Raw genomic sequence first — 56731 nt, 5'->3', positions numbered from 1 at the left:
TGCACCGTCGCAGCTGCCAGCCGCAGCAGTGCGGCATCGCCGTCGCCGAGCCGCAGCGAGCGGGTGGCGTCGGCCACGGCGACCGCGGCGCAAATGTTGAACAGGACATGGACCTGGTGACCGATGAGCCAGCGAGCACTCCACATACTCTCCAACGACGATCCCGCACCGGCCTCGGGGACGGCTACCGGCGGGACAGAATCAGGGTCTGTGCCCGGCGCTGCGCCGGTGAGATCGAGCACCGACTGCCGCATCCCGGTCACCTCCAGCGCCAGGTCGGAACCCGACAGCGGAGCATCACACAGATCTTCCAGACCGCGGTTGATGACCAGGACACCGTGCAGGGCAGCCTGTTGATCCGACAGCTCCCCCTCACGGACCCGGAAGAACGACTGACTGGTCGACTCCGCCGGCAGTCCCTCACCGACCAAGGCCGGAGCCAGATCCGACAGCGCGGCCGCCAACTCACCGGCGACCGTGGCTGCCTGCCGCAGCGCGAGGGTGCGCTCGACAGGTCTGGCGTGGGTCGACACCGCGGCCAGCACGCGCGCGGCCCGCTTCGCCTCAGCTTCGACCCGTGGGCCCAGCACCGGGACGGGCCGCCCGCCCCGGGGCTCTCGGAAGACAGCGACAGCAGGATGACCGGCAAACGGTGATAAGCCCATGGTTGAAGTATTTCGCCACGAAAACTCCACACGAAACCTGATCTGCAAGACCATTCCTGCGCGGTGCACCGGAGTTGGCTGGGAGAGGTCAGCGGCGGCGACCCCGGCATGCGCCGCGGGCTCCGTCCGGCCCAGCCCGTGAGCGCCGCGGCCACCGTGCGTCTGGTGCCTGGCATCCTTCCGGGGGCGGAACCCCTGATCTCGAATGTCCGTCAAAGCCGATCAAGCCCACAGGCGACCTGCACACCTACTGCGTCCACGCGGACATCGAGGGTGTCGTCGCCGACGTCACCCTCACCGGACAGGTCCCCTCCTGGCGGCCGGAGACCGGACACATCGTCTTCGGCGAAAAGAAGCAGAAGTACTTCGCCTGGCGCCCGCCATTCCCCAGGCCGCTTAGGCCCCCCTCACCATCGACGGCGAGACCGAGACCCGCACGGGTACCGGCTACCACGACCACAACTGGGGCGACGCCGACATGGCCGGCCTCATGTACCACTGGTACTGGGCACGGGCCGAGGCGGGCGACTACACCGTGATCGCCTCGTACATCACCGCTGCGAAGAAGTACGACTCAGCCGAGATCCCGATCTTCATGCTCGTTCAAGCGGCGGCCCGGTGAAGTTTGCCCAGTGCAGGTTGCCATGACCCGTCGTCCAGCCCGTGATCCGGATCGCCGGGATGCCCAGGAAGCGGGCGAAGTCCCTGTCAACCCACTGCTGGCGTACGGCCTGTCGCTCCGTGGCGACGGTCGCTGTGGCGGCGAGTGCGGCCCGCAGGTCCACCCACGAGGCGTCGGGGCCCGGTCCCGGGGCGTTCGGGGGTACCGTCCCCGGTACCGGGTGTGCATCCCTGCCGGTCAGCGACCGGTTGTGGCAACGATCGCCGCCCAGTCCTGCTGCCGCTGGCCGTGGCCGCGTACCATCGCGAGCGGCATAGCGATCAGACCGAGGACGAACAGGGCGGTGCCGCCCAGCGCCACGGGGAGTGGCCAATGCTGGCCGGTGTGCAGGAGCAGCCAGCAGGGCAGGGTCCACAGTAGGACGGGGCGATCAGGGGGATGTAGCGCATCAGGCGGTGCAGTCGGGTCCGCTGGGTCCCGTGCGCTGCACTGTCGGGGATCGGGTTTCGCTGGTGTCGGTCACGCTTCCCCTCCTTGAGCAGCCAGGCTGCCGTCGCGCGCACTGTATCCGGCCGTCCCGGGCCGGTCGGACGGACGGGGTGCTCATGGTGGGCAGCCCCGTGTGGCGAGGTGGCCTCCGAGTTCGCCCCCGCCTCACGCGGTTGGTGACTCTGCTCCTGACCGGGGCCGCGGCGGCTTCGAACGGTGAGGCGTAGAAGCTCCGGAGGCAGTGGAGAGTTACAGCCCATCGTCGTGGGCCGGGTGAGATCCACATGCCAGTGCCTGTATTGCTCAGTATTTCTGGTGGGGATGCTGTGACGGGCGGGAGGATGGGTGGGTGCTGTCCCCGGTCCGGGGTCTGACTCATGACACGCCTGACCGAAGTGTCCTGGTCTCACAGTGTCGGCCGTTGGCCGGGGATGGTGCGTTGTCGGTGCCGGGCCGGCGGGGCGTGTCCCGATAGGGGCCTGCCGATCAGTTGTGGCGTCCTCACGATTCTGACCGCCCGATGCGGCCCGGTACCGGCAACGTGACGCGCCATCGGACCGGAAGGGGGACGGGCATGTCCAGTTCGACCATGTCCAGTACGCCGCCTGCCCCGCAGACTTGTCGTCGACGCTCTGCGGGATACCGTGATCTGCTGAAGTAGGCCAGGAAGTGGCGAGCCGCGAGGCTGCCCGCGAGGTCTTCCACCTGGTCGGACAGTTACAGTCAGGGCCCCGCTCATAGGGGCTGTGAGGCCCCGCGGATGGCAATTGTCCTGGCTGATGGGATGCTCCCGCCCAGCATGGCCGTCTTGCACGTCGTGGACCGGGTCACCGAGGCGTGGGTGCCGGGGATGACGACCTGAAACAGCAGGGGCCGGGAGATCGGAGTGGTTCTCCCGGCCCTTTCGCCGTGCCGCCTCCCTTGCGGCTCAGGCGTCCGGCGGCAGCAGGATCGCCCAGTCGGCGCCCGGCGCGCTCTCGCTGCCGTCGGCGAGTACCGCGCTCACCCAGTAGAAATGGGTGGTGCCGGTGGCGGCCGTGCTGTCGCTGTACAAGGTGCCGTTGACGAGGGCGTCGCCAGACAAGCTCACATACTGGCCCGCGGTCCGGTCCCAACGGTAGACGCGGTAGCCGACGGCACCCTGGACCGTGTTCCAGGACAGGTCCACCTCGCCCGACTCTCCGAGGGAGTGAGTCAGGTCCACCGGGGAGCCTTCAGGCGTGGCGACCGGCGGGGTGAGGTCGAGTTCGGTGACGGCCCTGGCCACGGCCGTGCCGGTGCGTTTGAAGCTGGAGTTGTTGCTGGTGTCGACGGCATCGATCCAGTAGCAGTGCTCATCGCCGTCGGGAAGGGTTGCGTCGACGTAGTGCGTGGTGGTCGGGCCCAGGTAGTCCCACTCCCCTCCGGAACACACGGCGGTGCCGTCGTCGCTCTCGTGCACCGTGCCCCGGTAGACCACGTACCGCTTGAGGTCGGACTCGGTGTTGGCGTTCCAGCCAAGGGAGATGCCGTACTCGGTGGCCTTGGCGGTCAGCCCGCTGACGGCGGCGGGTGGGGTGGTGTCCTGGTCGGAGGCGAGCGTGGTGACGGTCGCAGTGGCGGAGGCGACGGACTTGCGGTCAGCGTTGTCGAACCCCTTGATCACGTAGTGGTACGTGGTGTTCGCGGCCGTCGCGCGGTCGGTACAGGTGTACTGCCTTTGGCCGTCGGCCAGGCTGGTCGAGGTGGCGGTGCATCGCACCGGCTCGGTGGAGGTGTCCACCGGCAGGGACTTGGACCGGTAGACGTTGAAGGCGTAGTAGTCGCCGTCCTGGTCTGGGTTGATCTTCCAGGTGAGGACGACCCGGGCGGCGTCGGGCGTCGCGGTGACGTCGTGCGGTGCCGCGACGGGGCGGATCGCCCTCACGACGGCGGGCTCGGAAGCACGGCCCGCTCCGTCGACGGCCTTCACCCAGTAGTACGACTCCATGGATCGTGGGGCCGTGGTGTCGGTGAAGCTCGTGCCCGGCGCGGACTTGACGAGGACGGGCGTTCCGTTCCGGTACCGCGTCACGCTGTAGTGCACCGCACCGGGTAAGGCGTTCCAGGTCAGCTTGACGCCCTCGTCCAGGCCCTGCGCGGCGAGGCCGGTCGGAGCGGTGACGGCGATGGTCACCACCTGCTGGTCGGCGCTGCCCGCGGAGACGTTGCCCGCCTTGTCGTGGGCCCGGACCGAGTAGAAGTACGTGCGGCCTGGAACGGGCGGGAGGCTGGAGGCGGTGGCACCGGTGGTCGTCGCGACGTGCTGCCAGGTGCTGCTGCCCTCCTCACGACGGTAGAGGCGGTAGCCGGCGAGGTCCATCTCCTTGTTCCGGGACCAGGACACCACAGCCGTGGCGGTGTCGTTGTCGAGTCTCGCGGCCACACCGGTCGGGGCGAGTGGCTTGACCTTGTCGACGGTGGCAGAGGTGCGGGGGGCGTAGGTGAACTTGACGTTGGCCGCGCCCGTCCAGGCGACGAAGTCGACCCGCAGGGTGTGCTTGCCGGCGGGGATCGTGACGTTGACCGATCTCTTCTGCGTGGAGGAGACGTTCTTCCACAGGTCGATCTTGCGGACGCCGTCGAGGTAGACACGGATGCCGTCCTGCGCCTCGGCGGCCAGCGTGAACGGGCCGCCGGAGCCGAAGTCGCGGGTGACGGTCCAGCGGACCGAGAAGTTGTCCCTGGGCAGGGCGACTCCGGCCGGGTCGCCGGTGCCGTAGTTCTCGCTGATCGCGCTGTCGCAGGCGGTCAGTTTCGGGGTGCCGCCGAAGCTGGTGTTGGCGTAGAACTGCGCCTTCCAGGTGGGGGAGGTGCACGTGACGGCGGCGGAGGCCGGGGTGGCGGTGGCCGTGATCAGACCGCCGGAGGTCGCGGCCACGACGGCGGCGGAGACGGATCTCAACCGGGTACGGGTTCTCACAGGCGGGAGACGCCTTTCGAGCATGTTCGAGGGGGCTCGAAGGTGACCGACAACGCCGGGGTTTGGTTGTACGGGTTCACCACGAGTTCTGCGGTGTCCGCCCGACGACCGGGCCGCTCAGCCACTGCTCAACCCATCCACTGACACTCCCGGTTGGAGCGCTCGCGGGGCGGCACGCAGTAGCAGGTATGGCAACACGTCTTGACCCATGGCGTTCCGCCCCAGCCATCGCCGACCCAGACGACGCGCTTGCGGCCTGGGGCCGGGCAGCCCTGAGATTTCGACGGACCTGCGCGACGTTCAAGGTGCCCTCTTCCAGAGCGGCTTGTAGCCCCCGGCGCTCGTTGAACGGGCGGATTCCCAGCCCAGCCCAGCCCAGCCCAGCCCAGCACCGGGCCGGCCTTCCAAGATGCGTCACGCCTCGGCCGGTCACATCCTTGAAACAGGGGCACAGGCGCCAGGATGCTCCTCGCGCACCAGGGGCCGGCCGTTCCCGCGCACGGGATCCTTGACCGCGCTCTCATCCACACACCGCCGCCATCTGGCAGCAGCCCCCGGCGGGTCCGAGCGAACAGGTGGAGAGCCATGGACGAGTACGGCGGCCACATGCACCACGCAGGCGGACACCCGGAACCCGACGCCCCTGCCTTCCACGGCATGGCGGTGGTGGGCGACGGCACCCCCTTCCTCTCCCACCTGCCGATGCCCGGATCACCGCACAACGTGCAGGCGATCGTGCAAGCTGCCTTCGGGGCTGCCCACCGCGCGTATCGCAACGACCGCAAGGCGCACCCGGAAGCCCGGCTCTACACCTTTGCCCCCGAGGTGTTCACGCTCTCCGACCTCTATCCCGGCGAGAACGGCGAACCGCCCGCCCGCACGTCGTTCACCGGGAGTCTGTTCCGCAACCACTTCGAACAGCCGGAAGCCCACCCCGAGACGCCCGTCGAGATCGCCTCCAATGTCGTGGTGGAGGTCGCCAATGTGGTCAACCACCACACATTCACCGCGGACGACCAGCAGCCGGAGGAGTTGACGTACCTCCTGTTCGGCAAGGGGTCCGAGCGGTTCCTGGCGCATTTGATCACCGGCCCCTTCCGGCTCACGAGCCGTCAGGAGTTCGATCACCTGATGACGGCCGATGTCCAGGGCCTGGAGGTGTCCGACGACCAGCTGCGCCATGGCATCGAGGTCATCGTCACAGGTCGTCCCGACGAGCCCGGCGGGAAACTCAGGGAACGTGAACGAGCGGCTGCCGTCGCCGCGGTCAACGGCGGGCATGTCACGGTCTCGGTCGAGGCCGGCACCGAGCTGTACTTCGAAACCGGCGACCTGACACCTCACTGACACAGCGGCGCCCTTTGACCGTCACCAGGAGAGCCGGGGGTACCAGTCGCCCCGGCCTTGCGGGGTGAGGTCGAGCAGGTGCCAGACGGGGCTGAGCAGGTCGGTGGCCTGCTGACCGTCGCCGTCGGCCATCCGCACACGGGTGCTGTAGTAGTGGCGCACCGCGCCGCCTTCGTCGCGGTTGAACACCGACAAGGTGGCGTCCTGGCCACCGGCGTCGTCCTCGCTGCCCAGGTCGTGCTTGAAGCGGCTGGGTGCCGCGCTGAGCAGCCGCAGTCCCGTCCAGTCCCGTTCCCTGGCGTACGCGCGCAGCACGGGCAGTTCGGCGGCGGCCACGACGGCGAAGTCAAGGGTGCCGGCCAGGTGGTCGGCGACCGACTGGAAGCCGTCGATCGACATCGTGCACGAGGCGCAGGGCCGGTCCTGTTCCTTGCCGTACATGAAGTGGTAGAGCATCAGCGGCCGGCCAGGGCCGGAGAACAGCTCGCTGAGCCGGACCTCGCGCACCGGATCGTCCCCGGCTGCCAGGTCGGCCGGCCCCTCGTGGAACAGATAGTCCTCGACGACCGGGCCCTCGGGCAGGCGTCGCTTCAGCTCGGCGACGTGCTCGCGCTGGCGCATCATCTCGGCCTCCGCCCGGCGCAGTTCTTCGACGGCTGCGGTGTACTGAGCGGATTCGTTGCCGAGGTTGGTCACTCGCATGTTTCCTCCTCGTCGGTCGCCGTTCGGCGCGGCATACCCGCCCAGAAGAGCAGGTCGTCCCGCCGCGGCGTGCCAGGCGCGCAACGCGGTTCACCTGAAGCGACCAGTTGCCGCTCGTCCCCCGGACATCACCTCGGAACACCTGCCGGCACCGGGTTGCAGCGGCTTGCCACCGGATTGCGACCACCCACGATCGGGGGGACGATGGATGCGTCCTCCACGGCTGGGTCGTATCGCCGGACTCGAGCGGGTGGCGAGCGAACTCTCAGCGCTGCCGCACCTCGTAAGGACGAGAGCGGTGCACAGCACCGGCAGGCTGAAGGAGCGCCGTTCCGGAACGGCGTCATGTGCTCCGCGCCCTGCTGAGCCGAGCAGCATCACTGGCTTTCGATCCCGAACCTCTCACCCTCACCGGGAGCTGACATGAATCTCGATGACATCGCACGCTGCGAGATCCATCCCACGATCGGCATCGCCCGGGTGGGCAACAGCCCAGACGGCTTCTTCATCGGCCCGGAGACCCCCGGGATCCCGTCGAGTCCGTCCGGCGGTTTCAAGGACGCCGACGGGCGGATCAAACGTCAGGCCGCCCGGTTCCGGGTGTACGCCTATGACCGGGCCGGCACCGTCCTGGGCGAGCTCACCTCGGCCGAGGCGCAGATCGTCTGGACCGCCGAACTGGCCAATGCCAAGGGTGAGTGGTTCAAGTTCGCCGGGCGCTTCCATGAGTCCACCGCCGACTCCAACCGCCGTAACCACCACATCGATCCCGCTGATCCCGCCGCTCGGGCGCGGTTGGTCATCCGGCCGGGGCCGCGCAGTGTGACCGGTCCGTCCCAGGACGGCACGGATGCCAGGTTCGACACCGGGACCTTCCTGGACACCCCGGTACCGCTGGGCGAACTGCGCACCGACGAGGCCGGCCGGCTGCTCGTCCTCGGCGGCTTCGGGACGTCCGCTTCGGTCCAGCCCGGCAATCCGCTCCGCCACTTCGCCAACAACGACGACTGGTTCGACGACGTCTCCGACGGCCCGGTCAGCGCAACCGTGCGCCTAGGCCCGGACGGGCGCCAGGTCCCGGTGACCTCGGCCTGGGTCGTGGCGGGCCCGCCCGATCACGCCCCCGACGTACCGAGCCTGGTCACCCTGTACGACGTCGCCCTGGGGGTCGCCCGCGCATCGGGCGGACTGCCCACCCCGCCGGAGGTCTCCTTCACCCGCGACATCTACCCGCTGCTCGCCCGCCCGGTCTTGTACGCATGGGTCAATAAGAGAGCGCGAGAGATGCACGGCGACCCTCGACGCAACTTCCTCACACCGAGCCGTCTCGCCCGGCTGTCCTCGAACTCCCCGGACAACGCCACTGCGCGTCAGAACGTCTTCAAGAGGCTGCGCAAGCCCGGACTGGTCGACGACACCAGCCAGGCAAACAAGGGGTTCATGCCCGTCCTGTCCGGCGATGACGGGGACGCTCAGCCCAACAAGCCACGAACGTGGCTGACGCTGACGCCCGACCAGTACGCGCGAATGCAGCTCTGGGCCGCCGGCGACTTCCTGGCCGACTGGACGGGAGTGCCCGCCCCGCTCCCGTTCGAGGCTCTCGCACCGGCCGACCAGCCCCACGCCCTGGTGCGGGCCGCGCTGGAGACGGCGAGCGGCGGCGGATTCTTCCCGGGCATCGAGATGACGTACATCGCTGACCGGCAGTCCACTTGGGCAGCACCCTTCCGGCTGCGCGAAGATCTGGTCGCCGGAGATGTCACCAAGTACATGGCCCAGCCCTGGCAGGCCGACTCCTACATGTGCATGGACCACTGGTGGCCGGCCTCCCGCCCCGATGAAGTCCTTCCCGAGCCGGCGCACGACGGGCTGGTACAGGACGCGGCGGCCGGGGCGTTCCAGGAGTGGGACCGCGGTATCGGCGACGGTGAAAACGCCGAAAAAGGTATGAACGAGATGGTCGAGAAGTGGAGCACTCTCGGGTTCATCGTCGCCCGGACCATGCCGAACGGCGACGTGATCCTCTTCGAGACGGAACGGACCGACCACGAGACCGGGTAGGCCGGGCAGAGGCGGGAGCGGCGCGTTGGACAGCGGCGGGCCGAGCGGCTGTGGGAGGAGCCCGCGCTTCGACGTTCTCGTCGCCGGCGCAGGCCCCGCCGGGTGTGCAGCCGCGCTGCCCCTCGTCCGGGCAGGGGCGAGCGTCGTCCTCGTTTCCCCGGTGAGCTCCCCCGACTGGCGGGTGGGGGAGAGTCTCGCTCCCACCGCCCGCCCGCTTCTCGAACGACTGGGGGTGCTCGACGGGCTCGCCGATGCTGGGCACGCTCCCTGCTACGGCAACCAGGCCGCCTGGGGCCAGGATGCGCTCACCGCGGTGGACCACCAGCTCGGTCCGTACGGCGAGGGCTGGCATCTGGACCGCACCCGGTTCGACGCCGCCCTCCTGGAAGCGACCCGCGCCGTTGGTGCTCTCTGGCTCGCCGGACATGTCCGCGACGCCCGTCGGCATCGGAGCCACTGGCAGATCACCACTGGCGAGGGCGTTGTACTGGAGGCCGGTTATCTGGTGGACGCCACGGGCCGAGCCGCTCGGCTGGCTCGTCGCATCGGCGCGGCACGCACCCGCTCCGACCGCCTGATCGCGGTCGCCGGGCTGCTGGGCCCGCCGAGGAAGCAGGCCGCCCACCTGGACCGCACGTCGCTGGTCCAGGCCACTCGCTGGGGCTGGTGGTACACCGCCCCGCTACCCGGTGGTGAGCGGATCCTCATGGCCATGACCGATGCCGATCTCCTCGCCGGCGTACGCCTGCTCGACCCGGGCGTGTGGTGGACCCAGGCGCAGGATGCCGGTCATATCCGGGAACGGATCGCCGGCTGGGAGCGACCGCCGCGGCGGCTGCGAGTGCTCGCCGCCGGCTCGGCCTGCGCCACTCCTGCGGCCGGCCCGGGCTGGGTGGCGGTGGGAGACGCCGCCACCGCCACTGACCCGCTGGCTGCCCGGGGGATCGTCACCGCACTGGCCACCGGCCTGGTCGGGGCGCGGGCGATCCTGACCGCCTGGGCCGGTGACGCCAATGCCATGGCGGCCTATGCCCGCCGTATGACAGCCATTCACGCCGAGTACCTGGAGACAAGGGCCGCACAGTACCGCCGGGAACAACGCTGGGACACCCCGTTCTGGGACCGTCGGCACTGAGCGGTGCGGTTCTCCGACACGGGGTCGGGTCGTCGCACCGTTCCGCGTGGCATCACCAGAGCTTTCGGGACATCAGTCAGGCCCGCGGTCTCCGTGCACGGCAACTCATGTGTCAGGTCGGAGGTGACCGAGGGCGACGGCGATGAGGGCGCGGGCGTCGTCGAGGTCGTTGGCGTACAACTCGCGTTCCTTCGCCGTCCAGTCGGAGGCGCCGGAGTCCCTCCGCGGCGGACTGGGGCCGCAACGACCCGCCGGCCACCGTCCGCACCGCACAGTCGAGGCGCTGGTCGCCGGGCCCCACCCGCTCACCGACCACCTCGAAGTGGAGACCTGCACCTGGTCCGCGATGTCGGCCGTCGACCGTCCCGACGGCGCCGCAGCCCTCGCCGACGGGATCGCGGCCGAACTGTCCTGGACGCGTGAACTGCTGTGCTCGCTCGGGCTCAAGGAGGACACAACACCGGGAACGGCGCCGGCCACCTGGCGCGCCTTGGACCGGTCTTCCCCGCCGTCACCTGCTCCGTGCAGGCCGGCATCCTCACCGGCCTGCCCCCGCGCGAGCACGGCATCGTCGGCAACGGCTGGTACTTCCGCGACGTGGGCGAGGTGCAGTTCTGGCGGCAGCACAACGGGCTGGTGGCGGGGGAGAAGGTGTGGGAGACGGCGCGACGGCGCTTTCCCGACTACCGCGTCGCCAACATCTGCTGGTGGTACGCGATGGGCGCGAGCACCGACATCACCGTCACCCCACGCCCCGTCTACCACGCGGACGGACGCAAGAGCCCGGTGCCACCCCACACCGCCCGCCCTGCACAACGAGCTGACCAGCCGGTTCGGACCGTTCCCGCTGTTCCAGCACTGAGGTCCGGGGCGCGGCTCCGGCGTCACGGGCAGCGGCCGCGATGGACGCCTGAAGCCTGCGTACTGCCTCCAGGTGGTCGCCGGTCCAGATGATGCGGACGCCGGTCCCCGTTGCCCGACCGTCCGCATCATGCAGGTCGCGACGCACCGCCTCGACCAGACGGGAGTTGCTCGTCAGGTCGGACTCCAAGGGATCGGGCACCGGCCCTTCGCCCTCCAGCCCCTGGGCCAGACCCCGGTACCACCGAAGCATCCGCTCCGCCGTGACCACCAACTCCTTCTGTGCTGCGGCCCGGTCATCGAGCGACCCGCCGTCCGCGGACCGCCGCCCCAGATCCAGGATCGCGTCGGCGGCCATACGGATCGCGACGACACCGGTGACCAGGGTCGTCGTCTCCCCCAAGGGGACGGCCTTCGCCCCGCGCTCGGCCAAGTACGTCCGGAAGGCGTCGTCCAGCCGCCGTGCCGCGGACGCCGCCCGGCGGCCCTCCTGCGGTACCTGGAGGGCCGCGGACCCGAGAACACAGCTGGAGACGGCATAGTCCACCGCGGCCGACAAGTAGCGCGCGCTGTCGACATACGCCTCGGCCAACGCCTTGCTGACGGCGGCGGACGCCCCGCGCGGCCAGAAGAACAGGCCGACGATCAGGCTCACGGCACAGCCGAGCGCTATGTCCTCGATGCGGACCAGGACCACCGACACGCCCGCGGGCTGGGCGACGTTGAACAAGATCACCAGCGTCAGCGTGAAGGCCGCCTGCCCGGCGGCGAACGAGATCGCGGCCGGGACCACGCCCGCGATCAGTACCGCGACCGGCAACAGGATCCACAGCACGGCCGTGTGGTGCCCGATGAGCTGGAGCACACCGGCGCCCAGGACCGAGCCGATCAGGGTGCCGCCGAGAGCCCGGAAGGCGTTCTGCCCGGTGTTGAGAGCGTTGGAACGCAGCACCGACAGGGTGCCCAGCACGACCCAGAAGGCGTGCTGGACGCCGGTCACGTCGGCCAGCGCAACCCCGATGCCCAGCCCGACGGCACCGCGGATGCTGTTGTGCAGCCACACCGAGTGAGGTTCCAGATGGGCCGCCGCGCGCGCCGCGGCGCTGGGCAGCGGACCGGTCTCCGTCCCCGGCTCCCGGCCGAGCAGACGGTCCGGCCAGCTGCGCCGGTCTGCGGCCCGGGCGAGGTCGACGTTCTGGGCGATCTGCAGGACTGCGAAGGCCACTTCCTGGGCCCGGAACGAGACATCGAGGCTGTCGATGAAGGTGTCGAGGCCAAGCCCGCCACCTGCTGCGGAGTTCGGGAGCGGCAGGTGGTTCACGGCTCCGTCCTCCAACGCAGCCAAAGCCTGGCGAAGCTCTTCCGCGGCCGCCCGCAGGCGGTCCGGTGAAACGTCCGGATCATCGAGCGTCTCCGCCGACAGATCCAGTACTGCGGCAGCGGCCCTGCGCACCGCCGAGGACTCCGGGGTACCCGACGGACCGTTCTGCGTCGCGGGGGCGGCCTCCGCCAGGATCGCGCTCAGCCAGGTCAGCTCATCGACAAGGCGAACCAACGCCCGGGAGCCGGTCGACAAGCCGGTGGGACGGTAGGGGGTGGCGGTGAAGACGCGCTGCAGCTCCTGCGCGCTCGACTCGGTCACCCTCACACAGGCACGGCACTCCCCGAAAGCGGGGCCGGGGGGTCGGCCCGCGAAGAAGTCCGCGTCGGCGCGCAGTTGCCTCGCCGCGGCTCGGCAGACCCGCGCCGCCGGTGCGCCGAGGGGGTCGGCCTGCGTCCTCGGCCACAACAGCCAAACGGCGAGTATGGACGCCCCGGCTGCCAGCACCACACCGATCAGCCGCTCAGGCAGCTGCGCCGCCGGAGCGGGTGCCGACACGGGCAGGATGAACGCCAGCAGCAGCGACGTCGTGGCGCCGGCCAGGACCGAGCTGACCACGCCCGAGAACAGCACGGCGAAACCCACCAGGACCGTCACCGCAGTCGCGATCCAGGCCGACCGCGTCGCGAGCGTGCCCAGCGAGACCAGCACCAGCCATGCCGCGGCGAGCTGCGCATGCGCCCACAGCCGCTGGGCCAGGGGGCCGGGGAACTCGACCAGCAGGAGAATGGCGAAGGCCCCGAACCCGGCGAAGGTGCCCGCGACCGGTGCGTGCAAGACCTGGGTGCACAGCGCGAAAAGGGACGGCATCACCACCGCGGTCCGAGCCGCACGCCGCGTGGCTGCGAGGCCGGGATCCCGGTCTCGCAGCCACTTTGTGAGCTGATGTATCGGGTTCATCGCAATCCGTCTCGGTGGGGTGGGTGGCACGGCCGTCGGCAGTCAGCCGTCGCCGGCCGTGACGCGCCGCAGCAGGGCCAGGACCTCGGCGTCGAGGCCACGGGCGACAGCCAGGGACGCTTCGTCCTGATAGACGGACAGGGCGCTGACCACGGAGTCGTAGAGGAGACGCGTGCCGCCGTCTGCTGCCTGCTGAACAAGGATCGCCACAGGACAGGACGCCCCCGCGTCCGGCAGGAACCGGACCAGGTCCCGGGAGGCGGCCGGCATGTCGACGAGCAGCCTGAGCAGGCGGGCCGTCTCCGCCCCCCGGACCAGGGCACGATCGATGTCGAGCTCTCCGATTCCGATGAGGCCGGCGGGTACCGGCCTACCGTTGACCTGCCGACCGGAAGGCCTCCAGCCGGCCGACGACGGCAGACCCTGCAGCTCTCCGCCCGCCCCGGCGCCGCCGATGGCGTCGCGGATGTCCTCGATCACGGCGGTGAATGGGCGCCGGGTGCTGAGGACATGCCGCTCCAGGGGGATCCGGAGCACGTATTCGATCACCAAGATTTCGGGCGCCTTTCCAGACAGTGCCGCTGCCTGACCGGGCCACGGCACGATGACGCCGGGGAGTGACGAGAGAGCCGAAGGCCCTCACGCATCCGCGAGAGTCGCCTGCAGCGTCACTTCGGGGACGCCCGTCAGCGCACGGCTGACCGGGCAGGTCGCCTTCGCCGATTCGGCGAACTCACGGAACTCGGCTGCCCCGACCCCGGGGACCCTGCCCCTTGTCACGAGTTCGACCTTCGTGATCGTCGGAATGCCGTCGACCGGCCGCAGCGTCACCGAAGCGTCCGTCTCGATCGACTCGGCGGGGAAGCCCGCGCGCGCCAGCGCGCCGGCCAGCGCCATCGAGAAGCACGTCGCGTGAGCGGCACCGATGAGCTGCTCAGGGTTGGATCCGGGGCCGCCCTCGAAGCGGGACTTGTACGTCACGCCCCCGGCGATGCTGTCGCCCGCGGTGAAGTTCCCGGACCCGCTGGGGATGTCGCCGTTCCAGGTTGCATGTGCCTTCGATACAGGCATGTGCCCTCCAGTTGTCGATGGTCGGGTCGGCGAAGCCGCCGATGCACGCATCGTTTCTGCCGGTCGGCGCTCCGCGACATCGCATAGAGAGGTGAGCGGGAAGGATCGCGGTCGAACGGCTAGGGCCTGTCCGGCCGGACAGGCTCTAGTCCTTCCTGGCCGCGGCGATCTCGGCGAGCCGAGCGCGGGCGGCTGCCACCAGATCGGCGTTCGTGTTCGCATGCCCGGCCAGCCCCCAGCCTCCCTCCGGGGCCTCCGTGAGAAGGACCCACGTCCGTTCTGCGGCCGAGGGGTCACCTGATGCGGCGGCGACGAGTTCCGTCAGTCGGCTCACCACCGCGAGCTGCTTGTCGCGGTCCAAGGCGCCCGCATTGGTCAGTACCTGGACTCGGATGTACGTGCTGTCGCCGTCAACGTTCGACAGGCGGTCCGTCGGCATCTCGTGCACGAAGGCGGCGGTGTTCTTGCGGAACATCGGAATGTCAGGCACCTGCTCGATCTGCATCAGCGTAGCCGCCAGATCCTGGGCGAACTTTTTTACGTCCTGGAATGTTCCGGCCGCGGCGTAAACGTCGATCATAGGCATCTGTCGGCTCCTTTTATCTCTTCAGTGAATGAATCTGATGGTCACGACATGTCTTTCCCGTCGACTCGGCGCCGCTCGAAGACGAGCCGTACCGCTGCGGAACCCTCACCGACCGCAGTGGCGACCCGCTTGACACTCCCGCTTCGCACGTCGCCGACGCAGAACACGCCAGGAACACTCGTCTCGAAAGGGAATGGCGCTCGATGACCGGTCGCGAGACCGTCGAGGTCGTGTCCGGTGAGCAGGAAGCGCTCGGAGTCCGTCGCCAGATGGTTGTCGAGCCAGTCGGTGCACGGCGTGGCGCCGACGAACACGAAGACCGCGGCCACTTCCAGGGCGGAGCGCCGACCGGTGGTCCGGTCCACTACCTCGAGCCCTGTGACCGAGGAATCCGCCGTGATGGCGACCGCTTCGGTTCGCACCCGCACCTGGATCTTCGGATGGGAGGTGACCGCGTCGATCAGATAGCGGGACATCGAATGGTCGAGACCGTGTCCTCGTATCAGGAGATGGACGGGATCGGACGTCCGGGCCAGGAACATCGCCGCTTGTCCTGCCGAGTTCGCGCCGCCGATCACGGCCACGGGCCTGCCGAGCGCATACCTTGCCTCGGCGACCGTTGCGGAGTAGTGGACGCCGTTGCCTTCCCAGTTCTCGATCCCGGGGACAGCCAGGCGCCGATAGTCGACTCCGGTGGCGATGACGACGTCGCGCGCCCTGAACGCCCGTCCGTCCTCGCAGGTGACGGTGTGTATGCCGTCCTGACTGGCGAAGGCTGCCGCCCGGGCGTTGCGGCGGAGCCGGACCCCGAACTTCGCCGCCTGGATCGTGCCCCGCGTAGCCAGCTCGGCCCCTGACAGACCGGCCGGGAACCCGAGGTAGTTCTCGATTCTGGAGGATGTACCAGCCTGGCCGCCGAAGGCCGCCGCATCGATGAGAGTGGTCTGAAGCCCTTCCGAGGCGCCGTACATCGCTGCGGCCAGACCGCCGGGGCCACCGCCGACGACGAGCAGATCACTGACATCCTGGTCGTCCTCACCGACCGCGGTGGGCAGCTCTCCGAACTCCGCGGCAATGTCGGCCGGCTGTGGATTGCGCAGCAGGGGGCGGCCGGGGACGAGGACGATGGGAAGGTCTGTCACAGGTATCCGGAGCTCCCGCAGAAGTGCCTCGGCCTCTGGCTGCTCTTCGAGATCCATCCAGTGCAGGGCTGTCCGGCTGAGCGAGAACGACTGCAGCAGCACTCGGCAGCGTTCGTCATACCGGGAACCGATGAGTGTGAGTCCCGCGCCCCTTCGCATCAGGTTCGATCGGCGCTCCAGGAACGTCCGCAGAATGTATTCACTGAGGCCGGCGTCCTGCGCGACGAGCAGGTGAATCCGACCCACCGGAACCCGCAGCAGCCGACCCGGGGTCCTCATGACACCGGCAAAGCGGGAGCGCTCTCCCGTCAGCATGCCTATCTCGCCCAGGAACTCCGCGGGCCCATAGGACGCGACCAGTCGCTCGTCCGCCTCACCGAGCCGGTCGACGATATCCGCGGACCCTTCAAGGACGACAAAGAAGTCGTAGGACGCGTCGCCCGCCGAAAAGAGGATCTCGCCGGGGTGCACCGGGGACTCTGATCCGAGCGCTGCCAGCTTCTTGAGCTGATCGCCGGAGAGCGGCGCCACCGGGGCCCATGCCGAGTGCTCGCCTCGTCCAAGGGCGTCCATGTGGTGCCTTCTCTCGCTGGTGGGCAAGCACGGGTGAGCCCGTCCTTCGGGTCGATCCATGCTCCGTCGGGGCCGGCTGCCTGTCCCTCACCCAAAGAGGTGACGCCCGGGCCTCGGGCGCCCAGGCCGAGCCCAGCCCGTCGGCGGTGAACCAGCGCCCCGGGCTGCGCCTCGGATCGCCTGAACAGGTGAGGGACCGGAAGCGGGTGAGGTGGGATGTTGACTCATGTCGGCTCGGCACACGCCGCCGTCGTGCCCAGATCTCACACATGTGGAAAGAAGGAATCGCGGTGACCACCACTCCCTCCCCTGCAGCGGCTTCCGGCACCTTCCGGCTAGGCGGTGATCTTCCGATCCATCGCCTCGGATTCGGCGCGATGCGCATCACCGGGCCCGGAGTCTGGGGCGACCCCCAGGACCCCGACGAGGCGGTGAGGGTGCTGCGTCGGCTGGTCGAGCTCGGGGTGACGTTCATCGACACGGCGGACTCCTACGGTCCGGCCGTCAGCGAGCGGCTGATCAAACAGGCGCTGCATCCGTACCCCGCCGATCTGGTCATCGCCACCAAGGGCGGTTTCACCCGGCCCGGTCCGGGCCTGTGGCAGCCGAACGGCCGGCCCGAGTACCTGAGGCAGCAGGCCGAGCTGAGCCTGCGGAACCTCGGTGTCGAGCGCATCGACCTGTACCAGCTGCACCGCATCGACCCGACGGTGCCGGTCGAGGAGTCCCTCGGCGAGCTGACACGGCTCCAGCGAGAGGGGAAGATCAGGCACATCGGTCTGTCCCAGGTCTCGGTGGCCGAACTCAAGCAGGCCCGCGCGGCCGCCGAGATCGTGTCGGTCCAGAACCTCTACAACCTCGCCGACCGCACCTCCGAAGACGTCCTCGACCACTGCGAGGCCGAGAACCTCGCCTTCATCCCCTGGTTCCCCATCGCGACCGGCACGCTCGCCGAGTCCAGCGGTCCGCTGGCCGCGATCAGCAAGGAGCACGGCGCGACGCCTTCCCAGCTCGCACTCGCCTGGCTGCTGCGCCGATCCCCGGTGGTCCTGCCCATCCCGGGAACGGCGTCCGTCACCCACCTCGAGGAGAACGTCGCAGCGGCCTCGGTGCGGCTTTCGGACGGGGAGTTCGAAGCGCTGACGAGGGCCGTCTGAGGCAGTCACGTCCGCCGCCGACGACCTGCGGCACCCCAGCGGAGACGACCTGCGGCACCCCAGCGGAATAGCGCATGCCCCGCTCTCGTTGACGTGACCACAATCAGTCTGCGACCCAGGAAGGCAGGGGCCATATGAAGGTCCGCAACTCGTTGCGCGCGCTCAAGGCCAAGCCGGGAGCCCAGGTCGTCCGCCGCCGCGGACGCACCTTCGTGGTCAACAAGCGCGACCCGCGCATGAAGGCCCGCCAGGGCTGACCCACACCTGAACAGGGCCTCTTGGCAGCTCGGGGCACGAAGCCGACCGAGATCCAGGAGGCCCTGTCACTGTTCCCGCGATGTCCGCGCCACGACAGCCGCTCACGCGCCCACTGCGGCGAGCGACAGCGCCCAAAGGCGCTCGGCGGCGTCCGGGTCGAGGGCGAAGGGGGCTGCGCCGCCCGATGAGGCTCCCACGGCCTCGGGCGTCAGCGTCTCCGCCTCGTTGCAGTCCTCGAAGTAGCGACCGCCGATGCCCTCCAGCTGCGGGGAGGTCGCGACCAGCACGCTCGTCGCGGCGCCTTGGGCGGTCGTCTTGAACCGGAACGGCGCCCCGAGGATCGACCCGTCCTCCCCGGCCGCCTCTGCGGCACGCAACTGTGCGGCCTGCTCCGGGTCCATGTGGCGAGACAGGTTCGTCGACATGATGACGCCGGGGTGGACGGCGTTGGCGGTGATCCCGTCGGCGGCCCAGTGACTGCTCGCTCCGACCGCGAAGAGGACGTTGGCGGTTTTGGACTGTCCATAGGCGAGCCAAGGGTCGTACGGACGGGAGTTGAAGTTGATGTCGTCGAACTCGACCGGCGAGGCGTGGTGGCCGCGGGAACTCAACGACACGATGCGCGCGTCGCCGGCTGCCGCGAGCGCGTCGTGGAGGCCGAGCGCGAGCGCGAAGTGGCCGAGATGGTTGGACGCGAACTGGAGCTCCCAGCCCTCCGGCGTGCGGTCGAGCGCGGGCAGCGCCATCACGCCGGCGTTGTTGACCAGGATGTGCAGCGGCCCTGCCCAGAAACTCGTGAAGGCGGCGATCGACGCCTGATCGACGAGGTCGAGCGGCCTGACATGGACGCCGTCATTGTCGGTTGCCTTACGGATGTCGATCGCCGTGAGCTCGCCGGCGTCCGTGTTGCGGACCGCGAGCGTGACCGAGGCGCCGGCGCTTGCCAGGGCGCGGGCGGTCTCGGCGCCGAGCCCCGAGGAGGCGCCGGTGACGACTGCGTGCTTTCCGGAAAGGTCGATGCCTTTGATCACCTCGGCGGCCGTCGACTCTTCTCCGAATGGGGTGTGAATGAGTTGAGTGGATTTCATGGCTCAAGTATTGGTATCTGATGGGCGCCCGTCTCTCGCATGAACAGGTGAGAGAGGCTCGGTCCGGCGTCGGGCTCGAGTACGAGCTTGCCCGTGTTCTCGCCGGTGAAAAGCCGTCTGAATATGGCCGGGAACTCGACACTGGTCAGCCGACCGGCAGCGGGCCAATCCGACATCTCCACCATGGCCTCTTGATACCGGTCGACGAATTCGGGAGATGCGATCCCCGCCATGGAGGCGCTTTGGTACAGCAGCATCAAATAGTTCATCGGACCCACGACTTCGTCCGCGTAGTCGTACTGGGATATCGCCCCGCAGATGACGACGAACGCGCCGACCGGGCGAGCCGCGAGGCGGAGTTGGCGATTGCCGCTCGTCATCCTTCTGCTCTCCGCGGTCGACGCGGCCAGCTTCGCTGCGTGGCGCACGCTGCTGTTGCCGCCGAGCCAGATCGTGCCGAAGCCGAGTTCCTCGGGCTCTGCTGCGGCGTCGCGCCGCTGGTCTTGAAGTGCCGGGTCCTCGGAGCGCAGTTCGTGGTTGAAGACACCGAAGGGGCCCAGGGTCTGGGGCGGTGCAGTGCGGGGTGAGAAGGTCATCGTCGATTCCTTGCATCAGGCCTGACGGCGCCTGGACAGTTCGAAGATCCCTTCTCTGCCAGGGCCGGACCGTCAGCGTCCTTCCTGGTGGTGTGGGCGGTGGAAGTGTGCGGTGAGGATGTTGGGCTTCGCGTCGAGGACGAAGGCGGCGCTGAGGACGTAGAGCTTGGCGCCATGCAGGGCGACCGAGGTCGGTCCCCGTAGGCCGTCCTCGCCGGTGAGGATGATCGAGTGGCTGCCGTCCCTGGGGTGGATCAGCGCGATCTCGTTGGCGATGTTCAGCGCGCCCACCACGTCGTCGGAACGGCCGACGAATGCGAAGTCGTCGAGGAACGGGAGCCCCGTCGCTCTGGTCTGCGCCGCCGCGGCGCTGCCGTCCGGCTTGATCGGCACCCGCAGCAGCACGCCCCGGGCGGAGTTCGACACCCACACCGCGCCCTTGTGCACCTTGAGCCCGTTGACGCCGAGCTGGTTCGTCGGCTCGTAGACCGCGCCGGACGCCCAGGCGGTGGGGGTTCCGCCGGTGATGGGCGCGCGCCAGACGATCCCGCGGGCCGAGTCGGCGATGTACAGCCGGCCGGTCCGCTCGTCCAGCGCCATGCCGTTGGGGAGGCTCGCGGCGCTGAGCGCAATGACGCGCTGGGGCCTACCGCCCGGCCTCACGCGCCAGATGCCGGTGAGGGAGTCGTCGCCGGCCGCGTAACCGACGTACAGCGTGCCGTCGTCGGTGCGCACCAGCCCCGTGGCGAGACTGAAGCCCAGCATCGGGGTGTTGACTCCGCCGTCGGCCGGCTGTGGGAGGGAGGCCAGCAGCCGCCGGTGCCCGCCCGGTGTCACCTCCTGTATCTGCGCAGACCTGGACAGCACGACGTCCACCTTGCCGTCCGGGGTCACGACCACGTTCTCCGGCTGCTGCCCCGACTCACGGTCGTACTCGACGAGGACACGCGGATGAGAGGCGGGGAAGGCGGCAGCCGCCGCCGGCTGCGAGGTGAGGGACAGAGCCACCACCCCTGCGATGGCTGCGGGCAGGAGAGTTCTTGCGATCGGAACGTGCATGTTCATTGCTCCATGAATGATTGCTGAAGGGGCATCAGGGCGCGTGGGTGACGGAGACCTCGCTGAGGTCGACGGCGCTCAGCGGAACGCGAAGACCGTGAAGGCCGCGAGTTCCGCGTTGGACGGCGCACCCGCCTCGAAGCCGTAGTACTGGCCGTACTTCGGCCGCATCAGGTCGACCGCGTCCTTGGCCACGGCAGCGAGCTGCGCCGGGAACCAGGCCGTATGGGCTCCCTGCGAAGGGTCGATGAAGCCGCTGAACGGATTGGCTTCGAAGGCTTGGATCACCGCATTCCGGATGTCGCGGTAGTACCCGAGTTCGAACTGAACGTCGGCACGGGAGCCGATGTTTGCGTGGCCCGCCGAGAGGAAGTCCCACTCCATCTCCTGGACTTCGTTCAGGTTGCGCTCTGCGAACAGGAAGCGCTCGTTCGCGGTGAAGCGCCAGAACGGCGGCTGGTCCGGCCCCATCAGGTCGGGGCAGTGGACGATCCTTTCGGTGGCGAGCTGCCACGCCGAGTGGTCGTCCGTGTGGGCCGCCCATTCGAAACCGTGCATCTGGACGCCGAGGTCCTCGAAGGCGAAGCCGCCCTTCGGCCAGGCGACGGTCTCGGTCGGGCGCGGCAGCACGCTGCCGACGGCGTCGAGCTTCCGGGCCGTCATGTCGCTGGCGACGATACGGAGCGTGAGGCCGTCCTGACGTGCTTGTTCGACGTACCGGGGGGCGTCGCCGATGTGATCGGCGTGGAAGTGCGTGTAGACGACGGTCGAGAGGGGCTTGGCCGTCACAGACTCGATCGCCGCGACGACGCCGTCGTAGCAGTGCTCGATGGGATCCATGAGGAGGACCGATTCCTCTCCTACGTAGAAGAGGGTGGCGAAGACTCCGACCTCGACCCAGTACGAGCGCTCCGAGAGTCTCTGCAGGACGAAGGGCTCAGTCATGGTGCGCCGGAAGAGCTGGTCGACATGGGCGCCTACCGGCAGGACGAGGTCCTTCGAGGGGGCGACGAACTCACCGCCCGTGGTCGAGGGGAAAGCGGGGAAGTCGGGCATGCTCGCATCCTTCTCGTTCGATCGCGGTGAGCCGCTGGAGCAGCCCGAAGTTCGGCGTCCCCACTTCAGGACCGCGTCGTGCTGGGCGTTGCGGGTCTGCCAGGTGGTCTGATCGTCGCGGCCCTCGGATCGGGTGTAGATCCTGCCCAGGCCTTGTCGGCCGGCGGCTCGGCTGGTGAGCGAGTCGGTGAAAGACGCGTGGAGGTAGCCTTCGGCGTCGGTGGTCGGCTCGCCGATCGCGCCGATGATGTCGGGCGCCCACCCGTGCATCGCGTCGGCGGCGGCCCTGGGGACCGAGGCGTCGACAGGCGTAGCCGACTCCGTTCGACCCCTCCGCGGTCATGGTCTTGACGTCCAGGTACGTGACGCCGTGTTCCATTGCCGTTCCCAACTCTCAGTCGATGAAGGCACTCCACGCCACGGTGTTGAGGTTGTCGGAGAGGAAGATGTCGTGGCCGCCCAGGCGCCGGCTCCACGACGCCGGCATGAGTTCGGCGGCGTGCGCGACGACCGCGTCCATCCAGACCTTGAGTTGGGCCTGCTTGTTGTCGTCGGGGACCTCGGCAGCGGCGGCGGCCTCCCTCAGGTCCACCTCCCCGAGCGCCTGTGCGGCGGAGGTCCGCAGGTCGCGGATGTACTCGCGATGCGTCTGCACGTCCTCGGGGCTGCCGAAGAGGGCCATGTGACCCGAGACGACGGTGTCGAAGTCGTACTCGAGCATGTGGTCCATGGCGTCGAAGTACGCGGGCACATGCGGGGAGAAGAGGAGACGGAAGAAGGGCGCGTTCTTGACGGTGAAGCTGTCGATCGCCGTCAGGATCCGCTGTTCCGGGAGGTGGATGAACAGGTTTCCCGGCTGGTGCCAGTCGCCCTTGTACTCGAGGAGGAACCGCTGTCCGTCGATGTCCAGTTCGGTCCTCGTTCCGCCGAACGTCTCGTTGGGCACGGGCCGGTGATCGTCCTGCGCCTCCTCGATGAACTGCGCGGTGGCGTCGTGGGCGATGATCTTCAGACCGTCGCGTGCCAGCAGGTGGGCGGAGCCGATGTGGTCGGCGTGGGCGTGGCTGTAGATCAGGTGGGTGACCGGCTTGGACGTCACCTCCTCGATGCCCGCGAGCAGCCTTTTCTCCAGGTCCGGGGGTGCGTCCACGACGACGACGCCCCGCTTCGTCACCAGGAACATGGTGTTCACCATCCCGCTGGTGATGCCGTAGGCGCCGCCCCCGAGCTCCGTGACGCGATAGCCGGAATCGGGGATTTCGGGGCCACGGGCGAATTCCGGAACAGGTGCGAATTCCGTCATTACTGGTGTCCTCTTCGGTCGAGATGAGGAAGGCGAGATGAGGGAAGGCGAGGTGAGGCAGTCGCGATGAGTCAATCGAGATGAGGAGGTTTGCTTGAATTCTCTTCCGGCTCCGGCTTCCGTTCCCTCACCCGAATACGTGAGGGCTGCTGCGTCAGGGGCTGGGGCGGAGCCGCGAGTGGAGTTGTTCGGCGATCCAGGACGACGCGAACCTCGTCCACGTGGCCGCGTCACCCGCGCCCTCGGCGAGTCCGAGGCTGTGCGGGCCGTGGGCGTACACGTGCACGGTGTGCGGGACGTCGTGCGCGGCCAGGGCCGCGGCGAGGCGGTAGGTGTGCTCGGGCGGGACGTAGACGTCCTCGGCGGTGTGCCAGAGGAAGAAGGGCGGCGACGCCGCGGTCACCAGCGCGTCGAGAGACGTCGCGCGGCGCAGTTCCGGCGAGGCGTCCTCGCCCAGAAGGATCATCCGCGAAGGCCGGTACGTCTCGGTCTCCATCGACGTGATCGCGTAGCCGAGGACGGCGAACTGGACCGACTCGCGCGGGTCGTTGCTCGGTGCCAGGGCCGCCAGCCCCGCAAGATGCCCGCCGGCCGAGAAGCCGACCACTCCGATGCGGTCGGCCCCCTGCTCGCGTCGACGCCGGATCTCAGCACGCAACGCCACTAGGGGCGCGGGATGCCGCACGTTCAGCGGATACCGGAAGACGTCGGCCGACAGCCCCAGCCCGGAGAGCCAGGAAGCGATCGGTTCCGCTTCGTGCGCCGAGTGCGCCGCGTACCCGCCACCGGGCAGCACGATCAGGTGGGCCGTCGAGGACTGAACCCCAACGGCACTGCCGCGTGTCGCCTGTCCTGTGTCGCGCCGATCGCCCACGGCCTACCTCCGGCTTCCGCCCGCGGACGCCGCAACCGGCCCCTCATCCGCGAGATCGCACCAAGGTCATCACCACCCGGAGCTCCTCGCCATCACGCGAACAGGTGAGGCGAGAGCGCGGGCGTCCGCTCGGCAGGAACCGGCTGAGCCTCACGCTCCCACGATCTGGTCGTGGTACTGGCTGCTCAGCTGGGCCCGGGAGCGCACATCGAGCTTGGCGAAGATGGACCGGGCGTGTGTGCCGACCGTGTTCGTGGACACCCTCAGCTCGGCGGCGACCTGCTTGTTGGAGTACCCCGTGCCGATGAGGCGCGCCACCGTGCGCTCGGCGTCGGTCAGCGCCACCCACCCGATGGCCGGGCCAGGCTCGGTGACCGCCCACCCGGCGCGCCGGACGCCCGCCTTGCGCAGCTCCTGCTGGACGCGCAGCATCGGGCCGACCGCGCCGGCCTGCCGATACGCCTCCCAGGCCCGGTCCAGCTGCGCGATCCCGTCAGCACGCTGCTGCTCGCCGAGCAGGTGTCTGCCCAGGTCCTCGCGCGCCCCGGCCAGGAGCAACGGACGGGGTCCGGTGGCCAGGACGTCGACGGCGTGGCGGAGCCGGCCACCGTCCTGCCGGACCAGGCCCTGGACGTGCGCCGCGATGCCTTCGAAGCTGGCCACGCCGCGATTCCTGGCCGCGCCGGTCTCGGCCAGCGATCGCACGTCTTCGAGGAACGCCGCATCGTCGTCGGCGACTCCGATCCCGGCCAAGATCGGCAGCCAGCCCGGCTTCCAGGGCCAGGCGTCGCGTTCGGCGTGGGCCGAACGCACCAGAGGCGACACCAACCTGATCGCGGCGGTCGGATCGCCCTCCGCGGCGGTCAGCCAGCCGTGGGTCAGCAGCAGCGGCGGGGCGTGCTCCTCGTCGGCGGGGGTCGGCCCGTTCCCGTCGAGGGCGAGCTCCTTGCGGGCGTCGTCCAACCGCCCGCGGTGCAGGGCGACCATGCTCACGATCGACGCCGCCTCCCACTCGCACATCCGCGAGCCGAGTTCGCGAGCGAGGGCGAGCAGGGTCCGGGCGCCCGCCTCGGCCTCGTCCAGCCGGCCCAGGTTGTGGTCCTGCCAGATCTGCGCGTACAGCAGTGCCGGAAGGACCGAGGCCGGGTGCGGGTCGGACTCGCTCCAGGCCTGCTTCAGCAGTGCCTCGGCATGGCGGTAGCGGTCCAGGTGTTGCAGCGCCATGATCTCCTGGGCGAAGAACACCGGCTGGGACTCGGCGCGCAGCTGACGGAAGTACGACAGGGAGCCGGCGTGGTCTGCCCCGTTGCGGGCGATCTCGGCGAGGGCGTGCACCGCGGTGACCTGGGCTTCATGGTCGTCGAGCCGATGAGCCTCGGCCAGCGCCGCCTCGGCCTGCGGACGCATCGCCCCGGCCCCCCGCAGCCGGCCCTCGACGAGTGCCTGGAGGGCCGTCAGCCGGGCCCGCATCGCGGCAGTCAGGTCCGACCTGGCCAGCGTCGAGGCACAGCGCGCCGCCGACGACTCCCAGCGGCCGGCCAGCCACAGAGCCCTGGCGAGTACGAGCTCGACGCGCCCCACCGACTCCCCGTCGTCCAGGTGCGCCAGGACCAGATCACCGACCGCCACCGCGTCGTCGCAGCGTTGGACCAGGCCCAGAACCCGGACGCACTGCTCACCGAGGGAGGGGTACGCCGGATCGGTGGGCCGCAGCGCACGGAATGCCGTCAGGGCCAGTTCGCCGGCCGCTTGCGGTGTGGCTGCCGCGAGATCGACCGCCGACCGCATGACGATCGCCGCGCACTGTGTCTCGCCGGGCTCGATGCCTTCTCGGGCATGGACGGCGACCAGCGAACTCTCGGCACCGACGGCCGCCAACTGCGCCGCGCAGCGACGGTGCAGGGCACGCCGGACGGACTCGGCCAGGTCCGCGTACACCGCCTCGCCCACCAAGCGGTGCCGGAACGCGATTCCGCCGGACTGCCAGGTCAGCAGGCCGGCGCCGATCGCCTCGTCCACCACGGTGGCGGTCTCGACGGGGGAGAGGCCGATCAAGTCCCGCACGTCACGTGGCGTCGCCGGCTGACCGAGGACGGCGAGGACCTGGATCATGTCGACGGTCCGTGGGCTGAGGTCCAGCAGCGTACGGTGCAACGCCTGGGCCACCTGCCGCGGGACCGGTGTCGCCTCCGCCGAGGAGGGCGCGGGCGCCTTGTCGTCCCCGGCGTGCGTGCCGGCCAGCGAGTCGATGACCTGCACAGCCAGGAAGGGGTTGCCGTCCACTCGCGTCAGGAGTTCGGCGGCAGTGGCTGAGGGCGGCGCACCGAGTCGGTCACGGGCGATGTCCAGGATCGCCTCGGTCGACAGCGGCTGCAGAGCCAGCCGCTCGATGGCGACCTGGCCGGCTCGGGAGCCGCTCAGGGCGCTCAGATCGTTCAGAGCGCCGTCCTGCGCGGTCCGTCCTGCCAGCACCCAGACGATGGGGAGCGACGCCAGCCGGAACGGCAGGGTCCGCAACAGGAAACGGGTGAGCTGGTCCGCCCGATCGAGGTCGTCCAGCAGCAGGAGGAGCGGGCCCGCGCCGGTGGCGGCCTCCAACCGGTTGCCGACCGCTTCGAGGAGCAGCAACGGCTCGTCCGTCAGAGCGACCAGATCCGTCAACTCGGCGCCGCTGACGAGCGGGTGAGGACCGTGCCGCAGCGAAAGCAGGAGCGCAGCCCCGGGGGAGAGCTGCCCGATCGCATCGGCGTTGGCCGTACCGGTCCGGAAGCGCAGCGCCCCCGCCTCGTGGGTGATCGCGCGCGCCAGCGTCGACTTGCCCACCCCCGGCTCGCCGGTGATGACCAGGATCTGCCCGTGTCTCCTGCGCGCCGTGGTGCGGAGCATGCGCAGAGCCGTCGCCATCTCCTCGGTACGGCCTCGCAGGATGTCGCCGGCAGGCGCACGCCGTGCAGCGGGTTCCCTCCGGACGGATCGCCTGCTCGCACCGCCCCGCTCCACCTCCGCCAGACCGGTCACTGAGCTGCCCATGGTCTTGCCTCCTTGCGGCATCCGCGCTTCGCACGACCTGCGATCAAGGATCCGCCGACGGCCGGCACCGCCGAATCACTCGATCGAGCCATACGTCCCGCGCGGCACTGCCCTGCACGGCGTGTCTCTCGTCATGGCCCGAGGGAGGCGTCGGCATCAGGTCGGGTCGGTCGCCCCGAGGCCGATGCGCTCGCCGCCCGCACCGAGTGCTCCGAGGCGGGCCAGCTCGACCCGGGACTTGATCCCGAGCTTGGCGAAGACATGCCGTAGGTGGCTGTTCACCGTGTGCGGCGACAGGAACAACCGCTCGGCGACCTCGCGGTTGGTCAGTCCCTGGGCGACGAGTCTGGCCACCGATTCCTCGGCCGCCGTCATGGCGGCCCAGCCGCTGGTGGCCGGTTCACGGACGACGAGCCGCCGGCGAATGCCGAGGTCGCGCAGGTGGCTGCGGACCCGCCGTGCGTCCCAGACCGCCCCGAGGTCCGTGTAGCCGGCGAGTGCCTGCCCCAGAGCGGCCACCGCGGCCTCGTGATCGGAGGCGAGGAGGCAGATGCCGAGATCCTCGGTGGCCATGGCCCGCTCCAGCGGTCGGCGGCACCGCTCGAAGCCGTCCGCCCCTGCGCGCAGCTCGCGAGCGTCATGCGACAGCAGGCCCTGGACATACGCGCGAGTCGCTGCGATCGCCAACGAGCCGCTGTTCGCCGCTGCGCGCCGGCGCACGTTGGCCAGCGCGAGTCGGGCTAGCAGATCGTCCCCCGTCGCGGCGGCGATCCTGGCCAGGACCATCTCGTCGGTGACGTCCTGCGGGAAGCGTGGAAGCGCAGGTTTGTCCGCGAGACCCGCCAGCCAGTCGCGTGCCGCCTTCATGTCGCCGTCGCCGACAGCGGTCAGCGCGAGCATCCAGGCAGCATGCTGCTTGATCACCGGCGCTCCGTGCGCGAGCATCACCTTGCCGATCTCGCCGGCCCGGCGCAGCTGCCTGCTGTCCGCCATGTGCATGGCCGCTCGGGCCATCGCGCACAGCCCTGCCCCGTCCAGCGCCGCCACGGCGCGGGTGCCGTCCTCGAGCTCGAATCGGCCTTCGAGTACGGCGGCGGCATCGGAGATGCGGCCGAACCGCAGCCACAGTCGGGCCTGCCAGGTCTCGTAGAGCTCATAGATCCAGTCCTGGCGATCGCGCTGCGCCGAGGCGAGTCCCTCCTGGACGATCGCGAGTGCCTCGTCCTCCCGGTCGAGGTGGGAGAGGAGCTCGGCGCAGTACACCTGAACCATCCGGATCCGGGTGTTCTCACCGGCCGCCAGGCCTTCGCGAGCCGCCTTCGCGAACAACTCGTAAGCCTCGTCGAATCGTTCGTCGGCATAGGCGAGGCCGGCCTCGGCGACGCCGAGGACGAGTGACGCACGCGGATCGCCGGTCGCGGCAGCGGCTTCGCGCGCTTCGGGCATCGACCGCAGCGCTTCCTCGACCCGCCCGCCGACCAGGAGGTTGTAGGCCAGGCACGCCAGGTGGGCAGCCTGTAGCGGCGGTGAGACGTCCGGAAGGCTGAGCGCTCGGCGACCGGCTTCGGCACGGGCGTCGGGGGAGAGGGCGAACATACCGGCGATGCTGAGGCGCACCTGCGCTTCCTGCTCGGCAGGCAGAGTGTCCCGCAACGCGGCATCGGCGAACGCGATGGCCTCGCCGGAGTTCCCGCTCGTGTGAAGCGCCACGGCGGCGATGCTGACGATCTCTCCCCGCTGTGGGTGCTGGGGTGGGGAGAGGTCCAGTGCCTGGCAGGCGAAATCCGCGGCGGTCGCGGCGTCGGTGACGACGACCGCCCTGGCGGCCTGCAGCAGGGTCGTGATCGCCACTTCGTCCCCCGGCTCGGCGCTGGCGGCGAGTTGGTGCGCGACCTCCACAGGAAGCGCACCGCGTTCCAGCAGGACGGTCGCGGCTTGGCGATCCAGCGCGCAGCGTGCGCTGACCGGGACGCCGGCCCGGACCGCCTCGCGGGTGATGTCGTGCCAGAACGCCAGCTTGGCGTCGCGCTCGATGAACAGGTCCGCGTCCAGAAGCTCGCCCACCGGCGCGAGAAGGTCCGAGGTCGGACGATCGAGCATCTGTGCCAGGTCTGTGAAGGAGAAGCGCCGTCCCAGGGACGCGGCGACGATGACCGCTTCCCGGGCCGGTACGGACAGGTGCGCCAGCCGCTCGCGCATCTTGTGGGCGACCCGGCGTGGCAGCTGGGTGTCGCGGACGTCGGCCAGGCCGTCGACGGTCTCGATGCGCTCTTCCTCCTGAAGCCCCAGGAGGGTCTCGACGAGGAGGAACGGGTTTCCGGCTGCCCGCTCGGTGAGCGCGAGGACGTTCCGGCCCGGCTCCGCGCCGAGAATCTCCGCCGCGATCGCGGTCACGGCCTTGCCCCGCAGCGGGCCGAGACCGACCCTGTGCAGGTCTCGGCTCTCGAGGTAGTCCAGAGTTTTGGCGATCGGGGTCGGTTGAGGAGTCGGCCGCGCAGCGATGATCCAGGCGACAGGGACGTCGCGCAGCCGGAGAGGCAACTCACGCAGGGCCGCCGCAGTGCCGGCGTCGACCCAGTGGGCATCGTCGACGCACACGGCGAGCGGCGTATCGAGGGCACTCTTCTCAAGGAGGGCTTCGATGTCCCGAAGGAACCAGAACCGCTGGTTCGGTTGCGGCGGCGGCGGGAGATCCTGCCGGGAAAGAAGCGGTTCGCGCCCACCGAACAGCGCTGACAGCAGCGCGGACATCTCGACGGCGCTCTCGTTCGGCTCCGCCGTGACGCTGCCTGTCCGGACTCCGAAACGATCGGCGACGGCCCTGGCCTCCGCCAGCAGCCGAGTTTTGCCGATGCCGGCACCGCCGGTGACCACGACGGTGCTGCCATGTCCGTCGGCGACTCGCCGGAGTTCGTTCTCGATGATTCCGAGCTCGCCGGAGCGGCCGCGGAGTTCACAGGGCCACCATCGTTCCCTGTTCATCGGCCGTCTCCTTTGACCCTTTGCCGACCAAAGCAAGACGCTGGAGTCGCATCCTCGCCACCGGGCCTCGACGTGCAGCAGCGCACTCACGATGGGTGCGCACAGTACCAAGCGGGTGAGGGTGATCACCACGGCCATCCCTGATCTTGCGTGGGTATCCCCGGCTTCAGCCGGGGAGGGAAACGCGTCCTCGTCCCGGAGGAGCACAGTGCCGGAGTTCGCTCCGTCTCTGTTGTGACGGTCAGGCAGGCCGCTTCTGGCTCTCGATGTACTGACGGATCACGGTCAGCGGTGCACCGCCGCAGGAGCCGGCGAAGTAGGAGCGCGACCAGAACACCGAGCCCATCCCGATGCGGTTTATCCGGCCGGTGTACTCGGCCCGCAGGTAGCGGGAGCTGACGCCCTTGAGGCTGTTGATCAGCTTGGACAGGGCGATCTTCGGCGGGTAGTGCACGAGCAGGTGGACGTGGTCGGCTTCGCCGTTGAACTCGCGCAGTTCCACCTCGAAGCCGGTACAGACCTCCCGCATGATCTCTTCGCAGCGCTTGAGCATGGCGTCATCGAAGACATCGCGCCGGTATTTGGTGACGAACACCAAGTGAGCGTGCAGGTGGTAGGTGACGTGGCGTCCGGTACGGATATCAGGGTTTGGTTCCCAGCGCGGTGACATACGCCAAGCGTAGTATCTTCTTCGAAGCTGACTGGGAAGGGGGTGGGCCGGATGATCCGTGCGTACAAGTTCCTCATGCGGCCCACTGTTCGCCAGACGGCCGCGCTCGGCGAGATGCTGCGGGACCACTGTTCGCTCTACAACGGAGCCCTGCAGGAACGCCGCGACGCCTACCGGCACGCCTCGAAGACGAGCGTCAAGTACGGGCAACAGTCCGCGCAGCTCAAGGACATCCGGGCGTTCGACCCGGAATGCCAGGGCCGTTGGTCGTTCTCGTCGCAGCAGGCGACGTTGCGCCGCCTGGACAAGGCGTTCGCCGCGTTCTTCCGCCGGGTCAAGTCCGGCGGGACGCCGGGCTACCCCCGTTTCCGGGGCGTCAACTGGTTCGACACCGTCGACTTCCCCAAGGACGGCGACGGCTGCCGCTGGGACTCCACCCCGCACGACCCGGTCACCCGTGTCCGCTTCCAGGGCGTCGGGCACGTCAGGGTCAACCAGCACCGGCCGGTCGTCGGCAAGGTCAAGACAGTCTCCGTCAAGCGCGAAGGCAAGCGCTGGTACGTGATCCTGACCGCCGAGCAGTCCCAGCCGGAGCCGCTGCCCGCGACCGGCAGCGTGGTCGGCATCGACATGGGCATTGCCAGCTTCCTTGCCGACTCAGGCGGCGAGTTCGCGCCCAACCCGCGCCACGGCCGTCGCGCCGCCGCGAAACTCGAAGCCGCACAGCGGGCACTGTCCGGCTTCCACCGGGTGCGCCGCGACAAGCGCACCAAGAACCATCAGCGGGCCGTCCAAAAGGACGCCGACCTGCACCGCAAGGTCCGCCGCCAACGCCTCGACCACGCACACAAGACCGCCCTCGGCCTCGTGCGCGAACACGACTTCATCCCGCACGAAGACCTCAAGATCCGCAACATGGTCAAGGCTCCCGCCCCGAAGCCGGACCCCACGACCCCGGGCAGTTTCCTGCCCAACGGGGCCGCTTCCAAGGCCGGACTCAACCACTCGATCTCGGATGCCGGATGGGGGGTGTTCCTGACGATCCTGCACGCCAAGGCTGAAAGCGCCGGACGGGAAGTGGTCGCCGTGGACCCCCGCAACACCTCCCGCACCTGCCCCGAATGCGGGCACGTCGCAGCGGAGAACCGGCCCACACAGGAGAAGTTCCACTGTCAGAACTGCGACCACCAGACGCATGCTGACACCGTGGGCGCACTCAACGTTCTACGGGCCGGGCTGGTCCGTCGCAAAGCCCAACCGGCATAGCGAGAAGCCCCCTCGTTCACGAGGGGGAGGAGTCACGGTGCTCGTCAGGAGGTGCAGGTGCCGGTGCCGCCGATCGACTGATCCGCCTCAGCTCGCGATCGGCCTCTGTGAGTCCACCCCAAACTCCGAATTCCTGCCGCGTGGACAGTGCGAAATCAGCGCACTTCTTTCGCGCCGGACACCCGGAGCAGATCTCGATGGCTGCCTTCTCCCGAACCCGGCGATCCAGTCCCCGCTCGCCCTGAGGAGAATAGAAAATGGACACGTCCAATCCCCGGCATGCCGCCTCCATTTGCCATCCCCACACGTCCACAAGAGGAGCAAGGGGCTTCCTTGAACCCATTTTCCCTCCCTCCGCTTTTATTTCATGCGGAAGAATTACTCCATTCGTGACCGGACGATAGGTGGACCCGGAGGGCTCCGCCCTCACACAAACGAGTGAGGGCGCTGATGAATCCTCGACGGGCGGGAGGGACGGCAGGATGACCGAGGACGACCTCTTCATGACGTCGGCCGTCCGTCACCGTGGCGAGTCCGCCTCCACCAGGGCCGCCCGGTCTCGGGCGGCGCGCACGGCTTCGGACAGTGAGGCGACGTCGTAGGCGCCGTGGTGACGTCGTCCGTTGACGAAGAACGTCGGCGTGCCCGAAACGCCGCTCAGATCCGCAGACTCGACATCCTCTGCCACCCGGTGCGCTCCGGCGCGCGCCCTCAGGTCCCGGCGGAAGTCGTCGAGGTCGAGGCCGATCTGCTCGGCGTAGGCCAGAAGGTCCTTCAGCCGCAGGTCTCCCTGGTGGCCGATCAGGATGTCGTGCATCTCCCAGTGGCGGCCTTGCAGGGCCGCTGCTTCGGCGGCCTCCGCGGCGAGCTGGGCGTTGGGGTGGACGTCAGTGAGGGGCAGATGCCGCCAGACGTAGCGCAGGTCGTCGCCGAAGTCGGCGAGCAGTTCGCGGACCACCGGTTCCGCCAGGCCGCAGTACGGGCACTCGTAGTCCCCGTACTCGACCAGGGTCACCGGTGCGCCGAGCGGACCGCGCACGTGGTCGCGTGCCGCGTCGACGGGCTCGCTGAGATCGACGATGCTGTGGCCGGAGCCGAGCAGGGCGCGGTTACGCGTCGGCGTGGGCAGCAGGGCGATGATCCGGGTCACCGACCAGGTGATCAGGAAGGACGTCACCACGGCCGCCAGAATGCCGATCTTCGCCTGCTCCAGCTGTGACCCGTGGAAGGCGAGCGTGGCAATCAGCAGGGAGACCGTGAAACCGACCCCGGCCAGGCTTCCGCCCGCCGTGACGGCACCCCAGCCGACCGTCGGGCGCAGCCGCCCCTTGCTGACGAGGGCGGCGATCCAGGTGGCGCCCAGGATGCCCGCCGGCTTGCCCAGGACGTAGCCGAACAGGATGCCGAGCGTGATGGGCGAGGTGAAGGCGTCCGACAGACGGGCGGCGCTGATGGTGAGTCCGGCGTTGGCCAGCGCGAACAGCGGCACGATGACATAGCTGGTCCAGGGGTGGATCATGCGCTGGAGCCGCTCGTTGGGGGAGAGCGCGGCGGTCAGGCCGCGGCGCAGGGTGCGTTCCAGCTCGGGCGTCGGCTGCTCCCGGAATCCGCGGAACAGTCGGCTGACACGTTCCAGGGCGTGCCGGTGCGCAGGATGGGCGTAGGTGAGCAGGCCCATGACCAGGCCGCTGACCACGGGGTCCACACCCGAGCGGAGCAGCGCGCCCCACAGGGCGATGCCGAGCACCGCGTGGACGCCCGAGATACGTACTCCGGCGGAGCGCAGCACGAGGAGTGCGGCGAAGATGCCGAGCGCCGTGAGCAGGGCGGGCAGGTAGATCGCGCCGCTGTAGACGAAGGCGATGACGGCCAGAGCCAGTAGGTCGTCGGTGACCGCCACGGTGAGCAAGAAGACCCGCAGGCCGCCCGGCAGCCTGGAGCCGAAGACGGCGAGCATGCCGAGGGCGAATGCCGTGTCGGTGGACATCGCGGCGCCCCAGCCCTGCAGTGAGTCCTGGCCCGCGTTGACGCCGAGATAGATCGCCACGGGAACGAGCATGCCGCTGACCCCGGCGACCACCGACAGCGCGAGGCGGCGGCGTTCGCGCAGCTCACCCATGTCGAACTCGCGTCGGGCCTCCAGACCGACGATGAAGAAGAACAGCGTCATCAGCCCGCTGTTGACCCACTCGCGCAGATCCAGGGACACGCCGACCGAACCGATACGGAACGACATCTCGGTCCGCCACCAGGATTCGTACGTCCCGGGGGAGACGTTGGCCCAGACGAGGGCGGCCAGCACCGCGCCCAGCAGGACCGCGGCGCTGCCGGTCTCGGTCTGCAGGAAGGCACGCAACGGACTGCGCGCTCCCTGGCCGCACGCGGTCTGTTCCGTCATGGACTCGTTCTCGGAGGGCTGGGTCATCCTCGACGACCCTTCGTGCACCGGCATCGCTCGTTCTCCTGGAGGTCATCGTGCAGCATGGTGCGAGGTCTTGCAGACGGCTCAGACCACGCGCTCCGCCATCTCGGTCTCGGCTGCCCGAACTTCGGTCGTCGCGACCCCGGAGGCCACGGTCACCGTCGGGGCCCGGTACCTCGTGCCGCGCACCAGCAGAGCCGCAAGGGCCACGAGAGCCAGGGCGATGACCACGGCGCCGTACTCCTCGGAGGTCGGGATGAGGCCTCCGCCGTGGACCACCAGCCACCCGGCGACGACGGAGGGCACTCCCATGCCGAGGTACGAGACGACGAAGAGCAGGGACAGCACGCCCGAACTCTCGTGCGGCTTGGCCAGAGGCAGCACGGTGCGGATGCCGCCCTGGAAACCACTGCCGAAGCCGAGGCCGGCCACGGCCGTACCGAAGAGGAACAGGACCGGCTCGCCCAGGTCGACGGCGACCAGGGTGAGCGCCACCCCGGCGATGAGCGCTGCGATGCCGGTGTACATCACGGTGGTGACCCGGGTGTTGCGCAGCGCGAGGACGGACCCCGCGGCGACGATGGCGAGGACGAAGAGGCCGAGACCTCCGTACACGGCGGAGGTGGAGCCGACCAGGGTCCGGAGCAGGGCCGGGCCGAGTGACCCGTAGAACCCGGCGAGTGCCCACACGGCGAAGATGACGGGGGCCACCGCGAGGACGGCGCCGCGGACCGTGCTCGGGAGCTTGATCTCGGGCACCAGGCTGGCCAGTGCTCCGGGCGCACGGGTGACGGTCTCGTCGATGGACGTGACGGCGATCGCCTGGGCCACGAACACGGCGAGCAGGCCGAGGTAGACCGTATGGGTGGGGGCGGGCAGGTACTGCACGACGAAGCCGCTGACCAAGGAGCCCGTCGCGGTGCCCAGGCCCGGTGCGAAGGCGTTGGCCACCGTGCCGCGCGCACGGTTGATGTCCATCATCGCGGCGCCGACCGCGCCGAGCGCCGCGCCGGTGGAGAGACCCTGCACGATGCGGGCGAGGAGCAGTTCGCCGACACCGCCGGCGGTGGAGAAGACCAGCATCGCCGCGGCCTGGGCGGCGATGGCGGCGATCAGGACGGGGCGGCGTCCGATGTGGTCGGAGAGCTTCCCGAGCACCAGCAGGCCCGAGAGGACGGCGATCGCGTAGACACCGAAGACGACGGTCGTGGTGATGGGGCTGAATCCCCATTCGGCCTGGTAGGCCGCGTAGAGCGGGGTGGGCGCGCTGGAGGCGGCGAGGAAGGAGACCACGACGGAGGCGAGGACGTAGAACGCGGCCCGCGGCGGTATGCGCCGACTCGACGCCATGGTGCGCTCGTGCTGCTCGGGGGTGTTCATCGGGGACCCTTCGCGGGGACGGTAATGAAGGTCATCGGTGAGGGTGAGGGGGAGGGGGAAGGCCGCACCGGCAAACTGAGTAGACCGGTCTGTCTGATGTGGCTGGCAACTAGGTGGACAGGTCTGTCTATTCCCGTCGAGGCGGGGCGGGCGAGGGAGCCTCGAGCCGGCGTGGGCCGGCTCCGTCCCGAGGATCCTCTTCAGCTTCCGGCGCGGCCGGTGAGGCAAGGTGGGTGGCATGCGCGTGCTGGTGATGGACGACGACGTCCGGCTCGTGGAACTGCTCCGACAGGGTTTTCGCCGGCCTCGACGCTGTGGCCAGGGCGATGGCCGACAACTACGACGTGATCATCGTCGACGTCATGATGCCCGGCCTCAACGGCTACAAGGTCTGCGCCCACCTGCGCTCGGTCGGAGACAACACCCCGATCCTGATGCTGACGGCGAAAGACGGTGAATACGACGAAGCGGAAGGACTGGAAACCGGCACCGACGACTACCTGACGAAACCCTTCTCGTTCGTCGTCCTCAACGCCCGGCTGCGTGCTCTGATCCGCCGGTCACGCCCCGAACGCCAGATCGTCCAGCACTTCGGCGACTTCGAGATCGACACGGGTGCCTGTCGCTGCCAAGCGGGACTGCGCCGCTGCCGAGCAGTTCTGGTCCCCGGACTGCATCCAGCACAGCGCCGAAGGGAATCCGTGAGCGGTCTGCCCATGTACGGCGACGACTTCCCCAAGGAACGCTGAGATCACGGCCATGGTGGAGTCGCGCGTTCGGCGGCTGGCCCGCGCTGTTCGTCACCCTGGCCGTCTCGCCGCGTTCACTCTGCTGCGGGCGCGGCCCTCAAGGATGCGTCCAGTAGCGTCTCGGCGGCTCGTCGGGCGTCGGTGAAGGCCTCCGCGTCGTTGCTGGAGGCCGCGAGCGCGTTGGCGCCCTCGAAGAGCACGGCCAGTTGCCGACCGAGGGTCTGCGGGTCGGCTGCTCCGGCCTCGGAGGCGGTGGCCACGAGGCGGTCGCGGAAGGCCTGCTTGTGCCGCTGTGCGAGGTGGGCGATCTCGGGCAGTTCCCCGGCGCCCTCGACGACGGCGTTGTGGAAGGGGCAGCCGCGGATGACCGGGGCCGGGCCCCCGTCGATCGGGGCGAAGATCGCCAGCAGCCGCTCGACCGGCGTCAGATCGTCGCGCTCCAGCTCGGTCTCGGCGAGGAGCGGCGTCTCCGTTTCGAACCGGAGAAGGTACTCCTCCACCAGCGCGTTCTTCGTCGGGAAGTGCACGTAGAAGGTCCGCGGCGACACGTGCGCGGCCTCGATGAGCGCTGCCACTCCGGTGGCGTGGATACCGCGTGCGTAGAACAGCTCGCCCGCCGCCTGCAGGATGCGCTCACGTGCGCCGCGTCCGCCGCCGCGGGCGGCCCTGGTGGTCGTTGCCTCTGACTCCATGCCCGGAAGTATAGCGATCGCTTTACATCCGTCGAGGAGTGGGGGTAGCGTCAGCGTCATCGAAGTAAAGCGATCGCTATACATCGATCGCCGGCCATCGATGGCGCTCAGGGGCCGACCAGCGGGTTCTGCGCGCCGGAGTATCCATCCCGGCCCCTGCGGGGGCCGGCCCAGAAGGGGAGAGTCCGATGACTCAGCTCTACGCTCAGGCGCCGGTCAAGACGGTGTCCGTCGGCAACGGCATCGACTACGCCTACCGCGAGGTCGGCGAGGGCGGGGTGCCGCTGGTGCTGCTCATGCACTTCCGGGGCAACCTCGACTACTGGGATCCGGCGCTGGTCGACGCCCTGGCCCAGGACCGGCGCGTCATCGCCTTCGACAACACCGGCGTAGGCGGATCCAGCGGCACGACGCCCGGCACGGTCGCGCAGATGGCCCTGGACGCCGTCGCCTTCCTCGACGCCCTGGACCTGGCGCGGGCCGACATCCTCGGCTTCTCCCTGGGCTCCTTCGTGGCCCAGGAGATCGCGCTGATCAGGCCCTCGCTGGTACGCCGTCTCGTGCTCGCCTCGGCCGCGCCCCAGGGCGCGCCCGGGATGCACGGGTGGGCGAAGTGGGTCATCGACTCCGTCGGCGAGCCGGAAGTCGTTCCCGCCAAGGTGCTCGACGTCTTCTACACCCGCTCACCCGAGAGCCGCTCCACCGGTGAGAAGGCCTTCGGGCGGATGTTCTCCCGGGCCGAGTTCGACGCACCCACCACCTGGCAGACACGCCAGGCGCAGTACGACGCGATCACCGCCTGGGGCATCCCGAACATCGCCCTTCTGGAGCGGGTGGCCGCGATCCAGGCACCCGTGTTCGTCGCGAACGGCGACAGCGACCCGATGATCCTCCCCCGCTACTCCCACCTGCTCGCCGGGCTCATCCCCGACGCGGAGATCAAGATCTACCCGGACGCGGCACACGGCTTCCTCTTCCAGCACCACGAGGAGTTCGCCGCCGACGTCAAGGACTTCCTCGACCGCCCGTGAACGACCCGACAACACCAACCACTGCACCGACCACCGCTCCACACGCACTGATCAACAGGAGACACCATGTCCACCAGCACCCCCTCCGGCCTCGGTTACGACGTGTTCGTCGCGGACCCGCTGCCGGCCGTCGGGGAAGAGCCAGGGCAATGGGGCCAGTGCGCCGATGGTCGCGAGGCCCTTGCGGTTCGCGGCGACGGCGCGGCCAGTGCGGCGACGGGCTCGGGCAGCTGGACCGGGGCATCACCGAGATGGAGACGTACCTCCTGGGCGCCGACCTCGACATCCTCGGTGGTCAACCGGTGGATCGCCGACGGCCCTTGGGCATAGCGGAGGAGAAGCAGCCCGGCGAGGCGGCCCTCGCCCTCACCGAGTCCCGGTACCAGGGCCGGAGGTGCATGACCGCCGGCCCTGGCACATCCGCTACTGCGCAGGACGAGCTCGACGCAGAAGGAGATGTTCGCGCTCGATCCCTCGTGCCGGGCCGCTTGTCGCGGCCTCACGGACTGCGCAGCCGGGTGACCGTCACCACGGCGTAGGGGTGGTCCGGGCCAGGACCTCATGCGGCAGCAGCCAGTTCGGTGATCCGCTCGGTCAACTTCCTGCTGCTGATCTGGTGGAGTTGATGTCCGATGATCTTGTAGGTGTGCAGGTCAAGGACGTGCGGCGGGCGGGTCAGCTCAGGTGAGGAGTTTCGCGAGCTGGGCCATCTCGGTGGGCGGGTCGATCACCGGCTGGATGAGGAGTTCGTCGACGCCGGCCTGTTCCAGGGTGGTGATGCGGGCGAGGAGGTCGTCGCGGGTGCCGACCAGGGCCAGGGTGTTCATCAGCGAGGGCAGGACCAGGTCCCGGTCCTGCGGTGCGATGCGTCCGAGGTAGTTGGGGTAGAGCTTGGTGTGCCGGTCCGGCGCGGTGGCGGTAGTGCCGCGCCGGTCGAGTAGCCGCCGCACCGCCTCGCGTTCCTCGGGGCCGAGTTGCTCGGCGAAGGCGGGTGTGTCGGCGGCTGTGTCGGCGGCGAAGGCCAGCAGTGACAGGACGAGGTGGCCCGTCGCGTCCCGGGCCGCGTCGCCGTGAGGGTCCTCGTCCTCATCGAGCAGGTGGAGCGAGGTGACCACGTAGGAGTGCGCCCGGGAGTCCGTAGGGGAGTAGGGGTCGCGGGGTGTGCCCTGGGCGGCGTGGCGGCGGGTGTCGTGCAGCGCGTGCCAGGCGGTGGGGTCCAGCAGGCCGAAGGAGATGAGGCCGGTGCCGCGGCGGCCGGCGACGGCGGCGGCCTTCGGTCCGAGCAGCGCGGCCACGACGAACTCGATCGGGTCGGCGGTGTTCACGTGCGCCCCGGCGTGCAGGAACCGGATGTCGCGGACCCGGTCACCTTCGCGGTACTCGGTCGAACGTCCGGCGCACAGGTCCTGCAGTGCGACGGTGAAGTTCTCCAGCCTGGCCGCCGTGGTCGGCCGCATGCCCAGGGTGCGCCGGGCGGTGTTTCCGGTGCCGACCGCGCAGATGATCCGGCCCGGTGCCAGGGCGTTGAGGCTGGCGAGCCCGCTCGCGGCGGCCGGGGCCGAGCGCAGCGCCGGTGAGGTCACGCCGATGCCGAGCCTGATGCGGCTGGTGGCCTTCGCGCACAGGCTCAAGGCGACGAAGGGGTCGCCGTGGACCATCGGGGTGTCGTTGACCCAGAAGCTGTGCAAGCCCAACTCCTCGGCCCGCACGGCGAGGTCCTCCACACCGGGCTGCGCGGCGACGACGACGCCTGCACGCATCAAGACCTCCAAGGTGTGAGGATTGAATCGAACCTGCTCAGCATGGCAGGTCCCGGCGCAGGGCCGTTGCGGAGTCGCGTGATCTTGTAGCGTCGCAGGGCGGGGTGGCCGTGGCTGACGCGACGAAACCCCGTTGATGCAGATGACTTTCCCAGGTCGTCTGCCTGCAACGGAGCTTCGGGTGCCGTCAGTCTGCCATGCCGTGTCTCGTCAAGACCCTGCCGCCGCACCGGGTGGCGGGCATGTCGCTGACGGAGCGGCTGGTCAGGTTGCCGGCCCCGCGCCGTAGGTGGGGAGTACGTCATCCGTCGGGTGCTGGAGCGGTCTGCCCGGGTGGGCTGGCCGACTTGGCCGGTGACGATCCGGCCGGGGCCACCACAGTCGCAGTGGACGGCAAGAGTGCCCCCGGCTCCCGCAACGGCCACGTCCCGTCCGCACATCTGCCGACCGCGATGACCGGCGACGGGCAGGCGATCAGTCAGCTGTGGCGTGCCTGCTACCGGTTGGCCGCGAGGAAGTCCTCCAGGATCTCGACAAACCGCGCCGGCTGCTCCTCGGCCGGGTAATGGCCGCAGTCGTCGAGGACGACCCCCGTGACGTCGTCGGCCGCCAGCCGCATCGTCTGGGCGGCATTCGCGCCGCTCCACAGCGCGCCGCCGACGGCGAGCACCGGCAGCGTCAGCCGGGTCTTGCTGCGTTGCTCGTTCTGCGCGATCGTCTCGTCCAGCGCCCGGTAGTACGCGAAGCTCGCCCGCAGCGCGCGCGGATCCGCGGCGATCGCGTCGACGTAGACGTCGACGGCGTATGCGGGGATCGCGTCCGGGGTGGCTGCCTTCTTGGCGAACTGGTAGCCGAAGAAGAGCCGCTCCCGCCCCCGGACCAGCTCCTCGTTGAGGTCGGTGAGCCGGTTGAAGCCGAACTGCCAGAGCTTCAGGTTGACCGCGGCCGGGCCGAAGAACGGCGGGGACGGCGTGAGGCCGGGGATCACTGCTTCGAGGATGGCGAGCCGGCCCACCCGCTCGGGGTGGTCGGCGGCGAGGGCGTATCCGGTCCACGTGCCGATGTCGTGGCCGACCACGTCGAACCGGTCGTGCCCGAGCGCGGCCATCAACGCGACCAGATCGGCGGCCAGCGTGCCGGCGTCGTATCCGTCGTCGGGCTTGTCGGAGAGCCCGGCCCCGCGCGAGTCGACGGCGACGACGGTGTGCTCACGGGCGAGCGCGGGCATCACCTCCCGCCAGGCGTACCAGGTCTGGGGCCACCCGCCGATCAGCAGCAGCGCGGGGCCGTCCCCACCGGTGACCGCGTGCAGCCGCAGCCCGTTCACCTCTACGAGCCGGCTGGTGAATAAGTCGAGGAATCCGTCAGGCAGTCGCAGCGAACTCAAGCGTGTCATGCCGGCGACCATACCCATCTTTGAACGATCGGTACAAGATGTGTAGGCTGACGGACCATGGCAGGCCGCAAGCAATTCGACGTGGACGAGGCGCTACGACGTGCGATGCACGTCTTCTGGCGCTGGGGTTATTCGGAGGCCTCGATCGATCGCCTGACCGAGGGCACGGGCCTGGGCCGGGGCTCGCTCTACGGCACTTTCGGCGACAAGAGCGCCCTCTTCCGTAAAAGCCTCCAACGGTACGCGCAGACCTACCACCCGCTGTACGAGCAGGCACTGTCCGGTCCCCACCCGAGCCCGAGCGCCGTTGTGGCCGCCTACCTGCAGGTCGCCCTGAACCGCATCGCCGACCCGACGGTCCCGGACGGCTGCCTGCTCACGGTGTCGGCAACGCAGTTCCCGGCGCTTGACGCGGAGGGCCGGGCGATGGTCCGCGCCATGATCGACGGTCTGCGGGCGAGGCTGGAGCAGGCGTTGCTGGCGGCGGGGGCCGGTGAGCAGGAGGCGGCAGAGCTGGCGTTGTGCACGCTGGCGACGAACAAATCCCTGGCGGTGCTGAGCCGCGCCGGCTTCTCGGGCGAAGACCTGGCAACCGTCGCGGCAGCCGCCGCCAAGAATGCCAAGGCTGTGCCGAATCGACCGGCTGAACCGTCGGGGCCGCGATAGGCGGGAACGGCTCCGTCGCCAATGGATCTGCAGAGACCTTGGGGCAGCCGGCGGCTCGGCAGGAAGTGACTCGGCACAGCCCTCATGGGGGCTGAGCCGACCCGGGGGAAAAAGCTGACCTGGGCCGCCTCGGTCTTCGGGCTCTTGGAGCTCGTAAAAGGGTCATGGGTGGGCCTTCTTGAGGCGTCGCCAGCAGATGAGGCTGCATGCCAGGGAGACGAAGGCGTCGTGGAGTTCGAGGCGTCGTTCCCATCGGATGGCGAGGCGTTTGAACTGGTGGAGGAGGGCGAAGGCCTGCTCGACGACGTAGCGGAGTTTGCCCAGGCCCTTGATGTTCGGGGCGCCCTTGCGGGAGATGACCGGCATGATCCGGCGTGTGCGCAGTTCACGGCGGACTACCCGGGAGTCGTACGCCTTGTCGCCCAGGATGGACTCGGGGCGTCGACGGGGACGGCCCGGACGCCCGGCCACCGGCGGGATGCCGTCGACGAGGGCGAGAGTCTGCGTGATGTCGTTGACGTTCGCCGCAGTCGTGATGACGTGGAGCGGAGTGCCCCTTTCCCGCAGCCGACCCACGAGCAAGATCAAGGTCTATGGCTGGAGGTCGCGCTGGTACCAAGTGCCTGACTTGCCGCCGAGATCGGCCGGGGTGGCAGGGCCAACCGAGACGAACCCGGCCTTGGCCAAGACTTTCCGGGACGCGGCGTTGTCGTGGGAGGTGGCCGCCCGCAGTGTGAGCAGGCCGTGCATCGCTGTCGCCATCCGGCACAGCTCCCGGACGGTCGCGGTCGCCACGCCGCGGCCGGCGACCCGCTCCGCGACCCGGTAGCCGAGCCTGGCAGTACCGTCCTCCAAGTCGTACAGGTTGAACCTGCCGAGTACCGAGCCGTCCTCGGCGACCAGTACGTAGAAGGCGCAGATGCCGGCCTCCTGCTCGGCCAGCGAGGCGTTGTACCGGTCGGTGAACTGGTCGAAGAAGTCGTTGCCGCGGTCGGAGATCGAGGCGGCGAAGTAGGTGCGGTTCGCCAGCTCGAAGGCCAGGACCGCCGGGGCGTGGTCGGCATGCAGCGGCTTCAGCTCGGGCATTGCCCGACTCTACCCAGATCGTGTGCTGAGGCCACCTGAGTTTCCGCCAGTGGCAGACAGCCCCAAGACCAGGGACATAACGATCTACGGCTGGAGTCCCACTAGTCGGTGCCGGTGAGGCTGATCGACCGCGCCGTTCGGGTGATCCTGTACGCCTCCGAAGTCGTCGTCCATGACGGACGCAAGGAAGTCGCCCGGCACGAGCGTCTGATCGTCAAGGGCGGCCAGTCCCGCCTGGAACTGGACCACTACCTGGAGGCCCTGGTCCGCGAGCCTGGTGCTTTCCCTCAGCTACCGAGCTGTTCCAGGTGGCTCTCCCAAGAGTCGACCATTGATGTGTGGCCGCCCTGTCGGGCGGCCTGCATCAGGTCGGCGAACAGTGTCTTCTGGGTGTGCGGGTCGCCGTCGGAGGCGATGCGCTGGATCCGTGGCATCAGCCGGTCGGCGGCCCACTGGGGCTGGCCCAGCGGGTGCCTCTCCAGTTCCCACCGCAGGTACTTGTTATAGGGGCGTACTCGCTCGTGCAGAGCGAACAGCAGCGTGACGAGGTATGGCAGGCCCTCGGCCGCGTCGAGGTGGGCGGCCTCGGGGCGTGCGTCGCGATGGCTCTTCATCGACCGGTAGTAGGCGTTGAGGTATGCATCCAGACAGCGGTCGGCCATCTCCCACGCCTCGTCCGAACGCAAGCTGGCCTTCTCACGGACCAAGTCGGCGACCAGGCCATCGAGCCGGTCGAACAGCACTCGGCAGTGCACGAATGCATACCGATCCCAGTCCTGCGGGTTTCCCGGAAGCGCGTGGGCATGGAAGTCCGCCAGCGGCATGACGGTCAGGTCGAGACGACCGGACCGCAGCGCGCGCAGATGGTCCAGGGCCGTCGGCGGGCAGTCTTGGGTGACTACGTAGATGTCGTAGTCGGAGTGGATGGTCGGCATGCCCACCCGGGCCTGGGACCCGCTCAGGACCAGGCCCACCACCGTCGGGTCGGTGGCCGCCAGATCCACGAAGGAGTCGAGGTCGGCCTGTGCCGCCGTGCTCGGGTCTGGGGATACTGCCGGAACGGCGGGCGGAGTGAGGTCGCGCGTCATGGTGCTCTCCAAGCGGAAATGCCCACAGCCACGGAAGGCGGTGGGTCACGGGCACTCGTCGCTGGTCGGGGGCAGCCCCGCAGATCACCTCACAGCGCCGACGCTACCGGGACGCCCGCCTCGGATGGAAGCGAATATCCGACCGGTGGGGCCAGGATCGCCCTCGTCCATCGCCAGGAAGCGATCACCGCAGCCATCGCCAGAGCACACAGGCGATGTCCATTCTCCGGGTCTGGCTCACATTCCGGATGCTGCAGCTGTGAGCACGTGCTGAACGTGTGTCTTTGTCAGGCCGCGGTAGCGGCAGTGGCGCAGGCCATGAGTCTGGACCGTTTCTGAGGCATTGGCCTCGCAGCCTGCGCGGATGGCATAGTGCCGCTGCCAGTTGCCGGTCTTCTGGTCTTTCCTGACCTGCGAATGGATCTTCTGCTGGGGCTCGGGCAGCAGGAGGATGTGGCGCCCTTTGCCATCGACGTTGCCGGTGCACTTCACGCGGTCGTCGCATTCCCGGCATGCCTTGCGGGGGGAAGAGGACGGACAGCCGGGGGTGCCCGTCGCCCAAGGTCGGCCCCAGGGTGGGCTGGTGATGCCGTTCGGGCAGGCGAGGGTGCGGTTGTCCCAGTCGATCTGGAAGTCCTCTTTCGTGAGGCCCGGCCGCCGGGTGCCTGTGAGTCGTCTTGGACTGGGCCGAGCAGCGGGATGTCCCATGTGAGTGCCGCTTGGTGGATGCAATCCGGGGTGACATAGCCGCCGTCGACGACGTGCTCGAGGGGCCGAAAGCCCTGGCGGGTCAGCTGTCGGTGGATGTCGTCGAGGGCATCGATGTCCTGCTGCGGCGCCGGGCGGGTGACCACCTGAACGGTGACGGTGGGGCTCGTTTCGTCACAGGTCTCGGTCTGGTGATCGCGATGCCGATCCAGTCGCGCTGCCCGGCCGCGGTGACCCTCTGGTTGTAGCGTGCCTCGAGATCGTGCGGGGTGACGATCCCCACCGTGGACCACGGCACCCGTGCCGAAGCAGGATCCGGCCGGCCGTCTGCTGAGGCTTTGCCTGTGTTCCTCTGCCCGGTCGCCCTCTGCCCGGTCGCCCTCTGCCCGGTCGCCCTCTGCCCGGTCGCCCTCCGGCCGGCCCGGTCGCGGGTCGACTTCGCTGCCCGCCGGCGGAGTCGGCACGCTTCGTCGTGCCAGTACTGCTGGACCCAGACCCGCCGCAGGACCTGCACCGACCTCAACTCCCGCAGGCCAGGCGGGGCATCGTCGTGATGGACGGCGTGCAGGATGTGCAGCCCGTCCTCACCCCCCCCCGCAGTACTCAGGCGATCAGTGCGTCGCCGCCGCGGGGAAGCCGGTCGTAGCGCACCGGCCGGCCATACCGGTCCGCCCAGTCAGCAGTCACGAGAGCGGCCGGCCACCCCTCGCCCTGCAGTGCGAGGTCCTCCAGACCACAGCTCAACGTCTCAGCGACCAGTTCACCCCCGATCTACGTGATCATGGACAACCTGTCCGCCCACAAGGGCACCGTCATCCGGCGCTGGGCGAAGAAACACAAGGTCGAGCTGTGTTCACCCCGACCTACGCCTCGTCGGCCAACCCGATCGAGGCGCGCTTCGGGCCACTGAGGCAGTTCACCATCGCCAACTCCAGCTACCCCAACCAGGCCGTGCAGATCCGGGCCTTGCACGCCTACCTCCGCTGGCGCAACGCCAACGCCAACGCCCACCACCGTGACGTCCTGGCCGCCGAGCGCAAAGAACGCGCCCGCATCCGCAGCGCGAAAAACATCCGCTGGGGAGGACACCCCTCGCTGCCGCGGCCTGAACGACCCGGCGAACCAATGCGGTCAGAGGTAACCACCACCGAGCCGTACTCCAGCCGCCACCGGAACTCGCACCACCACAGCGCCACACCGCACCATTCCGGCGCTCGGCGGCTGCCCAACCGGAGCTGCACGACCGACTGCGTGGGCTGGCCCACGACGTTCCGGCCCACGACGTTCCGGCCGGGATCCCGAGCCGCCCGCGGGCCCACGCCTGCCCCGCGCCCCCGCTCAGCGGACCGCGCGAGACGCGGACCTCAGCCTCAGATGCGGCTGGAATAGTGAAGGGGGCATGCTGGGAGGCAAGAGGGGCTTGCATGCCCTCTTTTCCGCTGCTGCGGGGAGCCTGCCAGGAAAGCAGTCACAGGCGCTGGGAACCACCGGGATCGGCCGGGTCGGCGCCCATGAGGGCTCCGGCTCACCGTCCACGATGTCCAGCACGACGATGACCAGGTCGCGCTCCTCCTCGGCGACCCGCCCACACCGCTTCCCGAGCCCTTTGTCGGGCTACTACTCGGCTACATGCGTGACGGACGCCCGAACCGGCCAGGGGGCACCTGGAAGAAGTACGCCCCCGGTACGCCCCCCGGTCACCACACCCGGTGACCTCACAGGCCGTCAGCCGCCCAGGTACTGGCTACTACGACAAGAGCACCACCCGCATCGCGCCCCGACGCCGGAGCCCTCTGGAAGCACTACGTACCCGTTGAACACATACGGTGATGAGGTTCTGTCAATGCCCGGATGCCGCAGTGACCGATTCGATGGCACCGCGCCAAGTCCTGCGATATCCCTCGCGAAGCGGCCCGCCGACAAGGGCGAGGATCTGTGATGCAGCGTCGATCATGGGGATCGGGTCTCCCGACGTGCACAGCCGCAGGTGTCCTTCGAGCAGGGCGGCCCCACGCTCCCCGTCCGCCTCAAGAAGGCGCCGCGGCAGCCATTTCCCGCTGCCGATCCATGCCTGGTGGTAGTCGCAGAGCAGATCTGCCGCAGCACTGAGAACGAACCCGGCCACCGCCAGACGCTCGATCCGATCGTCGGCATCGGCGAGATCGTCCAGAGCATTCGTCAGCCCATACCTCTTCGTCTCGACCATCTCCGGTGCCAGCGTCGGAGGACCATTGCGGAGGTCCGCCTCAGCCAGGGCACGGGCGCTGCCGGCCTCCGCAGCGTCATCAACCAGGACGAGACCCCTGGCATACACGCTCTGAAGGACCGCACGACGTGCAGCGACGTCCGCGGCGAAGAGATCCGCGAGACCGGCACGGGTATGGACGAACAGCTCCACGACACGTCCCTCAAACCGGATCGTCTCCCGGCAGGTCTCACCGCCATCCCCGATGAGCACTGCAATGTCCAGGTCACTGCCGGCAGTGGCTCGCCCCTCGGCCGCGGATCCGCCGAGGACCGCGGCAAGCGCATCAGGGAAACGATCACGCATGAGGCGTCGGGCCTGGTCGATGAGGTCCGTGTTCATAGCGCTCAGGGTTTCAGGAACCTCGGGCGCCGGCGACCAGGTTTCCGTTACCACGGTTCCTGGCAGACCCATTCATTCGCGCTCAGCGCCTTCCCGAAGGTCGATCCGAACACCGTCGCGGTGGTCGTCGAGGGTCGGATCACGGAACCAGCAACTGCTCGAAACCGGTGATCGGGATGCTTGCCCCGTAGCGAACGTTCCATCCTTCGACGATCGCCACCCGCAGTAGGTCGCCGCGCACATCACCCACCACGCGCGGGGAAGCCACACCGGGCCTGTTTTCGTAGTTGAACGAGATCACGTCGATGAACACCGGCGCCTTCAACTTCCGACCGAGGCCGAGCAACGCCTGCGCGATGGCCGGGTAGGGCGTGAACTCGGGGTTGGCCAGCCAGCCCCTGAGGTCCTGCTCGGGAACGCTGAAATCGACGCCCATCGCCGCGAGCGCCTCGATGACGGCAGGGGCGAGTGGCGGCCCGAACCGATCGGTGTCGATCCGCAGCATCTCGTCGTAGAGCGCTGCGGCGTCAGCGCGGGCCACGTTCGCATCGTGTGCGCGGCCGAGCGCATCGAACTGCCGTGACATGGCGAACATGGCGGACACGCGGTCCAGCCAGGGGCCCGGGCAGCCGGTCCTGTTCTCTTTGCGGCTCGGGCTTGCGGCGGTGCGGAAGTCGAGGGTGACAGCCGTCTGCTCGCAGCCAGGGTGCCATATCTCGATCAAGCCGTCGTGGCCGCCGGGCGCGCGCATGAACCGACCCGACACGAGCGGCAGCGTAGTGAAGTCCTCGATCGGCTCGGCGAGGTCGACGACGCGGGGGGTGTACTTCATCTGGGTGAGCTCCAGCCACATGGCGATCTTGCGGCCGTCCGGAGCGCTGAACACGTAGCGGCCGCCGTACTCGAGCTGCGCCGGCAGATGGGCGTTGCCTGCCTTCACCCGCTCCTTGAACTGCTCGAAACCAAGACCGGCCGCTGCGCCAATCTCCATGAGGTACGCGAAGCCGAGACTGTCCAAGGGCTCGATCAGCTGGTCGGGGTGGGCCGGGGCCGCCCGATAGGCGGCCAGGTAGAAGCCGAGCGGGGAGCGGTCGGCGAAGATCCACGGGCCGACGGGACCGAACCTGCCGTCCCGCGAGATCGCGAGGTCGATGTTGTCGTCGGCTTCGCCCTTCCACGCCACGCACAGCAGCCCGTTCCCCGAGCCGATCGTCGGTGGCTGCTCGCTGATGTCGCTGAGGACGACCTTCGATTCGAGGCCTTCGACGCCGAAGCCGCCGGCCGTGTTGCCGATCAGGACGACCCGCGCGATGTTGAGGTTCTCGTTGCCCGATCCCTTCCAGGAGAAGAACAGGCGTCCGCCATGTGCGGCAAGGGAGGGTCCGTGGCTGCTGGTCTCGTTGAACGTCTTCGTGGCGAAGCTGACGCCGTCGGCGGAGAACGCGAGGCTGACGGCGTCGTTCCCCGAGCCCTTCCAAGCCAGGAAGAGCCGCCCGCCGTGTGACGCCAGCGCCGGCGCCGCCTCGCTCGTCTCACCCAGCGTGACCTTGTTTTCAAGCGCCATGGTGAACGCGCCGGCAGTGTTGCCGATCAAGGTCACCCTGGCCACGTTCAGGTGTTCGTCGAGGCCGACCCACGCCAGATAGAGCCTGCCGTCATGAGACGCGAGCGCCGGTGCGTACTCGCTCTTCTCGTTCAGCGTGGTCTTGCCCTTCCAGGTGGGCGGAAGCGGGAACTGCCTGGACGCGACATCGGCCGGCCACCAGTCGTCGCAGAACGCGATGTTGAGGCTGTCGTTGCCGGATCCCTTCCAGGCGAGATAGAGGCGTCCGCCGTTCGAGGCGATGGCCGGCGACGTGTCGCTGGTCTCGGCGAGCACCCATGCCTGCTCGATGCCCTCGACACCGTCGATGCCCATGACCGTCGTGGCCTGGACCTTGCCGATGCTCAGGTTGTCGTTGCCGGATCCCTTCCAGGCGATGCAGAGCTGGTCGCGGTGCAGTGCCAGCGCCGGCGTCGCCGACGTCGACTGCTCCTCGACGGTCTTCCGTTCGGCCGGACGCATGTTCGCCCCGGCGGCGAAGCCGGGCACGACGCCGTAGTTCACACTCTGCGCGTGAAAGGCGTCCGGATCCTCAGGGTCGTCGTTGTACGGGTCGATGCGCGGATCCGGATAGGCCTCGAAGCGCAGTAGGTCGTGGAACTCGGTCTCCGCCCGAGTGGGTATGACGGTCGTCGCCTGCGCGCGGGAGGTCTGCTCCCATGCCTGTTTGAACAGGTCGACCTCGTCGTGGCCGTAGCCGCTGTTCAGGAAGGACCCGCCCGCCGAGATCAGGAACGACGGCGAGTGGTGGTAGATCTCCAAACCGCCCTCCGCGTCATCTGGCGAGGCCGTCAACCGGGGTCGGTTGCCGTGGTAGAAGCGGTGCAGCGACGGCGGGTTGTCCTGCCTCAGCGCCAGCGTGTAGACGGCGGGCGGCGGCCGGTACGCGGCCAGGGCACCCAGCAGGCCGGTGAAGGACTGGGTGTCCGGGAAGCGGGTCGGCTTGCCTGCCGCGTCGAGCAGCCCGGTACAGGCGAGGAAGAAGCCGGCGACCTGGTCGGCCTGGTCCGAATAGAGATTGTTGCGAAGGTTGGCCTGGTGGTTGATCCGGTGCTGCTGCCGCCGGAACGGCGTGACCCGCCGGCCGCGATTGCTCGACAGAGCGAACTTCATCATCACGTAGTCGAGGACCATCCGCGCAGCGTCCCGCACCACCGGATCACGCGCGAACTCATGCAGGTTGAGCATGGGGTGTAGTGCCAGACGCTGGTACGGCCGCGAGTTGAACTCGAGGAAGTCGTGGCGCAGGAACCGCTGCATCGAGTCGAGCAGGTAGGTCTTCAGCCCGCGGTTGTCGAACTTCGGGTCCGGGGTCTCGTCGAACCGGAGCTGGTTGATGAGGTACCGGCTGCTCTCGATCATGAGCAGGTGGTTCTCGGTCTCCGACCCGTCGATGTTGAGGAACGAGAACTCCACGACCTCGATCTCGGGCGGGTGCCCGCCGACCAGATAGTCCGGCAGCAGATCGTCCATGATGAACTTGACCAGGTCCGGTCCCAGCTGCGCCGAATAGCGGTAGAGCAGCACCATCAGACCTTTGACGGCCATGTCGTAGTCGCGCTCGGTGCTGGCACCCTTGGTGCCGACCAAGCCGTTTCCCCGGTTGAGCCGGCGCAGCGCGGCGGGCATGGCCGTGGCGCTGGGCTCCTCGCCGGGCGGCGTGAAACCCGGATCCAGCGCGAGCATGTGGCAGTGCGCGATGAGGGTCGTCGTGTTGTCCTCGCCGGCCTGCTCGGCCTTGATGTCCTTGAGGCGTCGGGTCAGCGCGAAGAACCTGGCGATGCCGTCCGCTCTCGCCTTGTGCGTGGCGAAGGCGTTCGCGGGCGAGCCGTCGGCGGTGACCGGGTCCAGCGGATCAACATCGGCCATGGCCATCCTCGCTCGATCAGGCCGCACAGTTGGCGACGCGCCGGTGCAGGCTCACTGGTGCACGCATCTCACCGCCCCTGAGCCTTACGTGTCAGACCAGTTACCAGCGTAGTGGCAGGGGTGCCGGCCCGCATTCCGCGTAATTCGGGGGGTTCTGTGGGTAGCGCAGGGGTGAAGCTGCTGGTCACGGTCACATCGGCTGGAGTAGCACCGAAAGTGCCCAGGCTTGGCGTTTATCGTCCGTGGTCGAACATGGCCTCGAACTTGCTGACGCATTCGTGTGAGTGCCTGGCGCAATGGCGCAAGAGTGGCCTTCGCCTGATCCTGTGCTCCGTCAGAGAGGCACTTGAGCAGTACGAAGGCCGTAGCGATGAGTCTGCTGCAGCGGGATGTCCCGCGGGATGCGTTCGCCGAACTGTCATGCTTCCGGACGGAGTTCCATGCCTGGGTCTGACCGAGTGGCGCGACGCGTTGTACGGCGGGCTGAACCGCGGACATCTGGACGTGGAACGGCTGCGCAGGGTACCGGCGGGACTGCCGCTTCCCCGGACGGCGCAGGGGCGGCTGTGGCTCGGCCTGGACGGTCCCCGGGTGGCCCTGCTCCTCCGTCGCTGCTCTGGAGCCGGGCCGGACGTCGTGGACGGCCATGCTGGACGCGGTCCGGCAGTGTCCGTGGGACGACGAGATCATGGTCACCGCCGTCCAGGTCCGGGACGTGTTCCAGCGGCTGTATGCGGCAGGCCGGTGGCAGACTGGCCACCCGCCCGTCCTGGTCGTCGTCGATGCCGGCTGTGACGTGACCCGCCTGGCTTTCCTGCTCGCGGACCTGCCCGTCGAGCTGCTGGGCCGGATGCGTCCGGACCGCGTCCTGTACTTCCCGCCCCCGCCCTCGCCCCCGCCGCGGCTGGGACCGCCTGCACCCCGACCGCAGGCCCAGGTCGGTCCGGCTGTGGTGGTCGTCCACCGGCGCCACTGCCGGGGATGTGGACCGGCTCTGGCAGGCAATCCTGCGCAGATTCGATCTCGAACACACCTTCAGACGTCCCGCACGCCAAGGGCGCCTCACACCCGCACGCGTCCGTCGAGGATTTCGCCGCCTCTACGGGAAAACCCCTCAGTCGGCCGGCGCACCGAAAACGAGCACCGCAGGCCCCGGCCGTCCAGCCGGCATCGGGAACAAGCACCGCGCATGCCAGCACCCAGTCGGGAAACAGGGCAAACCGAACCCCGCAGCAGCCATCACAAACAGCAACGATGCATAAACGCCAGGCTTAGCCGGAAGGCCGGATCGCAGCGAACCGTGCACTCATGGTGGGACCAAGGTGGTCAACAAGACTGTGTCCGGGCTGATCCGGCCATGGCAGATTGAAGAGGAACGAGGTGGTAACCACCTGGGCCACTTCCGGGACATCAAGTCGAAACTGCTCCTCGAGAAACCGCAGCGTGAGTCTCCAGTCCGTCTTGTCTCCGCCAAGGAACGACGCGACGGTCTCCTGAACGACATCCCAGAAGAACACGTGAGGCAGGACACCGTCCTCGTTGAAGACGTGTGCGTCAAACGCGCCTTCGAAGCCGGGCTCAGCCACCACCAAGTCCCGCACCAGCTGAACATCCCGTTCCATGCCACCCCCTCCCCAGGCGGTCAGGATAGATCCACTTCCCGATCGGCCCGGAAAGCCGATCCTCGGCCCCGTTCAGCTTGCGTGCTCGGAGGGGGATGTTGTTCTCACTGACAGGGCAGGCGCATGCGCCGAATTCCCCGGCGGCCGCGCCGATGAAGGGGAAACGCTCGCCCTCGCGCATACGGAAGTCATCCGTCCGGGAGAAGGTGAGCATGGTCGTCGACAGCTCGGGATACAGCGTGCGCAGGAGCGGATGCAGATGTGCGACCTGCAGCAGGGTCCACAGCGCTGGAGTGTAGGGGTCCGACTTGGGGTGCGGTGGGTGGAATTCCTGCAGTAGGTCGTTCCATGCCGTATATAGGCTGCGTGACGTGTTCTCACCTGTCATTGAGGGGCCTCCTCCCGGCGATGGCGAAGGTCGTGATGGCGGCGGCCAGTTGGGTTGCTGCAGACGTAGCGGCCGTGCAGTTCCATGGCCGCGATGCGGATGTCGCCGCCGGCCGGCGGCTTGTCTGTGCCGATGGCAACGAGCCTGGTTGTGCGCGTAGTGATGGCCGACGCGTACAGGACCTCCCGTCTGGTGGGGTGTCATGGTCCTTCCTCAGCGTCGGGCCGTGCCGGTATCGGAAGAATTGTCAGATTCTGTGGATTGAGCAGGGGCTTCAGGACGGTGCTTGCGTCGGGTGTGTGGCGTCGTAGCGGTTTCGGTTGTCGTTGATCTCGTGGCGGTGTGTGGTGGCCCATTCTCCGAGAGCGACGACGGAGTCCAGTAGTGTCGCGCCGAGTTCGCTGAGCGTGTAGTCCACGCGTGGGGGAACGCTGGGGTGGACGGTCCGGGTCAACAGGCCGTCGCGTTCGAGTTGCCGCAGTGTCAGGGTGAGCATGCGCTGGGAGATGCCGTTGACGCTGCGATGCAGTTCGCCGAAGCGCAGGGTGCCGTCGCGGAGTTGGCCAATGATCAAAATGCTCCACTTGCTGCCGATCAGCCCGAGGATCTGGAGCACCTGTCGGCACGCTTCCTCGTCCGGCTCGCGGTCGAGGCCTGCTGTCGGAGGCTGCGTGGAGTCGCGGTGCTGTGGGGCTGAGGAGGGGTTCGTGCGAGGCGCCAACGGTTACCTCCGTGTGTGTCACTGACATGAATGTGCCGTCTTGCTGCGGCCTTCTCAGTAACAAATCATGGGGCCACTCACAAACAGTAAGTGACCGGTGCCGGGTCGAGGCAGCACCGGTCCGATCGCGGTGATCGGAGAGGATTCTTCGTGGTGAAGACGCTCGTTGTTGTCGGGGCCGGCCCGGGGCTGGGGATGGGGGTGGCTCGGGCGTTCGGCCTCCAGGGGTTCCAGGTCGGGTTGATCGCCCGTACCAAGGGGAAGCTGGACGCCCTGGTCAGTGAGCTGACCGGGCTGGGCGTCACCGCTGCCGCATTTCCTGCCGATATCCGCGAGCGTGACGCGCTCACCACCGCCCTCACTGCGGCGAGGGACATGCTGGGACCGATCGACGTGCTCGAGTACAGTCCCAGCCCCACCGGGCCGATCACCCATGCCGCACAGACCACGGCCGACTCCGCCACCGCGCAGTTCGAGCTGCATGTGCTGGGCGCGGTGACGGCCGTGGGCCAGGTGCTGCCGGAGATGCTGGCCCGAGGTGACGGCACGCTGCTGCTGACCACCGGCGTCTCCTCGACGGTCCCGGCACCCTTTCTGGCCAACGTGGGCATGGCCATGGCCGGCCTGCGCAACTGGGCGCACACCCTGCACGCTGAACTCAAGTCGCAGGGAATCTACGCAGGTACGGTGACGATCGCTTCCGGGGTCGTCCCCGGCGGCGGCGAGGCCGACCCTGATGCCATCGGGGCCCGCTACTACAGCATGTACCGGCAGCGGAACCGCGTCGAAGAGGTTGTCGGCGACCTGGACGCTTTCCGATCTCTCGTCGCCCAGACAGGTGCCCAGACAGGTGGGCGCGGCAGTTCGGCCGTACCGATCAGTCCCGCGGACTAGGCCGCACCTTCACAGGGGCGTTCGACGAGACGTCCTCGTTCGAAGCGGGCTCCAGCTCGGACGAGGGCGATGAGGTGAGGTGCGTTCACGGCCCGCCGGCGGGCCTGGGCGGACTCGACGAGTTTGACGACCATGGCGAGGGCAGCGGCCGCGCTGTCGGCACCCTTGGTTGCCTTGGTCCGCAGCACGGGATACGGCTGCCGCTGATCGCAGCCCGCGACCGCGTCGACGAAGCGATTGCGACGGCCCGCTCCCGTCCCGAGGGTGCCTCCTCGTACGCGGCGTCGCACGTCGTCGAGCTGCTCGCCGGCGCCGGACGCACCGAGGAGGCCGTCGCCGTTTTCGAACAGCCCGCCTCCGCGAACCGCCATGACCTGGCCGGCTACCTCATCGACGTCGGTCGCATCGAGGACGCCCTGGCCGTCCTCCAGCGGTGCACCCCCCGGCCGCCCGAGCTGTCGGACGGCCCCTGGGGCACGACGATCCCCGTTCTGAAGCCCTGTCCGGTTCGGGCCCGCTGGGTAGCGTCCCGCCACCTGGAGGGCGGTGTGCCGGTTTCCCGGAGTTGAACTGCGCCGTCGTTGCTCAGCCGGTTGCGCGTCGGCGGGGGAGAGGTCGGGGCGGGTGCGGTGCCGGCGTGCGGGGTAGCGCCATCGGCCGGAGGCGTCGCGGGCGACGCCGACGCTGACTTCCATCACCGGCTCCGGTTCCGCCAGCGTGACGTTGAGGGATTCCCGGTTGCCCCACCCCGGCGGAGAACGATCAGCCTGTGCACGTAAGACCAACCCCTCCATCCCGACCGATGCCCATGTCAGCCACTCGCGCACGACGTCGGCCTCGGTCGTCGACGGGCACAGCGTCCACGGCGTCGACAGCCGGCGAACACACACCTTCCGCCTACAGCCCGGAAACCATGGTTCGTCGCATATGCAGTTCCGAGCGGACAAGTTCGAGGAGACGCCCGGTCCAGTTGCGGCCTCGGCCGGCGTTGTCACCCCAGAAGGCCGAGTCCACGTCGTCGTAGATCACCGTGGCGTCGTCCGTCGCCAGCAGGATCTCGGCCAGCTCGGGATGCTGATCGTATTTGGCGCGCAGCAGGCTGGTCATAACGGCGGTGCGGGCCTGCTCCCAGCCCTCGCGGCGCGGTGCCCCGGTCGCGATCTTGCGTGCTGCGGCAGCGGTGTCCGCCGTCGCGACCGCGACGCCGACCTCTGGCTGAGCGACCGACAGGGCCCAGTAGGCGTGGGCGACCGAGGGGTAGTCGACCTTTCCTACGGTGATCGGGGCGGGGTAGTCATTGCGCAGGCCGAGTTGACCGGGGTCGGGCACCGGCTTGTTCGGATAGGAGTGGTAGAGGTGGACCGCGGGAGCGTGCGGAGTTGCCGGCCCGTCCGCTGAGACGTGGGCTTGCCGCTCCGCCCTCCAGTGGGCCCGCTCTTCGAAGTACGCGAGGGCCCTGTCGTAGGCCTCTTGTGTGACCGGCGGGTCGACGGGCAGGTAGGTCTGGCCTCCGGGACCTGCCACCAGTACCCGCAGCGGCCAGTCCTTGCTGTCCATGTCGCCCAGCGCGTATCGGCGCTGGGACGCCGGGATGGCCAGGAACGCCAAGCGGGCTGCGGCCCGGTTCTCCTCTGTCCGATCGGCGAGGAAGGTGTCGACGGCGGCCAGGCAGCGACCTGTCGAGTCGGGGCGCCCGTTGAGCTGGTCGATGGTGTCGCGGACTTCGGCGACCAGCAGTTCAGGGGTGAGCCAACTCCGGGGCTCGCTGAACTTCCAGTACGCCAGGTCATGCGCGGATGCCTCGGCACCGTCCGGCAGGGTCGTAGCAACCCACCCGGACCGGAGCTTTCCCTCGAACTCCTCGATGGTGACCAGGCCCCAGCAGTCGATGAGTCCGTCGGCATAGACGAAGAGGTCGGTCAGAAAGTAGCTGCCGTTGCGGATGAACGCGTGTCGCCAGGTTCCGGGTATGCGGACGCCGTCCGCGGTGCGATGGGTGATCCGGTTGCCGATCATCCGGTGATTGTGTCGCAGTGGCCGCCCAGGTGATCTTGATTTTCCCGGTACGGCACCCGCACCGATCCAGGCCGGCCCGGGCGTGTGCCGGTCAGTACCGGGGGTGGGCCCGGGACGCGGGCCGGTCAGCGCATCCAGGGCAGGGCTTTGCCCGGGTGCGCTGTGTGGACGGGCTGACGGCAAGCTGGAGATGGGCCACAAGGATGCCTGGTGGGCAGGAGACCGCATGGTGGCCTAA

43 protein-coding genes and 9 pseudogenes (1 of these 52 running past the window's edge) are annotated in these 56731 nt (G+C 68.9%); 16 read left to right on the top strand and 36 right to left on the bottom strand.

Annotated features, from left to right (window positions below):
- A protein-coding gene (locus tag ABZ725_RS43105) for a hypothetical protein (protein WP_358807827.1) crosses the window boundary here: on the bottom strand, positions 1–719 show its 5' portion. The gene continues 454 nt to the left of window position 1, outside the view; only the first 719 of its 1173 coding nucleotides appear in the window; the start codon lies at positions 717–719; its stop codon lies beyond the left edge, outside the window.
- A gap of 424 nt (positions 720–1143) precedes the next feature.
- On the opposite strand from ABZ725_RS43105, the gene ABZ725_RS43100 reads away from it, so the two are divergent.
- On the top strand, positions 1144–1287 hold the full coding sequence (locus ABZ725_RS43100; RefSeq protein ID WP_358807826.1) for a hypothetical protein: 144 nt from the start codon (positions 1144–1146) through the stop codon (positions 1285–1287).
- A 255-nt stretch (positions 1288–1542) separates the two neighbouring features.
- Here ABZ725_RS43100 and ABZ725_RS43095 read toward each other — a convergent pair.
- Together ABZ725_RS43095 and ABZ725_RS43090 are read right to left on the bottom strand one after the other, a co-directional pair.
- A pseudogene (locus ABZ725_RS43095) lies at positions 1543–1810 on the bottom strand (metallophosphoesterase); the annotation flags it as partial.
- Between the two features lie 894 nt (positions 1811–2704).
- Positions 2705–4717 carry a PA14 domain-containing protein gene (locus ABZ725_RS43090; RefSeq protein WP_358807825.1) on the bottom strand — a complete coding sequence of 671 codons (2013 nt, stop codon included), beginning with the start codon at positions 4715–4717 and terminating at the stop codon, positions 2705–2707.
- 585 nt (positions 4718–5302) lie between these two features.
- Here ABZ725_RS43090 and ABZ725_RS43085 point away from each other — a divergent pair.
- On the top strand, positions 5303–6064 hold the full coding sequence (locus tag ABZ725_RS43085; RefSeq protein ID WP_358807824.1) for a hypothetical protein: 762 nt from the start codon (positions 5303–5305) through the stop codon (positions 6062–6064).
- Between the two features lie 21 nt (positions 6065–6085).
- Here ABZ725_RS43085 and ABZ725_RS43080 read toward each other — a convergent pair whose 3' ends face one another.
- Entirely contained in the window at positions 6086–6766 is a 681-nt protein-coding gene (locus tag ABZ725_RS43080) for a DUF899 family protein (RefSeq protein ID WP_358807823.1), read from the bottom strand.
- 423 nt (positions 6767–7189) lie between these two features.
- Between ABZ725_RS43080 and ABZ725_RS43075 the strand changes: the two genes are divergently transcribed.
- The gene (locus ABZ725_RS43075; protein ID WP_358807822.1) at positions 7190–8827 is read left to right on the top strand and encodes a LodA/GoxA family CTQ-dependent oxidase; all 1638 of its coding nucleotides are present in this window, start codon (positions 7190–7192) and stop codon (positions 8825–8827) included.
- Positions 8828–8852: 25 nt separating this feature from the next.
- Positions 8853–9962, top strand: a complete 1110-nt coding sequence (locus ABZ725_RS43070) for a tryptophan 7-halogenase (RefSeq protein WP_358807821.1) — start codon at positions 8853–8855, stop codon at positions 9960–9962.
- A gap of 132 nt (positions 9963–10094) precedes the next feature.
- On the opposite strand, the pseudogene ABZ725_RS43065 reads toward ABZ725_RS43070, so the two are convergent.
- Positions 10095–10181: pseudogene (locus tag ABZ725_RS43065) on the bottom strand (HNH endonuclease); the annotation flags it as partial.
- A 64-nt stretch (positions 10182–10245) separates the two neighbouring features.
- On the opposite strand from ABZ725_RS43065, the pseudogene ABZ725_RS43060 reads away from it, so the two are divergent.
- Together ABZ725_RS43060 and ABZ725_RS43055 are read left to right on the top strand one after the other, a co-directional pair.
- A pseudogene (locus tag ABZ725_RS43060) lies at positions 10246–10413 on the top strand (xylose isomerase); the annotation flags it as partial.
- Between the two features lie 32 nt (positions 10414–10445).
- Positions 10446–10821, top strand: a pseudogene (locus tag ABZ725_RS43055) (alkaline phosphatase family protein); the annotation flags it as partial.
- A gap of 654 nt (positions 10822–11475) precedes the next feature.
- On the opposite strand, the pseudogene ABZ725_RS43050 reads toward ABZ725_RS43055, so the two are convergent.
- The 5 genes and pseudogenes from ABZ725_RS43050 to ABZ725_RS43030 form a co-directional block, all read right to left on the bottom strand.
- Positions 11476–13014: pseudogene (locus ABZ725_RS43050) on the bottom strand (FUSC family protein); the annotation flags it as partial.
- Between the two features lie 132 nt (positions 13015–13146).
- The gene (locus ABZ725_RS43045; protein ID WP_358807820.1) at positions 13147–13656 is read right to left on the bottom strand and encodes a hypothetical protein; all 510 of its coding nucleotides are present in this window, start codon (positions 13654–13656) and stop codon (positions 13147–13149) included.
- Positions 13657–13743: 87 nt separating this feature from the next.
- Positions 13744–14175, bottom strand: coding sequence for an OsmC family peroxiredoxin (locus ABZ725_RS43040; protein WP_358807819.1), 432 nt, complete (start codon positions 14173–14175; stop codon positions 13744–13746).
- 145 nt (positions 14176–14320) lie between these two features.
- On the bottom strand, positions 14321–14761 hold the full coding sequence (locus ABZ725_RS43035) for a hypothetical protein (protein ID WP_358807818.1): 441 nt from the start codon (positions 14759–14761) through the stop codon (positions 14321–14323).
- A gap of 41 nt (positions 14762–14802) precedes the next feature.
- Positions 14803–16476, bottom strand: coding sequence for an FAD-dependent oxidoreductase (locus ABZ725_RS43030; protein WP_358807817.1), 1674 nt, complete (start codon positions 16474–16476; stop codon positions 14803–14805).
- Positions 16477–16766: 290 nt separating this feature from the next.
- Between ABZ725_RS43030 and ABZ725_RS43025 the strand changes: the two genes are divergently transcribed.
- Positions 16767–17633 (top strand): aldo/keto reductase, encoded by an 867-nt coding sequence (locus ABZ725_RS43025; protein ID WP_358807816.1) that lies wholly within the window; start codon positions 16767–16769, stop codon positions 17631–17633.
- Between the two features lie 134 nt (positions 17634–17767).
- Complete coding sequence (gene ykgO / locus ABZ725_RS43020; RefSeq protein WP_358807815.1) at positions 17768–17890, top strand: type B 50S ribosomal protein L36; 123 nt, start codon at positions 17768–17770, stop codon at positions 17888–17890.
- 102 nt (positions 17891–17992) lie between these two features.
- On the opposite strand, the gene ABZ725_RS43015 is transcribed toward ykgO, so the two are convergent.
- The 9 genes from ABZ725_RS43015 to tnpA all read right to left on the bottom strand — a co-directional run bounded on the left by ABZ725_RS43015 (position 17993) and on the right by tnpA (position 30549).
- Entirely contained in the window at positions 17993–18979 is a 987-nt protein-coding gene (locus ABZ725_RS43015) for an SDR family NAD(P)-dependent oxidoreductase (protein WP_358807814.1), read from the bottom strand.
- Complete coding sequence (locus ABZ725_RS43010; protein WP_358807813.1) at positions 18976–19575, bottom strand: hypothetical protein; 600 nt, start codon at positions 19573–19575, stop codon at positions 18976–18978. The genes ABZ725_RS43015 and ABZ725_RS43010 overlap by 4 nt, the downstream gene beginning before the upstream one ends.
- 72 nt (positions 19576–19647) lie before the next feature.
- Entirely contained in the window at positions 19648–20634 is a 987-nt protein-coding gene (locus ABZ725_RS43005; protein ID WP_358807812.1) for a hypothetical protein, read from the bottom strand.
- 78 nt (positions 20635–20712) lie between these two features.
- The gene (locus ABZ725_RS43000) at positions 20713–21960 is read right to left on the bottom strand and encodes an MBL fold metallo-hydrolase (protein ID WP_358807811.1); all 1248 of its coding nucleotides are present in this window, start codon (positions 21958–21960) and stop codon (positions 20713–20715) included.
- 124 nt (positions 21961–22084) lie between these two features.
- Positions 22085–22993, bottom strand: a complete 909-nt coding sequence (locus ABZ725_RS42995; protein ID WP_358807810.1) for an MBL fold metallo-hydrolase — start codon at positions 22991–22993, stop codon at positions 22085–22087.
- Between the two features lie 154 nt (positions 22994–23147).
- Entirely contained in the window at positions 23148–23867 is a 720-nt protein-coding gene (locus tag ABZ725_RS42990; protein ID WP_358807809.1) for an alpha/beta hydrolase, read from the bottom strand.
- Between the two features lie 150 nt (positions 23868–24017).
- Positions 24018–26897, bottom strand: a complete 2880-nt coding sequence (locus tag ABZ725_RS42985) for a LuxR C-terminal-related transcriptional regulator (protein WP_358807808.1) — start codon at positions 26895–26897, stop codon at positions 24018–24020.
- Between the two features lie 156 nt (positions 26898–27053).
- Positions 27054–29879, bottom strand: a complete 2826-nt coding sequence (locus ABZ725_RS42980) for an AAA family ATPase (protein WP_358807807.1) — start codon at positions 29877–29879, stop codon at positions 27054–27056.
- Between the two features lie 241 nt (positions 29880–30120).
- A complete protein-coding gene (gene tnpA, locus ABZ725_RS42975; RefSeq protein ID WP_358807806.1) occupies positions 30121–30549 on the bottom strand; it encodes an IS200/IS605 family transposase in 429 nt (142 codons plus the stop codon).
- 51 nt (positions 30550–30600) lie between these two features.
- Here tnpA and ABZ725_RS42970 point away from each other — a divergent pair, with 51 nt between their 5' ends.
- On the top strand, positions 30601–31815 hold the full coding sequence (locus ABZ725_RS42970; protein WP_358807805.1) for a transposase: 1215 nt from the start codon (positions 30601–30603) through the stop codon (positions 31813–31815).
- Between the two features lie 16 nt (positions 31816–31831).
- Here the strand turns inward: ABZ725_RS42970 and ABZ725_RS42965 are convergent, their stop codons facing one another.
- From ABZ725_RS42965 to ABZ725_RS42955, 3 genes are all read right to left on the bottom strand, one after another.
- Positions 31832–32107: a WhiB family transcriptional regulator gene (locus ABZ725_RS42965; RefSeq protein ID WP_358807899.1), complete on the bottom strand. Its 276-nt coding sequence runs from the start codon at positions 32105–32107 to the stop codon at positions 31832–31834.
- 228 nt (positions 32108–32335) lie between these two features.
- Positions 32336–34240: a Na+/H+ antiporter NhaA gene (gene nhaA, locus ABZ725_RS42960; protein WP_358807804.1), complete on the bottom strand. Its 1905-nt coding sequence runs from the start codon at positions 34238–34240 to the stop codon at positions 32336–32338.
- Positions 34241–34321: 81 nt separating this feature from the next.
- Entirely contained in the window at positions 34322–35617 is a 1296-nt protein-coding gene (locus tag ABZ725_RS42955; RefSeq protein WP_358807803.1) for an MFS transporter, read from the bottom strand.
- A 238-nt stretch (positions 35618–35855) separates the two neighbouring features.
- On the opposite strand from ABZ725_RS42955, the pseudogene ABZ725_RS42950 reads away from it, so the two are divergent.
- A pseudogene (locus ABZ725_RS42950) lies at positions 35856–36177 on the top strand (response regulator); the annotation flags it as partial.
- A gap of 263 nt (positions 36178–36440) precedes the next feature.
- On the opposite strand, the gene ABZ725_RS42945 reads toward ABZ725_RS42950, so the two are convergent.
- On the bottom strand, positions 36441–37058 hold the full coding sequence (locus tag ABZ725_RS42945; RefSeq protein ID WP_358807802.1) for a helix-turn-helix domain-containing protein: 618 nt from the start codon (positions 37056–37058) through the stop codon (positions 36441–36443).
- Positions 37059–37246: 188 nt separating this feature from the next.
- On the opposite strand from ABZ725_RS42945, the gene ABZ725_RS42940 reads away from it, so the two are divergent.
- Positions 37247–38089: an alpha/beta hydrolase gene (locus ABZ725_RS42940; RefSeq protein ID WP_358807801.1), complete on the top strand. Its 843-nt coding sequence runs from the start codon at positions 37247–37249 to the stop codon at positions 38087–38089.
- Positions 38090–38769: 680 nt separating this feature from the next.
- Here ABZ725_RS42940 and ABZ725_RS42935 read toward each other — a convergent pair.
- Positions 38770–39849, bottom strand: coding sequence for an LLM class flavin-dependent oxidoreductase (locus ABZ725_RS42935; RefSeq protein WP_358807800.1), 1080 nt, complete (start codon positions 39847–39849; stop codon positions 38770–38772).
- 496 nt (positions 39850–40345) lie between these two features.
- Complete coding sequence (locus tag ABZ725_RS42930) at positions 40346–41245, bottom strand: alpha/beta hydrolase (protein ID WP_358807799.1); 900 nt, start codon at positions 41243–41245, stop codon at positions 40346–40348.
- Between the two features lie 57 nt (positions 41246–41302).
- On the opposite strand from ABZ725_RS42930, the gene ABZ725_RS42925 reads away from it, so the two are divergent.
- Positions 41303–41911, top strand: coding sequence for a TetR/AcrR family transcriptional regulator (locus tag ABZ725_RS42925; RefSeq protein ID WP_358807798.1), 609 nt, complete (start codon positions 41303–41305; stop codon positions 41909–41911).
- Between the two features lie 162 nt (positions 41912–42073).
- On the opposite strand, the gene ABZ725_RS42920 is transcribed toward ABZ725_RS42925, so the two are convergent.
- The 4 genes from ABZ725_RS42920 to ABZ725_RS42905 form a co-directional block, all read right to left on the bottom strand.
- A complete protein-coding gene (locus ABZ725_RS42920; protein WP_358807797.1) occupies positions 42074–42499 on the bottom strand; it encodes a transposase in 426 nt (141 codons plus the stop codon).
- A 3-nt stretch (positions 42500–42502) separates the two neighbouring features.
- Positions 42503–42997: a GNAT family N-acetyltransferase gene (locus tag ABZ725_RS42915; RefSeq protein ID WP_358807796.1), complete on the bottom strand. Its 495-nt coding sequence runs from the start codon at positions 42995–42997 to the stop codon at positions 42503–42505.
- A gap of 287 nt (positions 42998–43284) precedes the next feature.
- Entirely contained in the window at positions 43285–44085 is an 801-nt protein-coding gene (locus tag ABZ725_RS42910) for a hypothetical protein (RefSeq protein ID WP_358807795.1), read from the bottom strand.
- A 237-nt stretch (positions 44086–44322) separates the two neighbouring features.
- Positions 44323–44793, bottom strand: a complete 471-nt coding sequence (locus tag ABZ725_RS42905; protein WP_358807794.1) for a transposase — start codon at positions 44791–44793, stop codon at positions 44323–44325.
- Here ABZ725_RS42905 and ABZ725_RS42900 point away from each other — a divergent pair.
- Together ABZ725_RS42900 and ABZ725_RS42895 are read left to right on the top strand one after the other, a co-directional pair.
- Entirely contained in the window at positions 44763–45041 is a 279-nt protein-coding gene (locus tag ABZ725_RS42900; protein ID WP_358807907.1) for a hypothetical protein, read from the top strand. The two genes, ABZ725_RS42905 and ABZ725_RS42900, sit on opposite strands and share 31 nt — an antisense overlap.
- A 518-nt stretch (positions 45042–45559) precedes the next feature.
- A pseudogene (locus tag ABZ725_RS42895) lies at positions 45560–45885 on the top strand (transposase); the annotation flags it as partial.
- Between the two features lie 748 nt (positions 45886–46633).
- On the opposite strand, the gene ABZ725_RS42890 reads toward ABZ725_RS42895, so the two are convergent.
- Positions 46634–47380, bottom strand: a complete 747-nt coding sequence (locus tag ABZ725_RS42890; RefSeq protein WP_358807793.1) for a nucleotidyltransferase domain-containing protein — start codon at positions 47378–47380, stop codon at positions 46634–46636.
- Between the two features lie 139 nt (positions 47381–47519).
- Entirely contained in the window at positions 47520–50669 is a 3150-nt protein-coding gene (locus ABZ725_RS42885; RefSeq protein WP_358807792.1) for a hypothetical protein, read from the bottom strand.
- Positions 50670–51222: 553 nt separating this feature from the next.
- On the opposite strand from ABZ725_RS42885, the pseudogene ABZ725_RS42880 reads away from it, so the two are divergent.
- Positions 51223–52114: pseudogene (locus tag ABZ725_RS42880) on the top strand (transposase).
- A 9-nt stretch (positions 52115–52123) separates the two neighbouring features.
- Here the strand turns inward: ABZ725_RS42880 and ABZ725_RS42875 are convergent.
- From ABZ725_RS42875 to ABZ725_RS42865, 3 genes are all read right to left on the bottom strand, one after another.
- Positions 52124–52474 carry a hypothetical protein gene (locus ABZ725_RS42875; protein ID WP_358807791.1) on the bottom strand — a complete coding sequence of 117 codons (351 nt, stop codon included), beginning with the start codon at positions 52472–52474 and terminating at the stop codon, positions 52124–52126.
- Positions 52431–52862, bottom strand: coding sequence for a DUF6193 family natural product biosynthesis protein (locus ABZ725_RS42870; protein WP_358807790.1), 432 nt, complete (start codon positions 52860–52862; stop codon positions 52431–52433). The genes ABZ725_RS42875 and ABZ725_RS42870 overlap by 44 nt, the downstream gene beginning before the upstream one ends.
- A gap of 274 nt (positions 52863–53136) precedes the next feature.
- The gene (locus ABZ725_RS42865) at positions 53137–53583 is read right to left on the bottom strand and encodes a helix-turn-helix domain-containing protein (protein ID WP_358807789.1); all 447 of its coding nucleotides are present in this window, start codon (positions 53581–53583) and stop codon (positions 53137–53139) included.
- 90 nt (positions 53584–53673) lie between these two features.
- Here ABZ725_RS42865 and ABZ725_RS42860 point away from each other — a divergent pair, with 90 nt between their 5' ends.
- A complete protein-coding gene (locus tag ABZ725_RS42860) occupies positions 53674–54477 on the top strand; it encodes an SDR family NAD(P)-dependent oxidoreductase (protein ID WP_358807788.1) in 804 nt (267 codons plus the stop codon).
- Here ABZ725_RS42860 and ABZ725_RS42855 read toward each other — a convergent pair.
- Both ABZ725_RS42855 and ABZ725_RS42850 read right to left on the bottom strand, forming a co-directional pair.
- Positions 54474–54662, bottom strand: a pseudogene (locus tag ABZ725_RS42855) (IS256 family transposase); the annotation flags it as partial. The gene ABZ725_RS42860 and the pseudogene ABZ725_RS42855 sit on opposite strands and share 4 nt — an antisense overlap.
- A 712-nt stretch (positions 54663–55374) precedes the next feature.
- Positions 55375–56493 (bottom strand): NADAR family protein, encoded by a 1119-nt coding sequence (locus ABZ725_RS42850; RefSeq protein ID WP_358807787.1) that lies wholly within the window; start codon positions 56491–56493, stop codon positions 55375–55377.
- Positions 56494–56731 lie beyond the last annotated feature (238 nt).

This window comes from Streptomyces sp. NPDC006872, from assembly GCF_040635845.1.
Classification (GTDB): Bacteria; Actinomycetota; Actinomycetes; order Streptomycetales; family Streptomycetaceae; genus Streptomyces.
The sequence above is the reverse complement of the archived record's forward strand: the minus strand, read 5'-3'. Positions and strand labels throughout refer to the sequence as shown.

What these genes read in the sequence shown, in the direction of transcription:
- ABZ725_RS42930 (WP_358807799.1), bottom strand. Translation starts at nt 41,245, where the DNA reads ATGACACGCTTGAGTTCGCTGCGACTGCCTGACGGATTCCTCGACTTA.
- ABZ725_RS42850 (WP_358807787.1), bottom strand. Translation starts at nt 56,493, where the DNA reads ATGATCGGCAACCGGATCACCCATCGCACCGCGGACGGCGTCCGCATA.
- ABZ725_RS43010 (WP_358807813.1), bottom strand. Translation starts at nt 19,575, where the DNA reads ATGACCTTCTCACCCCGCACTGCACCGCCCCAGACCCTGGGCCCCTTC.
- ABZ725_RS42980 (WP_358807807.1), bottom strand. Translation starts at nt 29,879, where the DNA reads ATGAACAGGGAACGATGGTGGCCCTGTGAACTCCGCGGCCGCTCCGGC.
- tnpA (WP_358807806.1), bottom strand. Translation starts at nt 30,549, where the DNA reads ATGTCACCGCGCTGGGAACCAAACCCTGATATCCGTACCGGACGCCAC.
- ABZ725_RS42995 (WP_358807810.1), bottom strand. Translation starts at nt 22,993, where the DNA reads ATGACGGAATTCGCACCTGTTCCGGAATTCGCCCGTGGCCCCGAAATC.
- ykgO (WP_358807815.1), top strand. Translation starts at nt 17,768, where the DNA reads ATGAAGGTCCGCAACTCGTTGCGCGCGCTCAAGGCCAAGCCGGGAGCC.
- ABZ725_RS43100 (WP_358807826.1), top strand. Translation starts at nt 1,144, where the DNA reads ATGGCCGGCCTCATGTACCACTGGTACTGGGCACGGGCCGAGGCGGGC.
- ABZ725_RS43040 (WP_358807819.1), bottom strand. Translation starts at nt 14,175, where the DNA reads ATGCCTGTATCGAAGGCACATGCAACCTGGAACGGCGACATCCCCAGC.
- ABZ725_RS42965 (WP_358807899.1), bottom strand. Translation starts at nt 32,107, where the DNA reads ATGGAGGCGGCATGCCGGGGATTGGACGTGTCCATTTTCTATTCTCCT.
- ABZ725_RS43080 (WP_358807823.1), bottom strand. Translation starts at nt 6,766, where the DNA reads ATGCGAGTGACCAACCTCGGCAACGAATCCGCTCAGTACACCGCAGCC.
- ABZ725_RS43000 (WP_358807811.1), bottom strand. Translation starts at nt 21,960, where the DNA reads ATGCACGGGTGGGCGCCCGACATCATCGGCGCGATCGGCGAGCCGACC.
- ABZ725_RS42910 (WP_358807795.1), bottom strand. Translation starts at nt 44,085, where the DNA reads ATGACGCGCGACCTCACTCCGCCCGCCGTTCCGGCAGTATCCCCAGAC.
- ABZ725_RS42970 (WP_358807805.1), top strand. Translation starts at nt 30,601, where the DNA reads ATGATCCGTGCGTACAAGTTCCTCATGCGGCCCACTGTTCGCCAGACG.
- ABZ725_RS42935 (WP_358807800.1), bottom strand. Translation starts at nt 39,849, where the DNA reads ATGCGTGCAGGCGTCGTCGTCGCCGCGCAGCCCGGTGTGGAGGACCTC.
- ABZ725_RS42875 (WP_358807791.1), bottom strand. Translation starts at nt 52,474, where the DNA reads ATGGAACGGGATGTTCAGCTGGTGCGGGACTTGGTGGTGGCTGAGCCC.
- ABZ725_RS42985 (WP_358807808.1), bottom strand. Translation starts at nt 26,897, where the DNA reads ATGGGCAGCTCAGTGACCGGTCTGGCGGAGGTGGAGCGGGGCGGTGCG.
- ABZ725_RS42945 (WP_358807802.1), bottom strand. Translation starts at nt 37,058, where the DNA reads ATGGAGTCAGAGGCAACGACCACCAGGGCCGCCCGCGGCGGCGGACGC.
- ABZ725_RS42955 (WP_358807803.1), bottom strand. Translation starts at nt 35,617, where the DNA reads ATGAACACCCCCGAGCAGCACGAGCGCACCATGGCGTCGAGTCGGCGC.
- ABZ725_RS42890 (WP_358807793.1), bottom strand. Translation starts at nt 47,380, where the DNA reads ATGAACACGGACCTCATCGACCAGGCCCGACGCCTCATGCGTGATCGT.
- ABZ725_RS42940 (WP_358807801.1), top strand. Translation starts at nt 37,247, where the DNA reads ATGACTCAGCTCTACGCTCAGGCGCCGGTCAAGACGGTGTCCGTCGGC.
- ABZ725_RS43030 (WP_358807817.1), bottom strand. Translation starts at nt 16,476, where the DNA reads ATGGACGCCCTTGGACGAGGCGAGCACTCGGCATGGGCCCCGGTGGCG.
- ABZ725_RS43075 (WP_358807822.1), top strand. Translation starts at nt 7,190, where the DNA reads ATGAATCTCGATGACATCGCACGCTGCGAGATCCATCCCACGATCGGC.
- ABZ725_RS42915 (WP_358807796.1), bottom strand. Translation starts at nt 42,997, where the DNA reads ATGCCCGAGCTGAAGCCGCTGCATGCCGACCACGCCCCGGCGGTCCTG.
- ABZ725_RS42870 (WP_358807790.1), bottom strand. Translation starts at nt 52,862, where the DNA reads ATGACAGGTGAGAACACGTCACGCAGCCTATATACGGCATGGAACGAC.
- ABZ725_RS43085 (WP_358807824.1), top strand. Translation starts at nt 5,303, where the DNA reads ATGGACGAGTACGGCGGCCACATGCACCACGCAGGCGGACACCCGGAA.
- ABZ725_RS42905 (WP_358807794.1), bottom strand. Translation starts at nt 44,793, where the DNA reads ATGGGACATCCCGCTGCTCGGCCCAGTCCAAGACGACTCACAGGCACC.
- nhaA (WP_358807804.1), bottom strand. Translation starts at nt 34,240, where the DNA reads ATGACCCAGCCCTCCGAGAACGAGTCCATGACGGAACAGACCGCGTGC.
- ABZ725_RS42885 (WP_358807792.1), bottom strand. Translation starts at nt 50,669, where the DNA reads ATGCTCGCGCTGGATCCGGGTTTCACGCCGCCCGGCGAGGAGCCCAGC.
- ABZ725_RS43035 (WP_358807818.1), bottom strand. Translation starts at nt 14,761, where the DNA reads ATGCCTATGATCGACGTTTACGCCGCGGCCGGAACATTCCAGGACGTA.
- ABZ725_RS43015 (WP_358807814.1), bottom strand. Translation starts at nt 18,979, where the DNA reads ATGAAATCCACTCAACTCATTCACACCCCATTCGGAGAAGAGTCGACG.
- ABZ725_RS42925 (WP_358807798.1), top strand. Translation starts at nt 41,303, where the DNA reads ATGGCAGGCCGCAAGCAATTCGACGTGGACGAGGCGCTACGACGTGCG.
- ABZ725_RS43005 (WP_358807812.1), bottom strand. Translation starts at nt 20,634, where the DNA reads ATGCACGTTCCGATCGCAAGAACTCTCCTGCCCGCAGCCATCGCAGGG.